The sequence below is a fragment of the Amycolatopsis pithecellobii genome (assembly GCF_009707865.1).
GTDB classification, from domain to species: domain Bacteria; phylum Actinomycetota; class Actinomycetes; order Mycobacteriales; family Pseudonocardiaceae; genus Amycolatopsis_E; species Amycolatopsis_E pithecellobii.
Genome location: NZ_WMBA01000049.1, coordinates 1 through 54295, shown reverse-complemented (window position 1 = coordinate 54295; position 54295 = coordinate 1). Strand labels below are relative to the sequence as shown.

At 67.7% G+C, this 54295-nt stretch carries 68 protein-coding genes (1 of these 68 cut by a window edge); 39 read left to right on the top strand and 29 right to left on the bottom strand.

Features of this window, described 5'->3' with window-relative positions; translation table 11 throughout:
* A protein-coding gene (locus tag GKO32_RS26615) for an enoyl-CoA hydratase-related protein (protein WP_154759633.1) crosses the window boundary here: on the top strand, positions 1-597 show its 3' portion. Its footprint begins 177 nt before the window's first position; only the last 597 of its 774 coding nucleotides appear in the window; the start codon falls outside the window, past its left edge; it ends in the stop codon at positions 595-597.
* A gap of 1 nt (position 598) precedes the next feature.
* Here GKO32_RS26615 and GKO32_RS26610 read toward each other — a convergent pair whose 3' ends face one another.
* From GKO32_RS26610 to GKO32_RS26600, 3 genes are read right to left on the bottom strand one after another with little or no spacing between them, the layout of a single operon-like run.
* Positions 599-1024, bottom strand: coding sequence for a type II toxin-antitoxin system VapC family toxin (locus GKO32_RS26610; RefSeq protein WP_154759656.1), 426 nt, complete (start codon positions 1022-1024; stop codon positions 599-601).
* A complete protein-coding gene (locus tag GKO32_RS26605; RefSeq protein ID WP_154759632.1) occupies positions 1024-1275 on the bottom strand; it encodes an antitoxin in 252 nt (83 codons plus the stop codon). Before GKO32_RS26605 ends, GKO32_RS26610 begins: the two co-directional genes overlap by 1 nt.
* Before the next feature lie 15 nt (positions 1276-1290).
* Positions 1291-1842: an NUDIX domain-containing protein gene (locus GKO32_RS26600; protein ID WP_312868581.1), complete on the bottom strand. Its 552-nt coding sequence runs from the start codon at positions 1840-1842 to the stop codon at positions 1291-1293.
* 38 nt (positions 1843-1880) lie between these two features.
* Between GKO32_RS26600 and nucS the strand changes: the two genes are divergently transcribed.
* The 6 genes from nucS (at position 1881) to dhaM (ending at position 7153) form a co-directional block, all read left to right on the top strand.
* Entirely contained in the window at positions 1881-2540 is a 660-nt protein-coding gene (gene nucS / locus GKO32_RS26595; RefSeq protein WP_312868580.1) for an endonuclease NucS, read from the top strand.
* Positions 2541-2774: 234 nt separating this feature from the next.
* Positions 2775-4475 carry a sodium:solute symporter family protein gene (locus tag GKO32_RS26590; protein ID WP_312868579.1) on the top strand — a complete coding sequence of 567 codons (1701 nt, stop codon included), beginning with the start codon at positions 2775-2777 and terminating at the stop codon, positions 4473-4475.
* A gap of 13 nt (positions 4476-4488) precedes the next feature.
* Positions 4489-4752: a hypothetical protein gene (locus tag GKO32_RS26585; RefSeq protein WP_154759630.1), complete on the top strand. Its 264-nt coding sequence runs from the start codon at positions 4489-4491 to the stop codon at positions 4750-4752.
* 99 nt (positions 4753-4851) lie between these two features.
* A complete protein-coding gene (dhaK, locus tag GKO32_RS26580) occupies positions 4852-5853 on the top strand; it encodes a dihydroxyacetone kinase subunit DhaK (RefSeq protein WP_154759629.1) in 1002 nt (333 codons plus the stop codon).
* Positions 5853-6476 carry a dihydroxyacetone kinase subunit DhaL gene (gene dhaL, locus GKO32_RS26575; RefSeq protein ID WP_154759628.1) on the top strand — a complete coding sequence of 208 codons (624 nt, stop codon included), beginning with the start codon at positions 5853-5855 and terminating at the stop codon, positions 6474-6476. The genes dhaK and dhaL overlap by 1 nt, the downstream gene beginning before the upstream one ends.
* Complete coding sequence (dhaM, locus tag GKO32_RS26570; protein WP_312868578.1) at positions 6473-7153, top strand: dihydroxyacetone kinase phosphoryl donor subunit DhaM; 681 nt, start codon at positions 6473-6475, stop codon at positions 7151-7153. Before dhaL ends, dhaM begins: the two co-directional genes overlap by 4 nt.
* 401 nt (positions 7154-7554) lie before the next feature.
* On the opposite strand, the gene GKO32_RS26565 is transcribed toward dhaM, so the two are convergent.
* The gene (locus GKO32_RS26565; RefSeq protein ID WP_154759627.1) at positions 7555-7764 is read right to left on the bottom strand and encodes an FmdB family zinc ribbon protein; all 210 of its coding nucleotides are present in this window, start codon (positions 7762-7764) and stop codon (positions 7555-7557) included.
* Positions 7765-7820: 56 nt separating this feature from the next.
* Between GKO32_RS26565 and GKO32_RS26560 the strand changes: the two genes are divergently transcribed.
* Complete coding sequence (locus GKO32_RS26560; RefSeq protein WP_312868576.1) at positions 7821-8954, top strand: alkaline phosphatase family protein; 1134 nt, start codon at positions 7821-7823, stop codon at positions 8952-8954.
* On the opposite strand, the gene GKO32_RS26555 is transcribed toward GKO32_RS26560, so the two are convergent.
* A complete protein-coding gene (locus GKO32_RS26555; RefSeq protein WP_312868575.1) occupies positions 8942-9514 on the bottom strand; it encodes a TetR/AcrR family transcriptional regulator in 573 nt (190 codons plus the stop codon). The genes GKO32_RS26560 and GKO32_RS26555 overlap by 13 nt on opposite strands.
* A gap of 133 nt (positions 9515-9647) precedes the next feature.
* Between GKO32_RS26555 and GKO32_RS26550 the strand changes: the two genes are divergently transcribed.
* The 4 genes from GKO32_RS26550 to GKO32_RS26535 all read left to right on the top strand — a co-directional run bounded on the left by GKO32_RS26550 (position 9648) and on the right by GKO32_RS26535 (position 13079).
* Positions 9648-11075, top strand: a complete 1428-nt coding sequence (locus GKO32_RS26550) for an MFS transporter (RefSeq protein ID WP_166459742.1) — start codon at positions 9648-9650, stop codon at positions 11073-11075.
* 10 nt (positions 11076-11085) lie between these two features.
* Positions 11086-11376, top strand: a complete 291-nt coding sequence (locus GKO32_RS26545; protein ID WP_154759626.1) for an Rv1322 family protein — start codon at positions 11086-11088, stop codon at positions 11374-11376.
* Between the two features lie 98 nt (positions 11377-11474).
* Entirely contained in the window at positions 11475-12308 is an 834-nt protein-coding gene (locus GKO32_RS26540) for an alpha/beta fold hydrolase (protein WP_154759625.1), read from the top strand.
* Positions 12309-12335: 27 nt separating this feature from the next.
* Positions 12336-13079 carry an alpha/beta fold hydrolase gene (locus tag GKO32_RS26535; RefSeq protein WP_154759624.1) on the top strand — a complete coding sequence of 248 codons (744 nt, stop codon included), beginning with the start codon at positions 12336-12338 and terminating at the stop codon, positions 13077-13079.
* On the opposite strand, the gene GKO32_RS26530 is transcribed toward GKO32_RS26535, so the two are convergent.
* Positions 13024-13860, bottom strand: coding sequence for a phosphotransferase (locus GKO32_RS26530; protein ID WP_154759623.1), 837 nt, complete (start codon positions 13858-13860; stop codon positions 13024-13026). The two genes, GKO32_RS26535 and GKO32_RS26530, sit on opposite strands and share 56 nt — an antisense overlap.
* A 107-nt stretch (positions 13861-13967) precedes the next feature.
* Here GKO32_RS26530 and ctaD point away from each other — a divergent pair, with 107 nt between their 5' ends.
* The 5 genes from ctaD (at position 13968) to GKO32_RS26505 (ending at position 18625) form a co-directional block, all read left to right on the top strand.
* On the top strand, positions 13968-15749 hold the full coding sequence (ctaD, locus tag GKO32_RS26525) for an aa3-type cytochrome oxidase subunit I (RefSeq protein WP_312868574.1): 1782 nt from the start codon (positions 13968-13970) through the stop codon (positions 15747-15749).
* Between the two features lie 94 nt (positions 15750-15843).
* Positions 15844-17067, top strand: coding sequence for a phosphoserine phosphatase SerB (gene serB, locus GKO32_RS26520; RefSeq protein ID WP_154759650.1), 1224 nt, complete (start codon positions 15844-15846; stop codon positions 17065-17067).
* Positions 17064-17819, top strand: coding sequence for a peptidyl-tRNA hydrolase (locus GKO32_RS26515; RefSeq protein ID WP_154759621.1), 756 nt, complete (start codon positions 17064-17066; stop codon positions 17817-17819). Before serB ends, GKO32_RS26515 begins: the two co-directional genes overlap by 4 nt.
* A 51-nt stretch (positions 17820-17870) precedes the next feature.
* Entirely contained in the window at positions 17871-18275 is a 405-nt protein-coding gene (locus tag GKO32_RS26510; protein WP_154759620.1) for an OsmC family protein, read from the top strand.
* Between the two features lie 92 nt (positions 18276-18367).
* Positions 18368-18625 (top strand): HigA family addiction module antitoxin, encoded by a 258-nt coding sequence (locus tag GKO32_RS26505; protein WP_154759619.1) that lies wholly within the window; start codon positions 18368-18370, stop codon positions 18623-18625.
* 10 nt (positions 18626-18635) lie between these two features.
* Here GKO32_RS26505 and GKO32_RS26500 read toward each other — a convergent pair whose 3' ends face one another.
* The gene (locus tag GKO32_RS26500; protein ID WP_312868572.1) at positions 18636-18977 is read right to left on the bottom strand and encodes a hypothetical protein; all 342 of its coding nucleotides are present in this window, start codon (positions 18975-18977) and stop codon (positions 18636-18638) included.
* A 54-nt stretch (positions 18978-19031) separates the two neighbouring features.
* Positions 19032-21080, bottom strand: coding sequence for an ATP-dependent DNA helicase (locus GKO32_RS26495; protein ID WP_312868571.1), 2049 nt, complete (start codon positions 21078-21080; stop codon positions 19032-19034).
* Between the two features lie 154 nt (positions 21081-21234).
* On the opposite strand from GKO32_RS26495, the gene GKO32_RS26490 reads away from it, so the two are divergent.
* Positions 21235-21879, top strand: a complete 645-nt coding sequence (locus tag GKO32_RS26490; protein WP_154759617.1) for a hypothetical protein — start codon at positions 21235-21237, stop codon at positions 21877-21879.
* Here the strand turns inward: GKO32_RS26490 and GKO32_RS26485 are convergent, their stop codons facing one another.
* Positions 21880-22725 (bottom strand): helix-turn-helix transcriptional regulator, encoded by an 846-nt coding sequence (locus tag GKO32_RS26485; protein ID WP_154759616.1) that lies wholly within the window; start codon positions 22723-22725, stop codon positions 21880-21882.
* 100 nt (positions 22726-22825) lie between these two features.
* Between GKO32_RS26485 and GKO32_RS26480 the strand changes: the two genes are divergently transcribed.
* Positions 22826-23584 (top strand): SDR family oxidoreductase, encoded by a 759-nt coding sequence (locus tag GKO32_RS26480; RefSeq protein WP_154759615.1) that lies wholly within the window; start codon positions 22826-22828, stop codon positions 23582-23584.
* Here the strand turns inward: GKO32_RS26480 and GKO32_RS26475 are convergent.
* The 3 genes from GKO32_RS26475 to GKO32_RS26465 are packed head-to-tail and all read right to left on the bottom strand — an operon-like array spanning position 23581 to position 26107.
* Positions 23581-24234 carry a bifunctional 4-hydroxy-2-oxoglutarate aldolase/2-dehydro-3-deoxy-phosphogluconate aldolase gene (locus tag GKO32_RS26475; RefSeq protein WP_154759614.1) on the bottom strand — a complete coding sequence of 218 codons (654 nt, stop codon included), beginning with the start codon at positions 24232-24234 and terminating at the stop codon, positions 23581-23583. The genes GKO32_RS26480 and GKO32_RS26475 overlap by 4 nt on opposite strands.
* Positions 24231-24803, bottom strand: coding sequence for a nicotinamidase (locus tag GKO32_RS26470; protein ID WP_154759613.1), 573 nt, complete (start codon positions 24801-24803; stop codon positions 24231-24233). The genes GKO32_RS26475 and GKO32_RS26470 overlap by 4 nt, the downstream gene beginning before the upstream one ends.
* Entirely contained in the window at positions 24800-26107 is a 1308-nt protein-coding gene (locus GKO32_RS26465; protein WP_154759612.1) for a nicotinate phosphoribosyltransferase, read from the bottom strand. The genes GKO32_RS26470 and GKO32_RS26465 overlap by 4 nt, the downstream gene beginning before the upstream one ends.
* Positions 26108-26194: 87 nt before the next feature.
* Between GKO32_RS26465 and clpS the strand changes: the two genes are divergently transcribed.
* The 6 genes from clpS to GKO32_RS26435 are packed head-to-tail and all read left to right on the top strand — an operon-like array spanning position 26195 to position 29785.
* A complete protein-coding gene (gene clpS / locus GKO32_RS26460; protein ID WP_154759611.1) occupies positions 26195-26491 on the top strand; it encodes an ATP-dependent Clp protease adapter ClpS in 297 nt (98 codons plus the stop codon).
* Positions 26488-27045, top strand: coding sequence for a DUF2017 domain-containing protein (locus GKO32_RS26455; RefSeq protein WP_312868570.1), 558 nt, complete (start codon positions 26488-26490; stop codon positions 27043-27045). Before clpS ends, GKO32_RS26455 begins: the two co-directional genes overlap by 4 nt.
* Positions 27042-28040: a P1 family peptidase gene (locus tag GKO32_RS26450; RefSeq protein WP_312868569.1), complete on the top strand. Its 999-nt coding sequence runs from the start codon at positions 27042-27044 to the stop codon at positions 28038-28040. Before GKO32_RS26455 ends, GKO32_RS26450 begins: the two co-directional genes overlap by 4 nt.
* A gap of 45 nt (positions 28041-28085) precedes the next feature.
* Positions 28086-28499: a M67 family metallopeptidase gene (locus GKO32_RS26445; protein ID WP_312868568.1), complete on the top strand. Its 414-nt coding sequence runs from the start codon at positions 28086-28088 to the stop codon at positions 28497-28499.
* A gap of 52 nt (positions 28500-28551) precedes the next feature.
* Entirely contained in the window at positions 28552-28830 is a 279-nt protein-coding gene (locus GKO32_RS26440; protein WP_154759610.1) for a MoaD/ThiS family protein, read from the top strand.
* 4 nt (positions 28831-28834) lie between these two features.
* Positions 28835-29785 (top strand): PLP-dependent cysteine synthase family protein, encoded by a 951-nt coding sequence (locus GKO32_RS26435; protein WP_154759609.1) that lies wholly within the window; start codon positions 28835-28837, stop codon positions 29783-29785.
* A gap of 96 nt (positions 29786-29881) precedes the next feature.
* Here the strand turns inward: GKO32_RS26435 and GKO32_RS26430 are convergent, their stop codons facing one another.
* A complete protein-coding gene (locus GKO32_RS26430; protein WP_154759608.1) occupies positions 29882-30241 on the bottom strand; it encodes a group I truncated hemoglobin in 360 nt (119 codons plus the stop codon).
* 140 nt (positions 30242-30381) lie between these two features.
* On the opposite strand from GKO32_RS26430, the gene GKO32_RS26425 reads away from it, so the two are divergent.
* The 5 genes from GKO32_RS26425 to rdgB all read left to right on the top strand — a co-directional run bounded on the left by GKO32_RS26425 (position 30382) and on the right by rdgB (position 34153).
* Positions 30382-31014: a rhomboid family intramembrane serine protease gene (locus tag GKO32_RS26425; RefSeq protein WP_154759607.1), complete on the top strand. Its 633-nt coding sequence runs from the start codon at positions 30382-30384 to the stop codon at positions 31012-31014.
* On the top strand, positions 31011-31832 hold the full coding sequence (murI, locus tag GKO32_RS26420) for a glutamate racemase (protein WP_312868567.1): 822 nt from the start codon (positions 31011-31013) through the stop codon (positions 31830-31832). The genes GKO32_RS26425 and murI overlap by 4 nt, the downstream gene beginning before the upstream one ends.
* Before the next feature lie 99 nt (positions 31833-31931).
* Positions 31932-32696 carry an MBL fold metallo-hydrolase gene (locus GKO32_RS26415; RefSeq protein ID WP_312868566.1) on the top strand — a complete coding sequence of 255 codons (765 nt, stop codon included), beginning with the start codon at positions 31932-31934 and terminating at the stop codon, positions 32694-32696.
* A 78-nt stretch (positions 32697-32774) separates the two neighbouring features.
* Positions 32775-33554 (top strand): ribonuclease PH, encoded by a 780-nt coding sequence (rph, locus tag GKO32_RS26410; protein WP_312868565.1) that lies wholly within the window; start codon positions 32775-32777, stop codon positions 33552-33554.
* Positions 33551-34153 carry an RdgB/HAM1 family non-canonical purine NTP pyrophosphatase gene (gene rdgB / locus GKO32_RS26405; RefSeq protein ID WP_312868564.1) on the top strand — a complete coding sequence of 201 codons (603 nt, stop codon included), beginning with the start codon at positions 33551-33553 and terminating at the stop codon, positions 34151-34153. The genes rph and rdgB overlap by 4 nt, the downstream gene beginning before the upstream one ends.
* Here rdgB and bcp read toward each other — a convergent pair.
* The 3 genes from bcp to GKO32_RS26390 form a co-directional block, all read right to left on the bottom strand.
* Positions 34150-34620: a thioredoxin-dependent thiol peroxidase gene (gene bcp / locus GKO32_RS26400; RefSeq protein WP_154759605.1), complete on the bottom strand. Its 471-nt coding sequence runs from the start codon at positions 34618-34620 to the stop codon at positions 34150-34152. The genes rdgB and bcp overlap by 4 nt on opposite strands.
* Before the next feature lie 18 nt (positions 34621-34638).
* On the bottom strand, positions 34639-35169 hold the full coding sequence (locus GKO32_RS26395) for a hypothetical protein (RefSeq protein ID WP_312868563.1): 531 nt from the start codon (positions 35167-35169) through the stop codon (positions 34639-34641).
* A gap of 192 nt (positions 35170-35361) precedes the next feature.
* Entirely contained in the window at positions 35362-35544 is a 183-nt protein-coding gene (locus tag GKO32_RS26390; RefSeq protein ID WP_154759604.1) for a hypothetical protein, read from the bottom strand.
* Positions 35545-35717: 173 nt separating this feature from the next.
* Between GKO32_RS26390 and GKO32_RS26385 the strand changes: the two genes are divergently transcribed.
* The gene (locus GKO32_RS26385; protein ID WP_312868562.1) at positions 35718-36497 is read left to right on the top strand and encodes a hypothetical protein; all 780 of its coding nucleotides are present in this window, start codon (positions 35718-35720) and stop codon (positions 36495-36497) included.
* Positions 36498-36500: 3 nt separating this feature from the next.
* On the opposite strand, the gene dprE2 is transcribed toward GKO32_RS26385, so the two are convergent.
* From dprE2 to GKO32_RS26360, 5 genes are all read right to left on the bottom strand, one after another.
* Positions 36501-37241, bottom strand: coding sequence for a decaprenylphospho-beta-D-erythro-pentofuranosid-2-ulose 2-reductase (gene dprE2 / locus GKO32_RS26380; RefSeq protein ID WP_312868561.1), 741 nt, complete (start codon positions 37239-37241; stop codon positions 36501-36503).
* 25 nt (positions 37242-37266) lie between these two features.
* A complete protein-coding gene (locus GKO32_RS26375; protein WP_154759602.1) occupies positions 37267-37734 on the bottom strand; it encodes a DUF4383 domain-containing protein in 468 nt (155 codons plus the stop codon).
* A 61-nt stretch (positions 37735-37795) separates the two neighbouring features.
* Complete coding sequence (locus GKO32_RS26370) at positions 37796-38617, bottom strand: ABC transporter permease (protein WP_154759601.1); 822 nt, start codon at positions 38615-38617, stop codon at positions 37796-37798.
* Complete coding sequence (locus GKO32_RS26365) at positions 38577-39389, bottom strand: ABC transporter ATP-binding protein (RefSeq protein WP_154759600.1); 813 nt, start codon at positions 39387-39389, stop codon at positions 38577-38579. The genes GKO32_RS26370 and GKO32_RS26365 overlap by 41 nt, the downstream gene beginning before the upstream one ends.
* A complete protein-coding gene (locus tag GKO32_RS26360; RefSeq protein WP_446680219.1) occupies positions 39382-39846 on the bottom strand; it encodes a MarR family winged helix-turn-helix transcriptional regulator in 465 nt (154 codons plus the stop codon). The genes GKO32_RS26365 and GKO32_RS26360 overlap by 8 nt, the downstream gene beginning before the upstream one ends.
* 71 nt (positions 39847-39917) lie before the next feature.
* Here GKO32_RS26360 and GKO32_RS26355 point away from each other — a divergent pair, with 71 nt between their 5' ends.
* Complete coding sequence (locus GKO32_RS26355; RefSeq protein WP_154759599.1) at positions 39918-40181, top strand: DUF2277 domain-containing protein; 264 nt, start codon at positions 39918-39920, stop codon at positions 40179-40181.
* Between the two features lie 106 nt (positions 40182-40287).
* Here GKO32_RS26355 and GKO32_RS26350 read toward each other — a convergent pair whose 3' ends face one another.
* Both GKO32_RS26350 and GKO32_RS26345 read right to left on the bottom strand, forming a co-directional pair.
* A complete protein-coding gene (locus tag GKO32_RS26350) occupies positions 40288-40944 on the bottom strand; it encodes an alpha/beta fold hydrolase (protein WP_154759598.1) in 657 nt (218 codons plus the stop codon).
* The gene (locus GKO32_RS26345) at positions 40941-41441 is read right to left on the bottom strand and encodes a pyridoxamine 5'-phosphate oxidase family protein (protein WP_154759597.1); all 501 of its coding nucleotides are present in this window, start codon (positions 41439-41441) and stop codon (positions 40941-40943) included. Before GKO32_RS26345 ends, GKO32_RS26350 begins: the two co-directional genes overlap by 4 nt.
* Positions 41442-41492: 51 nt before the next feature.
* Here GKO32_RS26345 and GKO32_RS26340 point away from each other — a divergent pair, with 51 nt between their 5' ends.
* Positions 41493-42125 carry a winged helix-turn-helix transcriptional regulator gene (locus GKO32_RS26340; RefSeq protein WP_312868560.1) on the top strand — a complete coding sequence of 211 codons (633 nt, stop codon included), beginning with the start codon at positions 41493-41495 and terminating at the stop codon, positions 42123-42125.
* Between the two features lie 11 nt (positions 42126-42136).
* The gene (locus GKO32_RS40270; RefSeq protein ID WP_166459741.1) at positions 42137-42493 is read left to right on the top strand and encodes an IS1096 element passenger TnpR family protein; all 357 of its coding nucleotides are present in this window, start codon (positions 42137-42139) and stop codon (positions 42491-42493) included.
* Between the two features lie 5 nt (positions 42494-42498).
* Here GKO32_RS40270 and GKO32_RS26330 read toward each other — a convergent pair whose 3' ends face one another.
* Positions 42499-43458 carry a nucleoside hydrolase gene (locus GKO32_RS26330; protein WP_154759595.1) on the bottom strand — a complete coding sequence of 320 codons (960 nt, stop codon included), beginning with the start codon at positions 43456-43458 and terminating at the stop codon, positions 42499-42501.
* A 12-nt stretch (positions 43459-43470) separates the two neighbouring features.
* Here GKO32_RS26330 and GKO32_RS26325 point away from each other — a divergent pair, with 12 nt between their 5' ends.
* Both GKO32_RS26325 and GKO32_RS26320 read left to right on the top strand, forming a co-directional pair.
* A complete protein-coding gene (locus tag GKO32_RS26325; protein ID WP_154759594.1) occupies positions 43471-44229 on the top strand; it encodes an acyltransferase in 759 nt (252 codons plus the stop codon).
* Positions 44226-45170, top strand: coding sequence for a DUF2332 domain-containing protein (locus tag GKO32_RS26320; RefSeq protein ID WP_208024551.1), 945 nt, complete (start codon positions 44226-44228; stop codon positions 45168-45170). Before GKO32_RS26325 ends, GKO32_RS26320 begins: the two co-directional genes overlap by 4 nt.
* Before the next feature lie 13 nt (positions 45171-45183).
* Here the strand turns inward: GKO32_RS26320 and GKO32_RS26315 are convergent, their stop codons facing one another.
* Positions 45184-45957 carry a hypothetical protein gene (locus GKO32_RS26315; RefSeq protein WP_154759592.1) on the bottom strand — a complete coding sequence of 258 codons (774 nt, stop codon included), beginning with the start codon at positions 45955-45957 and terminating at the stop codon, positions 45184-45186.
* Between the two features lie 249 nt (positions 45958-46206).
* Here GKO32_RS26315 and GKO32_RS40640 point away from each other — a divergent pair, with 249 nt between their 5' ends.
* Positions 46207-46467 (top strand): DUF2332 family protein, encoded by a 261-nt coding sequence (locus GKO32_RS40640; protein WP_376766001.1) that lies wholly within the window; start codon positions 46207-46209, stop codon positions 46465-46467.
* On the opposite strand, the gene GKO32_RS26305 is transcribed toward GKO32_RS40640, so the two are convergent.
* From GKO32_RS26305 to GKO32_RS26290, 4 genes are all read right to left on the bottom strand, one after another.
* On the bottom strand, positions 46395-47255 hold the full coding sequence (locus GKO32_RS26305) for a sulfurtransferase (RefSeq protein WP_154759591.1): 861 nt from the start codon (positions 47253-47255) through the stop codon (positions 46395-46397). The genes GKO32_RS40640 and GKO32_RS26305 overlap by 73 nt on opposite strands.
* Before the next feature lie 41 nt (positions 47256-47296).
* Positions 47297-48073, bottom strand: a complete 777-nt coding sequence (locus GKO32_RS26300) for a TauD/TfdA dioxygenase family protein (protein WP_166459740.1) — start codon at positions 48071-48073, stop codon at positions 47297-47299.
* A gap of 59 nt (positions 48074-48132) precedes the next feature.
* Positions 48133-49086, bottom strand: a complete 954-nt coding sequence (locus GKO32_RS26295) for an isocyanide synthase family protein (RefSeq protein WP_208024549.1) — start codon at positions 49084-49086, stop codon at positions 48133-48135.
* A 279-nt stretch (positions 49087-49365) separates the two neighbouring features.
* Entirely contained in the window at positions 49366-50790 is a 1425-nt protein-coding gene (locus GKO32_RS26290; protein WP_154759640.1) for a helix-turn-helix domain-containing protein, read from the bottom strand.
* A 226-nt stretch (positions 50791-51016) separates the two neighbouring features.
* Here GKO32_RS26290 and aceA point away from each other — a divergent pair, with 226 nt between their 5' ends.
* Complete coding sequence (gene aceA, locus GKO32_RS26285) at positions 51017-52303, top strand: isocitrate lyase (protein WP_154759589.1); 1287 nt, start codon at positions 51017-51019, stop codon at positions 52301-52303.
* Between the two features lie 60 nt (positions 52304-52363).
* The gene (gene aceB / locus GKO32_RS26280; protein ID WP_154759588.1) at positions 52364-53962 is read left to right on the top strand and encodes a malate synthase A; all 1599 of its coding nucleotides are present in this window, start codon (positions 52364-52366) and stop codon (positions 53960-53962) included.
* Positions 53963-54295: the final 333 nt, after the last annotated feature.

Below are 54295 nucleotides of genomic sequence, written 5' to 3'. Positions count from 1 at the left end.
GTGTTCTCCGCGGGCCATGACTTCGGGGACGTCGCCGCCCGTGATCTCGATGGGGTCCGTGCGCTGCTGCGGCTGTGCACCGATCTGATGCGGACGATCCAGTCGGTCCCGCAGGTGGTCATCGCGCGGGTGCACGGGCTCGCGACCGCCGCCGGCTGTCAGCTCGTCGCTTCCTGTGATCTCGCGGTGGCTGCCGAATCCGCCGGTTTCGCGTTGCCCGGCGGCAAAGGTGGCTGGTTCTGTCACACCCCGGCCGTCCCGGTGGCGCGGGCAGTGGGGCGGAAAAGGCTGATGGAACTGGCGCTCACCGGTGATGTCATCGACGCGGCGACCGGCCTCGACTGGGGTCTGATCAACCGGGTCGTGCCGGACGACCAGCTCGACGACGCCGTCGCCGAGCTACTCGGGCGCGCGACGCGGGGGAGTCGCGCGAGCAAGGCCCTCGGCAAGCAAACGCTGTACGCCCAGCTGGACCGCCCCGAGGCGGATGCCTATGCGATCGCCCTGGAAGTGATGGCGGCGGCGTCGCAGACCCCGGCCGCGCGTGAGGGTATGGCCGCCTTCCTGGAGAAGCGGAAGCCGGACTGGAGCGAGTAGTTCACTCACTCGGCCGGTGCACGCGTAGGCCGTCGAAACGAGTGAAGTCGGCATCGAAGGACATCACGTCGGCGCCGTGCTCCACCGCGATCGCCGCGAGATGTGCGTCATTGACGAGGTTGCCGGCCGTTCCGATCGAGCGGAGCAGGCCCCGAAGGACTCCCAGGTGCCGTGGCGTCGGCTGGAGGACCACGGCCCCCGGCTGATCAAGCCATTGCTCGACCGTCTCGAAAGCGAGGTTCGAGGGCAGTGGATTCCGGAAGATGTTCGGGTGCGTGCTGATCCGGAGGAAAGCCAGCAGGACGACCCATGTGAAGCCGACTGAACCACCCACCGAAAGTGCTCGATCCAGCCAGCTGCGCGCTGCCTCGTGGTTCGGGGCGTCCTTGTTCACCGCGTACAGCAACACGTTGGCATCGACGAGCATCACTTACCGACGCTCAGCTTCCGCTGGATTTCGGCATCTTCGAGATCGGCGGCAAGGCGAAGCGCTTGGTCGAGGGGGACTGCCGGGGCGCCCATCGAAAACGTGCGCGTTCGAAAGTTCTCCTGGCTTCGCTTCGCCAACGCCGACCGTAGCGCGGTGTTGACCGCTTCCTTGAACGACAGCCCCCGCTCGGCCATCATCGTCCGAACCAACGCTTCGACGTCCGAATCGAGTGTTATGGTCGTCCGCATTTAATCATCATAGCATCATCGCGTTTGATGCCATGATGCTTCGAGCAGTAGCAGGGCGTATGCGGCGATCGACTGGGCGTCGGTGATCTCGCCTTCCCGCACCATTTGCTCGAACTCGGCGCGGGTGAACCACGCCGTGCGCATGTCCTGTTCCTCGTGTTCGCGTTGATGTGGACCCTCGGTGAGATCCGTGGCGAGGAAGACACGGCCGCGCTGGCTGGACATCCCGGCGGCGACATCGAGCAGTCCGAGGTCTTCCAGTTTTCCCGCGATGAGACCGGTTTCCTCGCGCAGCTCGCGGGCGGCGAGTTCGGACGGCTGGACGTCGGCCAGGTCAGGGGCCGTGCCCTGCGGGAATTCCCAGCGGCGCAGGCCGAGCGGGTACCGGTATTGCTCGACCAGCTGCAGGCGGTCCCCGTCGAGCGGGATGATCAAGGCGTACTGGGGCTTGTCGATGACGCCATAGATGCCCGCGGAGCCGTCCGGACGGCGGATGCCGTCCTCACGCACGGTCATCCAGTTGTTCCGGTACACCTCGCGGGAGCTGACCTGTTCAATGGGATCCACCCGATCAGTGTGCCGAAGGCGTCTTCTACCCTCCTGGGGTGCGTCTCGTGATCGCTCGTTGCCAGGTCGACTACGCCGGGCGGCTGACCGCCCATCTGCCGATGGCGACCCGCCTGCTGCTCATCAAGGCTGACGGCTCGGTGTCCATCCACTCGGACGACCGCGCCTACAAGCCGTTGAACTGGATGAGCCCGCCCTGCTGGCTCATCGAGGACGGCGACATCTGGACCGTGCAGAACAAGGCCGGCGAAAAACTCGTGATCAGCATCGACGAGCGGATCGACGAGATCAAGCACGAGCTGGGGGCCGAACCCGGACTGCAGAAGGACGGCGTCGAGGCGCACCTGCAGGAGCTGCTGGCCGAGCACATCACGACGCTCGGCGAGGGCTATTCGTTGGTACGGCGGGAGTATCCGACCGCGATCGGCCCGGTGGACATCCTGTGCCGTGACGGGTCGGGCTCGACGGTCGCGGTCGAGATCAAACGCCGCGGCGAGATCGACGGCGTCGAACAGCTGACCAGGTATCTCGAACTGCTCAACCGGGACCCGCTGTTGGCGCCGGTACAGGGTGTGTTCGCGGCGCAGCTGATCAAGCCGCAGGCCCGCACACTCGCGGAGGACCGCGGGATCCGGTGCCTGACCCTCGATTACGAGGCCTTGCGCGGGACCGAAAGCGACGAGTTCCGCCTCTTCTAGTACGCCGTTCCGGCTAACGGTCTTTGCCTTTCGTACCAACGGGAATCCGCGGGTGCCGCGCGCCTTCGAGTTGCCGCACACGCCGGTTCGCGGTTGGCTTCTGACAACTTCGGTCTCAACCCGGTCAAGACGCCCCGGTTGCGTTCACAGGTGCACTACCAGGTAGTAATGTGCGCTCGTCAGGTTGATCCTGGTGGTTCTTGTTGAATGGTGTTGACTCGTGGAGGTGCACCGGTGCATGTCCTAGCCGCAGCGAACCTGCGACTTGATGCGAGCGCGATCGACTACGTGTTGCTCGCGTTCTACTTCGTGCTGGTGCTCGGCATCGGCTACCTGGCACGAAGGCAGGTCTCGACCAGCCTCGACTTCTTCCTGTCCGGCCGGTCGCTGCCGGCCTGGGTCACCGGCCTCGCCTTCATTTCCGCGAACCTCGGGGCGATCGAGGTCATGGGCATGTCGGCCAACGGCGCCCAGTACGGCCTGCCGACCGCGCACTACTTCTGGATCGGCGCGATCCCCGCGATGCTGTTCCTCGGCGTCGTGATGATGCCGTTCTACTACGGCTCGAAAGTCCGCAGCGTTCCCGAATTCATGCTGCGCCGCTTTGGGCCCGCCGCGCACTGGGTCAACAGCGCCAGCTTCGCGCTCGCACAGATCCTCATCGCGGGCGCGAACCTGTACCTGCTGGCCAGCGTCGTCAACCTGCTGCTCGGCTGGCCGATCTGGGTCTCGATCATCATCGCGGCCGCGATCGTGCTCGCCTACACCGCGCTCGGCGGGCTGTCCGCCGCCATCTACAACGAGGTGCTCCAGTTCTTCGTCATCCTCGCCGCGCTGATCCCGCTCACCATCGTCGGGCTGTACAAGGTCGGCGGCTGGAGCGGTCTGATGGACAAGGTCTCGGGCGGCCCTGGCGGCAGCGAGCAGTTGCATTCCTGGCCGGGTAACCAGCTGACCGGGTTCACCAGCAACTTCCTGTCGGTGCTGGGCCTGATCTTCGGGCTCGGGTTCGTGCTGTCCTTCGGTTACTGGACCACGAACTTCGTCGAGGTCCAGCGCGCGATGGCGTCCAAGAGCATGTCCGCCGCCCGGCGCACGCCGATCATCGGTGCGTTCCCGAAGATGTTCATCCCGTTCGTCGTGATCATCCCCGGCATGGTCGCGGCCGTCACCGTGACCGAACTGATGGGGCAGAACAAGGAAGCCCTGCTCGCCGGCAAGGACGCGCCGAGCGGCGCGACCTTCAACAACGCGCTCCTGCTGCTCATGCGCGACATCCTGCCCAACGGCATCCTCGGGGTCGCGATCGCCGGGCTGCTCGCGTCGTTCATGGCGGGTATGGCCGCGAACCTGAGCTCGTTCAACACCGTGTTCTCGTACGACATCTGGCAGCGTTACGTGATCAAGGACCGGCCGGACGGGTACTACCTGCGGCTGGGCCGCGTCATGACCGCGATCGCCACCATCCTCGCGATCGGGACGGCGTTCATCGCTTCGACCTACTCGAACCTGATGGACTACCTGCAGACGCTGTTCTCCTTCTTCAACGCGCCCCTCTTCGCCACCTTCATCCTCGGCATGTTCTGGAAGCGGATGACGAAGGCGGCGGGCTGGTCGGGCCTTGTGTTCGGTACCGCCGCGGCGATCTTGGTGTTCGTGCTCAACAAGACCGGCGCCTTCGACCTCCCGGGCCAGGGCGCCAGTTTCCTCGCGGCCATCGCGGCGTTCGTGGTCGACATCGTGGTCAGCGTCGTCGTCACCTATGCCACGAAACCCAAGCCCGACGCCGAACTGGTCGGTCTCGTGTACTCGCTCACCCCGCGCGAGTCGCTGAAGCACGAGACCACCGGCGAAGACGCCGGCTGGTACCGCAAGCCGGTGCTGCTGGCCGGTATCGCCCTGGTCCTCACCATCGCGCTGAACATCGCCTTCTAGGAGGTCGGCTGTCATGGCAACGTCATCAACCCCGCGGACGCGCAAGGCAGGCGCGTTCGACGTCCGGCTCATCATCGCCCTGCTCACCGGGGTGTACGGCATCGTGCTGACGATCATGGGGGCCGTGGTCACCCGTGGCGCCCAGATCGAGAAGGCCGCCGGCGTCAACATCAACCTGTGGGCTGGTATCGGCCTGCTCATCTTCACCGCGTTGTTCGTGTTGTGGGCGCTGGTCCGCCCAATCCGGGTGCCCGAGGAGCCACCAGCGAGCGAATAGCCCCGTTCCGGCGTACTCGGGGTGAGGCCCATTGCATGACGGCGGCGGCGGATCGAAGGTAGAGAGAGCACCGGAGACCCAAGCCAACGGAGGCGGGCAATGAAAAAGATCATCAATGATCCGGCCGAGGTCGTCACCGAGTCGCTACGCGGGTTCGCCGCCGCCCATTCCGACCTCGTGCGTGTGGAGTACGCCCCGGACGTGGTCATCCGGGCCGACGCGCCGGTGGCCGGGAAGGTCGCGGTGATTTCGGGCGGCGGGTCCGGGCACGAACCGCTGCATGGCGGGTTCGTCGGTCCCGGCATGCTCGACGCCGCCGTACCGGGTGCGGTTTTCACGTCGCCGACACCGGATGCGGTGCAGGCGGCGGTCGCGGCCACGACGGGTGACGCGGGCGCGTTGCTGATCGTGAAGAACTACACCGGGGACGTGCTGAACTTCGAGACCGCCGCCGAACTCGCGGCCGCCGAGGGGCTCGACGTGCGCAGCGTCGTGATCGACGACGATGTGGCGGTCGCGGACTCGACGTTCACCGCCGGGCGCCGGGGTGTCGGCGGGACGGTGTTGCTGGAGAAGCTCATCGGTGCGGCCACCGCGCGTGGTGATGCGCTGGACGCGGTGGAAGCGTTGGCGCGCAAGGTGATCGAGCAGGTCCGCTCGATCGGCGTCGCGCTCACGGCGCCGACGGTCCCGCATGTCGGGGAGCCCAGTTTCGACCTCGCGGACGACGAGATCGAGTTCGGCATCGGCATCCACGGCGAGCCCGGTCGCGAACGCGTCAAGCTGGAGCCGGCGAACGCTCTGGTGGAGCGGATGGTCACCGCGGTCGTGGAGGATTTGCCGTTCGGCGACGGTGACCGGGTGCTGCTGTTCACGAACTCGATGGGTGGCACGCCGCTGGTGGAGTTGTACCTTGCGCACGGAATCGCCGAACGGCTGCTCGCCGACCGTGGCATCACGGTGGAGCGCCGGCTGGTCGGCCCGTACATCACGAGCCTGGAGATGCAGGGCATGAGCATCACACTGCTCAAAGTGGACGATGAGCTGGTCGACTTGTGGGATGCTCCGGTCAATACCGCCGCATTGCGCTGGAGGGTCTGATGAGTTGTACCGCGAACGGGGTCGCGGATGCGTTGCGTGCCGCCGCGGTGGTGATGGCCGAGCACCGCGTCGAGCTGATCGAACTCGACCGCGCGATCGGCGACGGTGACCATGGGGAGAACATGAACCGGGGCTTCACCGCCATAGTGTCCTCTTTGGACACTATGGTTCCGGAGACGCCGAGCGCGGTGCTCAAGCTGGCCGCGACGATGTTGATCTCGAAGGTCGGGGGAGCGGCGGGTCCGTTGTACGGCACGGCTTTCTTGCGTGCTTCCACGGCGATAGAGTCCGAATTGGACACCGCGGCGGTGGTCGCCGGACTGCGGGCGGCGCTGGAAGGGGTGCAGGCGCGCGGAAAGGCGGTCGAGGGCGACAAGACCATGGTGGACGCGCTGATCCCGGCGGTGGCCGCGGCCGAGCAGGCGGCAGCCGAAGGTGCGGATATCGCGGGGGTGCTGACCGCGGCGTCGGATGCCGCCGGGAAGGGGGCCGAGTCCACAGTGGACCTTGTGGCACGCAAGGGCCGGGCCTCCTACCTCGGTGAGCGGAGCGCGGGACATCTGGATCCGGGTGCCCGGTCCACGGCACTGTTGCTCGGTGCGCTGGCGGAGGCGGCGCGGTGACTGTTGGCCTGGTTCTTGTTTCGCACAGCGCGAAGCTGGCCGAAGGGCTCACCGAGGTGGCGGCGCAGATGGCCCCGGATGTGACAATCGTGCCGGCCGGCGGTTTGGCGGAAGGTGAGATCGGCACGGACTACGACCGGGTGGTCGCCGCGGTGCAGCGTGCCGACCGTGGGGATGGTGTTGTGCTGCTGTATGACCTGGGCAGTGCGCAGATGACGGCGGAACTGGCTGTGGAATCGTTGTCCGACCCGGAGGCCGCGGTGGTCGCCGACGCCCCGTTCGTCGAGGGCACGGTCGCCGCCGCGGTCGCCGCCCAAGGGGGTGCGTCCCGGGCGGATGTCCTCGCCGCCGCAGCTGCCGCCGGCGCACCAGACAAGGAGGCGCCGCCGGTTACGTCTGGGGCGGATGCTGAGCGGGTAGAACTGGTGCTGCGCAACGAAGTAGGCCTCCACGCCCGACCAGCTGCCGTCCTGGCGCGCCGCCTGTCCAGCATCGAGGCCGATGTCAGTGTGATCCTGGGTGATCAGGAAGCTGATGCGCACAGCGTGCTGGCCCTGATGTCGTTGGGCGCGCGCAAAGGCGACCGGATAGAGGTCCGAGCCCGCGGGCCGCAAGCCACCCAGGCGCTTGATGCGGTGGGGAAGCTGGTTGAGGAGAACTTCGGAGAGCCGGGGTGAGGCGCGGGGCGAAGGAAATCGGGCCGCCCGAACAATCCGCCGCCGTGCAACGAAAAGCTGGCCAACGGACCCGCCGCCCACTCCCACCCCCGGACCAACACGAAGCCTCCTTAGCGGTCGGCACGCCGGGTCAAGGGTGGACGAAGTCCATCGCGCAGCGACGCCGCAGGCGCTCTTGACGCGGTGGGCCGACCGTTAAACACTCAGGCGAAGTGGGGCGGGGTGGGTCCACCCGACGAGGGCGCCCCGCGCCCGGTCATCCAGGCACCCCAAGGAACCACCAGGGCATCGCGCGGAGCGCGACCCAAAAGATTGCCTCGCCGGCGGGCTGGCTCCGGGATGACTGGCCCAACGGGACCTCACCTTGGCAGGGTGGTCGGCTTTGTCAGGCCCTCTTGTCTTTAGTTGCCGCAGCCGCAGGCGCCGCCGCAGCAGCCGCCAGTGGCCATCATCGGGGTGGCTGATGAGCCGGTGAGGGCAACGGTCGTGAGCAGTTTGACCGTGTCCGCGTGACCGTCCGGGCAGGTGGCGGCGGCGCTGGACTCGCTCATCGGCCGGTTGACCTCGAAAGTCTCGGTGCATTCGCGGCAGCGGTAGGCGTATGTCGGCATAGCGGCATTATGACGCGGAAGTGCGTACCGGCGGGAGTCCCTGCCAAGCTGTGTCCGTGGATTTGCCAAGGCCGGGTAGCCAACCGCAGCTGGCGCACGTGGTGCCCTCCGTCCTCACGGCGCTCGGGGTTCCCGGGTTCGCCAACGAGGTTGGCATCCCGCCCGTCTCCAGCGCCTGCGTATTACTGATCGACGGCCTCGGCTGGGAGCTTCTCGAGCAGCACGCACAGGATGCGCCCGTACTGTCGGCGATGTCCCGCACCCCGCTGCGGGTGGGGTATCCCTCGACCACCGTCGCCGGGCTCGCGGCGATCGGCACCGGTGTGGCGTCCGGTGAGCACGGGATGACCGGTTACACCTTCGAGGTTCCCGGGATCGGGGTGCTCAACGCCCTGCGCTGGACCGGCCACCCCGGTGGACCGGACCTGCGGGAGCGGCTCCCGCCGGCGGAAGCCCAGCCCCTCCCGACAACGTTCGCCAGGGCAGCGGCGGCCGGGGTGGATGCGGCCGTCGTTTCCGACGCGCAGTTCGCCAAGTCCGCGCTCACCGAAGCTGTCCAACGCGGCGGGCGGTATGTCGGCGTGTTCGCACTCGGGGACCTCGCCACCTCCGTGCTCCGCATTCTCGAGCAGCCGCGCAGTTTCTGCTACGGCTACCACAGTCAACTCGACCAGCTCGGTCATCTCTACGGCCCGGGATCACCAGCGTGGCGCTACCAGCTCAAGCACGTCGACCGGCTCGTCGAGTCTATTGTGGACAGTTTGCCGCCGGGTGGGTTGCTGGCCGTGGTCGCCGATCATGGCATGGTCGCCGTCGACGAAACGGCCCTCGATCTCGACGCGACACCGTGGTTGCTCGAAGGCGTGCGCGTCATCGCCGGCGAGGTGCGGGCGCGGCATGTGTACGCGACCGACGGCGCGATCGAGGATGTGCTCGCCGTGTGGCGTTCCGAACTCGGAGACCGCGCCTGGGTCGCCACGCGCGACGAAGCGATCGAAGCCGGGTGGTTCGGACCACGTGTCAGTGACTGGGTGCGCCCGCGTATCGGCGACATCGTGGTGGCGGCCCGCGACCGGTTCGGCCTGGTGCGCCGCACGGCCGAGCCGCTCGAATCATCCCTCATCGGCCAGCACGGTTCACTCACCACCGCGGAACAACTCGTCCCGCTGGCCCTCGCCTACGGCTCCTGACGCCGCAACCCGTCGAGCATCACGGTCAGCAGCCGGGGCGCCGCATCCGGCGTGGCCTCGGCCGCGACCCCGATGGCGTGCACCATCAACAGCAGGTCCCGCGGCGTGACATCGTCCCGGATGACACCCCCGTCCTGCGCCGCCCGGACGATCTTGGCCGCCGCGTCGTGGAGCATTTTCTTGCACAGGGCGAATGTTTCCGAGTCATGATCCATCGCCGCCTTGAGCGTCGTGGCGAGGCTGCGGTTGCCCCGGACGGCCTCGACGTAGCCACGCATCCACTCCTCGAACGCCTCGCCAGGGGGGAGGGTCTCCAGCAGTTCGGTCGTGCGCTGTGTCCGCGCTTCGATGTCCGCCCGGTAGACGGCCTCGATGAGCGCCTCCCGGTTGGGGAAATGCCGGTACAGCGTGCCGGGACCCACCTGCGCGCGGCGGGCGATGTCGTCCAGCGGCGCGTCCGGCCCGTGTTCGGTGAACGCCTCACGAGCGACACTCAGGATGCGCTCGTAGTTACGGCGCGCGTCGGCACGCATCGGCCGTGGCGTCGACGTTGATCCCACCGGCCCCTCCTTCGCTGGAAACGGACGCGTTCTCCGGATAGACTTGCGCAAGCGGAGACTCACTCCATATGATAGTGCCATAGAAGCGGAGACTCTGTCCGTTTACTCTCGCGCAGTCAATGGAGCAAATCTTTTGTCCGAAAGAACCATGTCCGCGAACGCTCCGGCGCTCACCGGGACGTCGGTCCGGCCAAACCGGCCCGGGATCGTCCTGGCCACTCTGCTCACCTGCCAATTGATGATCATCCTGGACGCCACGGTGATGAACGTGGCGCTCCCGCGCATCCAGTCCGACCTGCACTTCAGCGCGACCTCCCTATCGTGGGTGCTCAACATCTACACCCTCGTTTTCGGTGGTCTGCTGCTGCTCGGGGGCCGCGCCGGCGACCTGTTCGGCCGCCGCCGGGTGTTCATCGCCGGCCTGTCCTTGTTCACGCTCGCTTCGCTCGTCGGCGGGTTCGCCGACTCCGCCGCCTGGCTGCTGATCGCCAGGGTCGTCCAGGGCCTCGGCGCGGCGGCTGCGGGGCCGAGCACGCTCGCCCTGCTCACCACGACGTTCACCGAACCGAAGGAGCGGCTGCGGGCGCTCGCCCTGTTCTCCGCGATGGCCAGTGCGGGCTTCGCGGTGGGGCTGATCCTCGGCGGCCTGCTCACCGAATGGCTTTCGTGGCGCTCGGTGCTGTTCATCAACGTGCCGTTCGGCATCGCCGCGGTGACCTTCGCCGCCCGCTATCTGCCGTCGCCGCAGCGGCATCCGGCCAGTCTCGACCTGCCCGGCGCCATCACGGCGACCGGTGGCATCGCGTCCGTCGTCTACGGGTTCATCAGGGCCGCGAGCAACGGCTGGGGTGACAGCGTCACGCTCGTCGCGCTGTTCCTCGGCATCGGACTCCTCGGCGCGTTCCTGGCGATCGAGATCCGCACCGAGCACCCGCTGCTGCCCTTGCGCCTGTTCGCCGACCGCAACCGCGCGGCGGCCTACGTCAACTTCTGCCTCGGGCCGATGGCCGGCATGTCGATGTTCTTTTTCCTCAGCCAGTACCTGCAGGAGGTGCACGGCTACGGCGCGCTGGCGACCGGGTTTGCATTCCTGCCGATGGCGCTGCTGGTGTTCGGCATGAGCCGGCTGATTCCGCGGGTCCTGCCGCGCTTCGGGCCCAAACCGGTCGCGCTGATCGGCACGGTGCTGATGGCGGGCGGCCTCGCGCTGCTCACCCAGCTGTCCACGAGCAGCGGCTACTTCCCGCTGATGTTCGTGCCGATGGTGCTGATGGGCGTGGGGATGGGACTGGCGTTCTCGCCGCTGAACGTGATCATCATGTCGACCGTGCCCGCGCGCGACGCCGGTGCCGCCGGTGGTGTGCTGCAAACGATGCAGCAGATCGGGGCGACCCTCGGGCTGGCGATCCTCGTCACGGTGTTCGGCACCGCGACCAGGCATGCCACGGGTTCACCGCATGAAGTACTGGTGAGCGGGATGACCACGGCGTTCATCGTGTCGGTCGTGATCGCGTCGCTGGCATTCCTCGTCGCGCTCACCTTCCGCCGGGTCCCCCGATAAGTTGGGGGCCATGCCCCGCCGAAACCGATCCGACCGTGGCCGCCCCGTCGAGCTCGGGGCGGCCACGGGCTGGGCACGGGCGGAATCCGCGCCGGACGGCGAGTGGCTCGTGCGCAGCGTGCCGGGCTCGCAGGCGACGAAGGTGTACCGGTGTCCCGGCTGTGATCACGAGATTCCGGCCGGCGTGGCGCATGTCGTCGCCTGGCCCGCCGACGACACCGGTTCCGTCGCCGACCGGCGGCACTGGCATCGCGCGTGCTGGCAGGCTCGCGCCCGCCGCCGCCCGACCCGACGCCGCTGATTAAGCCTTTGGTGGGGTAAGCACATTCCCGGGTATGCGAGGTCGTGCCCGGGGCACCCTGAACGCGTGAAGACCGTTACAGGGAAGGAAAGATCGTCATGGCGAAGCTCACCGTCGGTCAGCAGAATTCCGAGGCCATCGAGATCTACTACGAGGACCACGGCACCGGGCGGCCGATCGTCCTGATCCACGGTTATCCCCTCAACGGGCATTCGTGGGAGAAACAGGAACGAGTCCTGCTGGAAGCCGGTTACCGGGTTATCACCTACGACCGGCGCGGCTTCGGCCGGTCGAGCCAGCCGACCGTCGGCTACGACTACGACACGTTCGCCGCGGACCTCAAGGCGCTGATCGACCACCTGCAACTGGAGGACGTCGTGCTGGCCGGCTTCTCGATGGGCACCGGCGAGGTGACCCGCTACCTCGGCACCTACGGCTCGGCGAAGGTGCGCAAGGCCGTACTGCTGGGCGCGATCCCGCCGTTCCTGCTCAAGACCGACGACAACCCGGACGGCGTCGACAGGTCCGTGTTCGACGGCATCAAGGCCGCGGTGGTGAAGGACCGCCCGGCCTACTTCAAGGACTTCCTCGACAACTTCTACAACACCGACACCTACGCCGGGACCCGCATCAGTGACCAGGCGTGGCGGAACAGCTTCAACGTCGCGTGTGCGGCGTCCGCATACGCCGCACACGCCTGCGTCGACACGTGGCTCACCGACTTCCGCGAGGACCTGCCGAAGATCGACGTGCCGGTGCTGCTGGTGCACGGCGACGCGGACCGGATCCTGCCGTACCAGGCCACCGCGGCACGCCTGCCCGCGCTCATCAGGGACCTCGAGGTCGTGACCGTGGAAGGCGGGCCGCACAACATCGCCTGGACGCACCCGGACGAGGTCAACACCGCACTGCTGGACTTCCTGCGCCGCTGACCCGGATCTCCGACACAATGTCGCACCATGGCCGATCTTCCGCTCCTGCTGCTGCACGCGTTTCCCGTCGACGCTCGCATGTGGAACGCCGTCCGCGAGCCACTCGCGGCGCGTGTCCGGTTGATCACCCCGGACCAGCGCGGCCTCGGCCGCACCCCGCTGCCGGAGACCGATCGCGCGCCCAGCCTCGACGACGCCGCCCGTGATGTCCTTGCGCTACTGGACAAACTCGAGCTCGACCGGGTCGTCCTCGGTGGCTGTTCGATGGGCGGTTACCTGACGATGGCGGTGCTGCGGCTCGCCCCGGAACGGGTCGGTGGGCTGGTACTGATCGACACGCGGGCGAGCGCGGACACTCCGGAGGCGGCGGAGAACCGCGAACGGATGGCCGTCCGCGCGGAGACCGAGGGCGACCTCGGGTGGCTCGCCGAGGGGATGCTGCCGAACCTGCTGGCGGAGCGGACCCGCACCGAGCGGCCCGACGTAGTGGAGACCGTGCGCGACCTGATCGAGTCGCAGCGGCCGGCGGGTGTCGCGTGGGCCGCCCGTGCCGTCGGCGCCCGGCGGGACTCGAGCGATCTCCTTGCCACAGCGGACATTCCGGCGCTCGTCGTGGTCGGTGAGCAGGACGTGCTGACGACACCTGACGACGCCAGGAGGATGGCGGACCTGCTGCCGAAAGGCGAGCTGGCGGTGTTGCCCGGCGTCGGCCATCTCACGCCGTTGGAGGCCCCGGCGGCGTTGACCGAGGCGATTCTCGGCTGGCTGTGAGGAACGCTTCGGCTGCTGCGCGCGCTTCGCCGAGCCGTCCGGGAAACCGTGCGGCGACAACGAAACGCCAGCAGACGCCGAACAGCTCACGCAGTTCGACATACTCCTCGATCCCGTCCGCCGCGGCGGAATAGGCCGCCCGAGCGGGCGCGCCGAGGCACGCCAGATCCCACGCGATGGGGCCGCGCCAGGTGTCCTCGAAATCGAGCCACCGCGGCCCGTGTTCGGTCAACATCAGGTTCCCGGCATGCGCGTCCCCGTGCAGCGGCTGCACCGGCAACTCCGGCAACGCGGCCACCGCACGGTGGACTGCGTGGTGAATCCGTTCGTCATCGACGAAGTCAAGGGCGCGGCGCAGATCGCCGACCGGCCCGGCCTCGCCCGGTTCGCCCGGAAACTCCCGCAGTGCCGCGTGCAGTTCGCGCAGCAGGAAGGCGACTTCCGCCGCCGCGAAGGCAGGCTCCGGGTCGTGACGTGTGAAATGCCACAACGTCACCGGAAGGTCGTGCGCGACATGAGGTCCCGGATCGTCGAACGGTGGAATGACCGGTGCGTCCCGCTCCGCCAGGAACGCGGACAATACGACGTCACGGGCCATCCAGTCGGTTACGTCCGGTCGCAGCAGGCGCGTCGTCGCGGGCACTCTCGCGACCACCGGACCCAGTCTGACCAGCACATTCGACCGCGACGCCAGCACTTCCGGACCGTGGAAAGGCAGCCCGAGCCGCCGACCGACTTCGACCGAGGCGGCCAGCGCCGAGGAGACGTAGCCGTCCATCATCGCGTGATCTTCCCATCCGGTGCGCAGTCCTGTCGGTGGTGCGGGATACCATCCGATCGGCTGCCATGGCGGCCGCATGGGAGATACCGAGGTTCTTGGAGGCAGGAGTGACAGCCGTAGCCCCGCAGCCGATCGCAACGCGGCCGTATCCGGCGCGAGAGACGGTCAAGGGTTCGTTCCTGCTGCGGTTGTTCCGCACGACGGACCACAAGCAGATCGGCATCATGTACCTGGTCACGTCGTTCGCCTTCTTCATGGTCGGCGGCGCGATGGCCATGCTGATCCGCACCGAGCTGGCAAGGCCGGGCCAGCAGTTCCTGTCGAACGAGCAGTACAACCAGCTGTTCACCATGCACGGCACGATCATGCTGCTGCTGTACGCGACCCCGATCCTCTTCGGGTTCGCGAACTTCATCATGCCGCTGCAGATCGGCTCGCCGGACGTCGCGTTCCCGCGGCTCAACGCGTTCTCGTACTGGCTGTACCTGTTCGGCGGCACCATCGTGGTCGCGGGCTTCCTGACCCCGGGCGGCGCCGCCGACTTCGGCTGGTTCGCCTACACCCCGCTGTCGGACGCGATCCACTCGCCCGGCGTCGGCGCCGACATGTGGCTGGCCGGCCTGGTGGTCTCCGGCCTCGGCACGATCCTCGGTGCCGTCAACATGGTCACCACGATCGTGTGCCTGCGCGCGCCCGGCATGACGATGTACCGGATGCCGATCTTCACCTGGAACATCCTGGTCACCTCGATCCTGGTGCTGCTCGCGTTCCCGATCCTGACCGCCGCGCTGATGGGCCTGATCGCCGACCGGCATATCGGGGCGCACGTGTTCGATCCGGCCAACGGCGGCGTGATCCTCTGGCAGCACCTGTTCTGGTTCTTCGGCCATCCCGAGGTGTACATCGTCGCGCTGCCGTTCTTCGGCATCGTGTCGGAGATCTTCCCGGTCTTCTCGCGCAAGCCGGTGTTCGGTTACAAGGGCCTGGTCTGGGCGACGCTGGGGATCGCGGCGCTGTCGGTCGCGGTGTGGGCGCACCACATGTACGCCACAGGTGCGGTGCTGCTGCCGTTCTTCTCGTTCATGACGTTCCTGATCGCGGTGCCGACCGGCGTCAAGTTCTTCAACTGGATCGGCACCATGTGGAAGGGGCACCTGACCTTCGAGACGCCGATGATCTTCTCGATCGGCTTCCTGGTCACGTTCCTCTTCGGTGGGCTCACCGGCATTCTGCTGGCCGCGCCCGCGATCGACTTCCACGTGTCGGACAGCTACTTCGTGGTGGCGCACTTCCACTACGTGCTCTACGGCACGATCGTGTTCGCCACCTTCGCCGGGATCTACTTCTGGTTCCCCAAGATCACCGGCCGGATGATGGACGAGAAGCTGGGCAAGCTCCACTTCTGGACCACGTTCATCGGCTTCCACACCACGTTCCTGGTGCAGCACTGGCTCGGCGCCGAGGGCATGCCCCGCCGGTACGCCGACTACCTCGCCACCGACGGCTTCACCACGCTGAACACGATCTCCACGATCGGCGCGTACATCCTGGGCGCGTCCACGCTGCCGTTCATCTACAACGTGTTCAAGAGCTACCGTTACGGCGAGCTCGTCACGGTGGACGACCCGTGGGGCTACGGCAACTCGCTCGAGTGGGCCACCAGCTGCCCGCCGCCGCGGCACAACTTCACGGAGCTGCCCCGGATCCGCTCCGAGCGGCCCGCCTTCGAGCTGCACTACCCGCACATGGTGGAGCGGCTGCACAGCGAAGGCGAGATCACCTTTACCGGCAAGCCGAAGGTGGAGGCCGGGCACAACGCCCCGTCCCAGCTCCTGACCGAGGGTGTCATTCCCGGCTCCCACGACAGGGACAACGCGTCGGAACAGTGAGCACAAGCGAGCGGCCCGGGGCGTGGGATATCACGTGCCGGGCCGCACGCATGTCCGGCATGCTCGTAGCGGAGGTACGAACACAGTGAACCAACTGACGCCGGTGTTGATCACGACCACGGGCCCCGACAAGCCCGGCGTCAGCTCCGTCCTCTTCGCGGCACTGACCAGGCATGGCGTCGACATGTTGGACGTCGAGCAGGTCGTGATCCGCGGGCAGCTGGTGCTCGGCGTGCTGGTCGGCGTCGAGAATGACCCGGAAGGCCTGCAGGAAGCCGTCGAGCAGGCGATGGCGACGGTCGGCATGTCCGTCCAGGTACGGATCGGCTCGGCCATCGGTGAGGACCCGTTCGCCCCGGCACGCCAAGGTTCGACGCATGTCGCGGTGATCCTCGGCCGCCCCCTCACCGCGCGGGCGTTCACCGACGTCGCGCGCCGCCTGGCCGCGCTCGGCGCCAACATCGACGCCATCCGCCGCATCGCGGACTATCCGGTGACCGGGCTCGAAGTACACCTGTCCGTCCCGAGTGACACCGAACAGTCCGATGTGGAGCTTCGCTCGGTGCTGGCGGATGTGGCATCCAGTGGCGGGCTCGACATCGCCATCGAGCGGGCGGGCCTGGCCCGGCGGGCGAAGCGGCTCATCGTGTTCGACGTCGACTCGACGCTCATCCAGGGCGAGGTCATCGAGATGCTCGCCGCGTACGCGGGGGTCGAGCCGCAGGTCCGCGAGATCACCGAAGCCGCCATGCGGGGTGAGCTGAATTTCACCGAGTCCCTCGAACGCCGGGTCGGCCTGCTCACGGGCCTGCCGGAGTCGGTGCTCGACGAGGTTGCGGCCGGCATCCTGCTCACCCCAGGCGCCCGGACCACGGTGCGCACCCTCAAGCGGCTCGGCTTCCGGTGCGGGGTCGTGTCCGGCGGTTTCACCCGCATCATCGACAAGATCGTCGCGGACCTCGGCCTGGACTTCGCCGCCGCCAACGAGCTGGAAGTCGTGGACGGCAAGCTCACCGGCCGCGTCGTGGGCGACATCATCGACCGCGAAGGCAAGGCGGTCGCGCTGCGCCGGTTCGCCGGCGAGTACGGCATCCCGCTCGCGCAGTGCGTGGCGGTCGGTGACGGCGCGAACGACATCGACATGCTGCGCGCGGCCGGGATGGGTGTCGCGTTCAACGCGAAGCCCGCGTTGCGCGAGGTCGCGGACACCGCGCTGTCCCACCCGTACCTTGACGCCGTGCTGTTCGTCCTCGGCGTGACCCGCGCCGAGGTCGAAGCCGCCGACGCGGCTGACGGGCTCGAGCTCGCCCGGCCATGAGCATCCTCGAACCGCTCGCCGCGCGTTACGCCTACTGGCTCGGGTTGCCTGCCGAGGAGACGGCCCTGCCGGAAGCCGCGCCCGAAGAAGTCCAGGCGATGCCGGTGATCCTGCACCTGGACAAGGCCACCCCGCCCGGCCGCACCCCGCTGCTGGAGGCGGCCGCGACCGCCGCGCTGGCGGTGTGCCTGGACGAGCGCGCCCAGCCCGGCGGCGAATGGCACGAACCGGTGCACGACTGGGTCTCCGGTCACATCCGTAAGGTCGCGCGCCGGGCGCGTGGCGCGCATTGGCAAGCGGCACAAGGGTTTCCGGGCGTCACCGTGACCGTCGACGGTGCGCAGGCGCGGGCGCTCGTGCCCGGTCGAGTGGTCGACGTGCCGAAGGAGATCGCGCGGCTGCAGATCCAGGGCAGTGACCTGCCGCCCGACGAGCCGCCCGCGGCGCCGGACGATCTTCCGTTGCTGTTGCTGAATCCCGAGGTCTCGATGACGGTCGGCAAGGCGGCGGCCCAGGTCGGTCACGCCACGATGATCCTGGCCGCGCTACTGCACGCCGACGAGTTGGCGGCCTGGGGCGAGCGCGGGTACGCGTGCGCCGTCCGCACGCCGACCGTCGCGCAGTGGAAGCAGCTGCATCCCGGTGACGATCCCGAGGGCGCCTGGCGGGTACGCCGCGTGGTGGCGGTGCGGGACGCCGGGTTCACGGAGGTCGACCCGGGCACCGTGACCGTGCTCGCGCAGTACCGGTGACGGGAACATCCGGTGGCGGCGCGTGGTTTGGGCTCACGGAAGGGAGTTGTCATGGGGCTTGAGGTGGAGCGGGTCGGCGAGCACGATTTCGTCGGGCGTAATGAGCGGGGCGCCGAGGTGCGGCTGGGGCGCAAGGGGGCCGAGGGCGCGTTTTCCCCGGCGGAGCTGCTGCAGGTCGCGACGGCGGGTTGCGCGGCAGTCACCGCGGAGCACCTGATCACGCGGCGCGTCGGGGACGACTCGAAGTTCCGGGTGGACGTGTCCGCGGACCGCCGCGAGGGTGCGTCAGAGCTGGACGCGGTCCACGTGCGGTTCGACGTGGACGTGTCGGGCCTGGGGCAGGACGAACAGAAAGCACTCGCGGACGCGGTGGACCGGGCCATCGAGAAACTGTGCACCGTCAGCCGCACCTTGAAAAAGGGCATCCCGGTGACCGAAGAATTCCCGACCGCCTGACTCAGCCGCGGCTCGCGAGGGATCGATGGACGGACAGCGGTCCGGAAGACGTGGAGATCTGCGATTTCCACTGACCCGAGCTCGAAGAATTCCTGGAGCCGCTGCGGATCACGCAGAACAAGCTGGCGAACCGGATCAAGGTGCCGCCGCGCCGGATCAACGAGATCGTGCACGGAACGCGCGGGATCAGTGCGGACACAGCTTTGCGGCTGGCACGGTTCTTCGGCACGTCAGCCCAGTTCTGGGTGACCTTGCAGGCTCGCTGGGACCTCGAGCGCGGACGTGACAAACTCGGCCGCGAACTCGACGAAATCCGGCCGCTGGACGAAACACGTCTCGTGGACGCGTGATGCGCCCCGGCTAGTTGGGTTCGGACTTCCAGACGACGTAGGCCTCGTCGGCGTCGGTCGTCATCGCTTCGACGAACTTGTCGTTGTCGAAGCCGGGCAGGGTCTGCAGGCGCTCGATGAGGGCGTCGGCCGCCGGGTCACCACTCGGGACGGCGGTGCCGTTGCCGTTGGCGCCGGCGAGCATCAGGAACACGTCCTCGTTCCACGGGCCTTCCGGGATGACTCTGACCACGACGGCGGACAGTTCCGCCCAGGTGACCGACTCCTCGCTCCCGTCGGCGAGCTGACGGCGCACCCCGGTGTCGTCGACGCTGACCGTACGCGATCGCGCGTGAGGCGGGTCCTGAGACACGGCGCTCCTTCGTGGTGACGTTCAGCTCACCGTAGCGCCGTGTCGATTCGCACCTTATGCCGGGGCCGCCGCGTCGAGCCTGCGCAGCGCCGCGCGCGCCACCTCCGGGTCGGTGGTCGGCCAGAACGGCGGCAGCGAGGCCTTGAGGAAGCCCGCGTACCGGGCCGTCGCGAGCCGCGAGTCCAGCACCGCCACGACACCCTTGTCCGCGACCGACCGGTGCAGCCTGCCGGTGCCCTGTGCGAGCAGCAGCGCCGCGTGAGTCGCCGCCACGGTGAGGAAACCGTTGCCACCACGGGCTTCCACCGCGCGTTGCCGCGCCGAGGACACCGGATCGTCCGGGCGCGGGAACGGGATCCGGTCCACGATCACCAGTTGCAGCGACGGTCCCGGCACGTCCACGCCCTGCCACAGTGACAGCGTGCCGAACAGGCAGGTGCGCGCGTCCTCGGCGAACTTCCGCACGAGCAACGACGTGGAATCCTCGCCCTGGCACAGAATCGGATGCTTCACCCGGTCCCGCAGCGCTTCGGTGGCCTGCTTCGCCGCGCGCATCGACGAGAACAGGCCGAGCGCGCGGCCGCCCGCCGCCTCGATCAGCTCCGCGATCTCGTCCAATGTGGACGGCTGGAGACCGTCGCGGCCCGGCGCGGGCAGATGCCTTGCCACGTAAAGGATCCCGTTGCGGCGATGGTCGAAAGGCGAGCCGACGTCAAGGCCGCTCCACTTCACCTCGTCGTCGTCCGCGGGCGGGGCCTTGTCCGTCGCCGTACCCGCGACCTTCTCGGCTTTCGGTTGCGACGGTGGCAGGCCCCATTGCCGGGCCAGCGTGTCGAACGCGCCCCCGAGGGTCAGCGTCGCCGAGGTCAGGACGGTGGTGCTCGTGCCGAACACCCGCTCCCGCAACAGGCCGGCCACCGACAGCGGCGCGACATGCAGTGACGGCGGCCGGTTGCCCAGGCCGTACCGGTCCGACGACAGCCACACCACGTCACGCTGGTGCGCGGTGTCCTCATCGAAGGCCTCGAGCAGCCGGACCGCCGTGTCGTGTACCTCTTCCAGTTGTGACCGCGCGAGCCGGCGGGCCGTGGCCTCGTCAACGTCCTCCTTGCGCTCCGAACCCAGTGCGGTGAGGCACGCCTGCGCGGCGTCGCGGACCACCGTGACCGCGCCGCCCAGCGGTTTCGGCAACGTGTCGATCCGGCCGGCAGGCAGATCTTCGAGGATCATCGCCAGGCCCTCGCTCGCCTCCTGCAACCGGTCGGCGATATCGGCGTCGATCAGCTTTCCGCAGCGGCGCACCGCGATCGCGACGGCGGCCGCGGTGAGCTCGCCCGTGGCCACCGACGTCACCCGGTCCACCAGTTCGTGTGCCTCGTCGACGATCACCAGGTCGTGCTCGGGCAGCACCTGGTACCCCTGCAACGCGTCGATGGCCAGCAGCGCGTGGTTGGTGACCACGACATCGGCCCGCCCGGCCTGCGCGCGGGCCTGCTCGGCGAAGCAGTCGGTGCCGATCGGGCAGCGGCCGACGCCGAGACATTCCCGGGCGGACACCGAAACCTGGCGCCACGCCTGTTCGCTCACGCCCGGCACGAGCTCGTCCCGGTCACCGGTTTCGGTGTCGGATGCCCACTCGCGCAGCCGTCCGACCTCCTTGCCGAGCCGGGACACCGCGAACGGGTCGAACAGCCCGGGGTCCTCGGGTTCCTCCGGCGCGCCGGAATCCAGGCGGTGCAGGCACAGATAGTTGCGGCGGCCCTTGAGGATCGCGAAGGAAGGCTCGCGGCCGAGCGGTTTCTTCAACGCCTTCGCCAGCCGTGGCAGGTCGCGGTCCACCAGTTGCCGCTGCAGCGCGATGGTCGCCGTCGAGACGACGACCGTTTTCTCCTTGGCGATCGCGTGCCGGATCGCGGGCACCAGGTATGCCAGCGACTTTCCGGTGCCGGTGCCTGCCTGTACGGCCAGATGTTCGCCGGTGCGCAGGGCACGCCCGACGGCCTCGGCCATCTGCACCTGCCCGGCACGCTCGGCGCCGCCGAGCGCTTCCACCGCATGGGTGAGGAGCTCGTTGACACCGGGGAGATCTGCAGGGGAGGGCACGAACAAACGGTACCGGGGCCCGCCGACAGAATTCCGGCAGCCGCGCCGGAGGTGAAGTCTCCGCAAGATCCACTCGTCCGAGTGGTCCGGGCGGTGCCGCGCCGGGGACCCCGGCAGGGTGTCCGATGAGGATCATTCACGAAAGGAGTTGGCGATGGTGCGGGCAACGGGGGTCTTGGCGGCGGCGCTGGTCCTGGCGGTCGTTCCGGCGACGGCGCAGGCGGACGAGCCGACCGGGACCGGCGCGGGATCGGTGGGCGCGGTGCACGTCGTGATCGGCTCCCAGACGACGCACGCGAACCCGATCGCGCCCTGCTCGGTCGGCGGTACGGCGCAGAACCGGACGGACCCGGTCACGTTCGGCGCCACGAAGTACGGCCTGTCCAGCACCAGCTGCACCCGCGCGACCGACGGCACGGCCGTCGTGCAGGTGACCGGCGCGCGCTTCGAAACGACCGTGCTGCAACAGTTCGGTGGGCCGAGGATCACCGCGCGGACCTTCAAGGCGGGCTGCACCACGACGGCGAACGGCAGCAGCGGGTCGATGGAGCTCGGCGCCGTCACGGGCATCACGATGCCCTCGACCATCCCGCCGAACTACACGGTCACCATTCCGGGCCGTACCGCGGGCGCGCCGCCGCTCGCCGACGTCGTGCTGAACGAGCTGATCGTGCCGACGCCCGCGGACGGCAGCCTCGTCACGAACGCGATGCACATCAAGCTGTTCCCGCAGGGCGGTCCTGCCTCCGGTGACATCCTCATCGGCACCGCCGCGTGCGACCCCTACGGCGGCCAGTAGTCAGCGCGATTCCGTGAACTGCTCGTGCCCGAGGACTCCCAGCAGCTTGAGCTTCTCGGAGTCCTCGGAGCGCGGGGCGGCGCTGAGCACGAGCAACGCCTGCGACTGGTCCTCGGTGAACAGCACCTGGCAGTCCACCTCGATCGGCCCGAGCTCGGGGTGCACGAGCGTCTTGTGGTCCTCGAACCGTTTGGCCACCTCGTGCCGCTCCCACAGGCGCGCGAATTCGGCACTTTCCCGGTGCAGCGCCTGCACAATCTCTCCGGCCCGTGACCGCGCGCCGAGGGAACCGTAGGCCGCGCGCAGGTTGGCGACCTGGGTCCGGCTCTGCCGGTCGCGGTCTTCCGCCGGGTAACGCCACCGCTCCGCGGGATCGGTGAACCAGCGGTAGATCTCGCTGCGGGCGAGTCCCGTGTAACCGGACTTGTCGCCGAACAGCGCCTCGGCCATCCGGTTCTGGACGAGCGTCTCGCTGAGGTTGGAGATGATCAGCGCCGGGGTGTCCGAAAGCCGGTCCAGTACCCGCAGCAACGTGGGCGCGACGTGGGTGGCGGCCGAGACCTCTGTGGGTGCGTTTCGTCCGGCCACTTGGAACAGATAGTCGCGTTCGTGCGTGGTCAGCCGGAGTGCGCGAGCCAGCGCGGCCAGCATCTGCTCGCTGGGCTGCGGCCCGCGCTGCTGTTCGAGCCGCGTGTAGTAGTCGGTGGACATCGCGGCCAGCGACGCGACCTCCTCCCGCCTGAGCCCGGCGGTCCGGCGACGTGGGCCGGCGGTGAGCCCGACATCCTCCGGCCGCAACTCCTCCCGGCGGCGGCGCAGGAAAGCCGCCAGTGCCCCACGATCCATGAGCCCAGTATCCGTCCCCGCTCGAGCGGCAAACAGGGACCGGGAGTCCCCCGATGAGCGCTCTCTGCACAGGCCCGCTCCCGTGCCCGACTCTCGGGGTATGAACATTTCCGGCAACACCATCTTCATTCCCGGCGCCACCAGCGGGATCGGCCTCGCCCTCGCGCTCGAACTGCGGGCGAAGGGCAACACCGTCATCGTCGGCGGCCGCCGTACCGAACTGCTCGACCAGATCGCGGCAGAGCACCCCGGCATCGACACGGTGCGGATCGACACGGCGGACGCCGCGAGCATCGAGGCCGCCGCCAAGGAGGTACTGGCCCTGCATCCGGACCTCAACGTGCTGGTGACGATGGCCGGCATCATGCGCGTGGAGGACTGGCACACGCCGGAGTTCCTCGCCTCGGCGGAATCGGTGGTCACGACCAACGTGCTGGGGCCGATCCGCCTGATCGCCGCGTTCATCGAGCACCTGCGGGCGCAGCCGGACGCCACGATCCTCACGGTGTCCTCAGGACTGGCGTTCGTGCCGCTCAGGATCACCCCGAGCTACAACGCGTCGAAAGCCGCGATCCACCTGCTCAGCGAGTCGATCCGGCTGCAACTGGCCGACACGAGTGTGCGGGTCGTGGAGCTGGAGCCGCCGTCGGTGCGCACGAAACTGTTGCCGGGCCACGACACCAACGAGTTCGCGATGCCGCTCGACGAGTTCATCTCGGAGGTCGTGGCTCTGATCGAGGCGCAGCCGGACGCGACGGAGATCCAGGTCGAGAACGTGAAGTTCATGCGCCACGCCGAAGCCCGCGGCAGCTACGACCAGGTCGTCCGGAGCATCAACTCGGTGGACCACACGAACTAGACGAACTTGCCGGCCGCGGCCACGAACCGGGACGCGCGGTCGCTCAGTTCGTCGAGGCGCCCGCCGCAGGCGGCGTCCCCGATCAACGGGGACGCCGTCGCGACGGCGAAGGCGCCCGCACCCAGATAGGAGTCCACGTCGTCGAGGGCCACGCCACCGTCCGCGACCAGCGGGATCTCCGGCAGGGGACCGCGCACCGCCTGCAGATAACCGACGCCGCCCACCGGGAAGACCTTCACCACCGCCGCGCCGGCGCGCCATGCGGTGTCGATCTCCGTCGGGGTCAGCGCGCCGCACGCCACCGGCACCCCGTACCGCTGTGCGCGGTCCAGCACTTCGGCCGAAACCGTCGGTGTGCCAAGGAAATCCGCTCCGGCCGCGACGCAACCGTCCACATCGGACACCGTGCGGACGCCGCCGGCGCCGACCATCGCGTCCGGCCCGAGCTCCACCTGTATCCGGGCCAGCGCGTCGAGCGCGCCCGGCGTGGTCAGCGCGACCTCGATGAGGCGGATCCCCGAGTCGTACAGCACCTGCGCGACATCGGGGAAGTACTCGCTGTCCTCGGTGGGCAGGAGCGCGATCACCTTGCTCGCCGCGAGCCGCTCACGGAAGCGGATGTTGTGCTTCTTCAACGCCGCGCGGATCATCCGCCCACCCGCGGTGTCCCGGTCAGCTCGACACCCGCGGAACGTAGCTCGTCCAGTCCTTTTTGGACGGTCTCCCGTGCGACCCCGGCGGTGAGATCCAGCAGGACCCGCACTCCGAAACCGGCCCGCGCGGCGTCGAGCGCGGTCGCGCGGACACAGTGATCGGTCGCGATGCCGACGACGTCGATTGCGGTCACCTCGTGTGCCCGCAGCCAGTCGGCGAGGCCGTCGCCCGACTCGGTGTGGCCCTCGAAGCCCGAGTATCCGTCGCTGTACTGGCCTTTCGAGAACACCGTGGAAATCGGGCCGACGTCGAGCGCGGGATGGAACGACGCACCCGGGGTGCCCGCCACGCAGTGCCGTGGCCACGAACGCACGAAATCGGGCTCGTCGCTGAAATGCGCGCCAGGGTCGATGTGGTAGTCGCGGGTCGCGACGACGTGGTCGTAGCCGCCGGCGGCGAGGAACTCGGTGATCTTCGCGGCGGTGTCCGCGCCGCCGGTCACCGCGAGCGAGCCGCCTTCGCAGAAGTCGTTCTGGACGTCCACGACGATCAACGCGTTGCTCATTTTTCCTCCTGGAGGAACACGGTGGGGATCGCGGGTTCGCCGCGGGACAACTTCAAGCCCTCCCACGGCAGGCTGACCAGGCAGTGCCGCAGACGCTCGCGGGCGTCGTCGAGCGAAGGCAGGTCCGCGACCGGCTGCCCGCCGCTCATCAGCGGGATCGGCAACGGCCGGTCGTACTGACCGGGCTCGGCCGGATCGCTCGTCGGGTAGACGACCTCTTCGAGCGCGGTGCCGGTCGGTTTGTGCCGCCGCAGCGCGGTTTTCCGGCCGCCGCGGGACGCCTTGTTCTCGCTGCGCTTGGCCACCGGGCGGCCGTCCACCTCGACGAGCTTGTAGACCATGCCCGCGGTCGGCGCGCCGGATCCGATGACCACCGACGTGCCGACCCCGTACGCGTCCACCGGTTCGGCGCGCAGTGCGGCGATCGCGTGCTCGTCGAGATCGCCTGAGACGACGATGCGGGTGTCACGGGCGCCCAGTGCGTCCAGCTGCTCGCGGGCCTTGCGCGCGAGGACCCCGACGTCGCCGGAGTCGATCCGGATCGCGCCCAGCTCCGGACCGGCGATCCGGACCGCGTTCTCGATGCCCTTCGTGATGTCGTAGGTGTCCACCAGCAACGTGGTGTCCGTGCCCATTTTCCCGATCTGGGCACGGAAAGCGTCGTCTTCGCTGTCGTGCAGCAACATGAACGCGTGCGCCACCGTGCCGCGGGTGGGAATGCCGTAGCGGCGGCCGGCTTCGAGGTTGGACGTCGCGGCGAACCCGGCGAGGTAGGCGGCACGGGCCGCGGCCACCGCGGCGTACTCGTGTGTGCGGCGACCGCCCATCTCGATGATCGGCCTGCCGTGCGCGGCCGCGGACATCCGTGCCGCGGCCGAGGCGACCGCGCTGTCGTGGTTGAGGATCGACAGCACCAGGGTTTCCAGCACGACGGCTTCGTTGAAGCTCGCGCGGACGGTCAAGATCGGGGAGCCGGGGAAATACAGCTCGCCCTCGGGATAGCCCTCGATGTCACCGGTGAATTCGTAGTCGGCCAGCCATGCCAGCGTCTCGTCGTCCACCACCGCGGTCGCGGCCAGCTGGGTGATTTCCGCGTCGGTGAAACGGAAATCGGCGATCGCGTCGAGCACGCGGACGGTGCCGGCGACGACACCGTAGCGGCGGCCGTCGGGCAGCCGGCGGGCGAACACCTCGAACACGCACGGCCGGTCGCCGGTGCCGTCGGCGAGGGCACTGCCGAGCATCGTCAGCTCGTAGTGATCGGTCAGCAGTGCCGTGCTGCCGAGCGTTTCGCGAGGTGCCATGCCGTCAGGCTATTAGGTGGGCTCTTGATCACCCGAATGGACCGACCGCCCGGCCGCATCGCGGCGCTTCCGTGACACCATGTGGGTATGACCACGCCTGTCGATGCCGAACAGACGCAGGTTGAGCCAGCCGGGGCGAATATGGCCGCCGAGGACAGACCGTGGCAGACCGTCGTCTGGAACGACCCGGTCAACCTGATGTCGTATGTGACGTACGTCTTCCAGAAGCTCTTCGGATACAGCAGGGACCACGCCACGAAGCTGATGCTGGACGTGCACCACAAGGGCCGGGCGATCGTGTCCTCCGGTTCCAAGGAAAAAGTCGAAGGCGACGTCACCAGACTCCACGCCGCGGGGTTGTGGGCCACGATGGAGCAGCCGTGAAGGTATGGAAACGCCGGGGCGGTCAGCTCCTCGCCGGTTTCGAGCAGCAGGAGGCCGCCGTGCTGCGCGGGCTGGTGAGCCAGCTTGAGGACATGCTGCAGGCGCGCGCGGAAGAGGCGCCGCAGGATCCGCTCGCGGAGCTCACCGGGATCAAGACCGGGCCTTCGGAATCGCCCAACGACCCGGTGCTTTCGCGGCTGCTGCCCGACTATCACAAGCTCGACCCGGACAACCCCACCAAGGAAGATCTCGACTCGGCGGGTGCGCTGCGGTCGATTCACGAGCCGGAGCTGGTCGCGGCGAAGGTCGGGGTGGCGCAGGTTGTGATGGAGACCTTGCCACGGGACGGCGGCAACGTGCGGTTGACCGTCGAGCAGGCGGACGCGTGGCTTTCGGCGCTGAACGACGTGCGGCTCGCGCTCGGCACGGCGCTCGATGTCACGGAGGACATGCCGGAGCAGTTGCCCGAGGACGACCCGCGGGCGCCGCATCTCGGCGTCTACCACTGGCTCACCTATGTGCAGGAGAGCCTGGTCGAGGCGCTGACCGCGTGATCACCGACGTGCCGGGCGTGCTCGTCGGGCATCACCATCGGCTCGGTGACGGCTGGGCGACCGGGACCACCGTGGTGCTCGTACCCGACGGCGCGACCGGTGCGGTGGATCAGCGCGGTGGTGCGCCGGGCACGCGGGAGACGAACCTGCTGGAGCCGGAAAATCTGGTGCAGCGGGTCAATGCGATCTGCTTGTCCGGTGGCAGCGCGTACGGGCTCGCGGCCGCCGATGGCGTGATGCGCTGGCTGGGGGAGCGGGGCAAGGGTTTCCCCGTGGGGCGGCAGCCGCACGAGGTGGTACCGATCGTCCCGGCGGCGGTGATCTTCGACCTTCCGCGCAGTGCCTGGGGGAACCGGCCGGACGCGTCTTTCGGTTACGCCGCATGCGAAGCCGCCGCTGCCGGACCGGTCGTCCAGGGCAGTGTCGGGGCGGGCGCGGGTGCCGCGGTCGGTTCGCTCAAGGGCGGGGTCGGGAGCGCGAGCGAGGTCGTTGACGGGTGCACGGTCGGTGCGCTGGCGGTGGTGAACGCGGCGGGCGAGGCGGTTTCGCTCGACACGGGCCTGCCCTTCGCGGCGGACCACGAGGTGGGCGGGGAGTTCGGGGTGACCTGGCCCGCGCGAGCGGCGTCGCTGCCGTCCACCCCTACGGATCTGAACACGACGATCGGAGTCGTGGCGGTCGACGCGGCCCTGTCGAAGGCGGAATGCCGGCGGCTCGCGGTCGCCGCGCAAGACGGTCTGGCGCGTGCGGTGCGCCCGGCGCACACGATGTTCGACGGGGACACGGTTTTCGCGCTGGCCACCGGCGCGCGGGAACTCCCGGCGGGACAGGGTCCGTTCGGGGAGGCCCCGCGCGCGGCGGCGCTGGACGCCCTGTGCTCGGCCGCGGCTCGGGTGTTCGCACGGGCGATGGTGCACGGCGTGCTCGCGGCCGAAGGCGTGGGGGGCGTCCGGGCGTATCGCGACGTCTGGCCTGAGGCTTTTCCGCCGTGCTGAGTCTCACTCTGTGAACGGGTGATGTCCGCCCCGTAAGATGGCGACGTGCTTCGGATCCGCCGTGACCTCGTCGATGAGATCGTCGCGCACGCACGCCGGGACCATCCGGACGAGGCGTGCGGCGTGATCGCGGGTCCTGAGGGCTCTGACCGGCCGGTCCGGTTCATCCCGATGCTCAATGCCGCCCGCTCGCCCACGTTCTACGAGTTCGACTCGGCGGACCTGCTGAAGCTGTACCGTGAGATGGACGCGAACGACGAGGTACCCGTCGTGATCTACCACTCGCACACCGCCACCGAGGCCTACCCGTCGCGCACCGACGTGTCCTACGCCTCCGAACCGGACGCGCATTATGTGCTGGTCTCCACGAGGGACGCGCAGGTGCACGAGTTCCGCTCGTACCGGATCGTCGACGGCGTCATCACCGAGGAGCCCGTCGAGGTCGTCGACGCGGAATAACACGATTGCCCACGACGTCTGCCCTAATGAACTCAAGCGGAGGTAACCCACAATGGCCGTGACCGTGTCCATCCCGACCATCCTGCGTACGCACACCGGCGGCGAGAAGTCCGTCGAGGCGGTCGGCAAAACGGTGCTCGAGGTGATCGACGACGTCGAGTCCCGGCACGGTGGTCTCAAGGCCCGCCTGGTCAAGGAGGACAAGCTGCACCGGTTCGTGAACGTCTACGTCAACGACGAGGACGTACGCTTCGCCGGTGGGCTCGACGCCGAGGTCAAGGACGGCGACACCGTGACGATCCTGCCCGCCGTGGCCGGCGGCGCACACTGACCTGATGGCCAGGTTCGAATCCCTGCTCGACGCACTCGGCGGCACTCCGCTGGTGGGTCTGCCAAGGCTGTCGCCGACGCATGACGTCCGGCTGTGGGCGAAGCTGGAAGATCGTAATCCGACGGGCTCGATCAAGGACCGTCCCGCGCTGGCGATGATCGAGGCCGCCGAGCGGGACGGCACCCTTCGCCGTGGTGCGACGATCCTTGAGCCGACGTCGGGTAATACCGGGATTTCGCTGGCGATGGCCGCGAAACTCAAGGGGTACGGTCTGGTGTGTGTGATGCCGGAGAACACTTCGGCTGAGCGCAAGCAGTTGTTGCAGGCTTATGGTGCGCGCATCGTGTACTCGCCGGCGGCGGGTGGTTCGAACGAGGCGGTGCGGCGGGCGAAGGAACTGGCGGAACAGAACCCGGAATGGGTCATGCTGTACCAGTATGGCAACCCCGCCAACGCCGACGCGCATTACCGGACGACCGGCCCGGAGATTTTGAAAGACCTGCCGACGGTGACACATTTTGTGGGTGGGCTCGGTACCACCGGCACCTTGGTCGGCGTCGGGCGTTATCTGCACGACCAGAAACCGGACGTGCAGATCATCGCGGCCGAACCGCGTTACGGTGAGCTGGTTTATGGATTGCGTAACCTGGACGAAGGATTCGTGCCGGAGCTCTACGACCCGACTGTCCTGAATGGACGATACTCGGTCGGTGCCTACGATGCCCTCCGCCGCACCAGGGAATTGCTGGAACACGAAGGCATCTTCGCTGGAATCTCGACGGGCGCGGTACTGCACGCAGCACTGGCCGTCGCGGAAAAAGCGGCGGCAAAGGGCGAAAAAGCGGACGTCGCCTTCATAGTCGCAGACGCCGGCTGGAAATATTTGTCAACAGGCGCCTACAGCGGCACCCTGGACGACGCGGCCGCAAGACTGGACGGCGAACTCTGGGCATAAAAAGCCCAGAGTTGGGTGGTCATCCCGTCGCCTGACACCGCCACGATCACTTTGCGGCGGTTTTGTGTGCGTCCAGAAGGCGCTGAACCTAAACCCCTAAACGCCCGCTGACACGATGTCGTCTGCCAGGGGGGCGATGGCTCCGATGATGGTGTCGATCGTCCCCTGCGGGACCCCTGCCTCGCTCAGCGCCTCCACCAGGTGTTTGGCCACCAGGTCGAAATGGTGCCGGCTGATACCGCGCCCACGGTGTACGTCCTTCATCGACCGGCCCCGGTACTCGTCGGGTCCGCCTAGTGCGGCGGTGAAGAACTCGACCTGCATTCCCTTCAACCGGGGCAGGTTGGTGCCCTTGAAGAACCCGGCCAGTTCCGGGTCCGCCAGCACTCGGTCATAGAAATCGTCGACCACCGCGATCAGGGCTTCCTGCCCGCCGATCTCCTCGTAGATGCTCATGCACCAAGCGAAACGAGTCGCTGTTTCCGGAAGGTTAGCGCAGGATCAACGCCACGCAACCGAAAACTCACCAAGAGTATCGGGGATTTCAGGGTTTTCACCCGAGGCCACAAGCCTGCCGACTGGGTAGCTTTGTAGACATGAGCACGCTGCCCGCCCCCACGGAACCCGCGAAGCGGATTCTGCCGGTGAAGTACAAGTCCGCCGGCATCGTGGTGCTCGCCTTCACCGCGCTCCTGTACCTCATGGAGCTTATCGACACCGGGCTGCACCACGGGCTCGACGACGAGGGTGTCATCCCGAGAACGCTGTCGGGGCTCGACGGCATCGTGTGGGCGCCGGTCCTGCACGGCAGCTGGGCGCACCTGTTCGCCAACACCATCCCGGTCGTCGTGTTCGGGTTCCTCGCCATGGCGTCCGGGCTCGCCAGGTGGGTTGCGGTCACCGCCCTCATCTGGGTCGTCAGCGGACTCGGCGTATGGCTCACCGGGGACAGCGGCACCTCCACGATCGGCGCTTCGGGCCTCGCGTTCGGCTGGCTCGCGTACCTGCTGGTGCGCGGGATCTTCAACAAGGCGTTCGGGCAACTGGTGCTCGCCGCGGTGCTGCTGCTGATCTGGGGCGGCACCCTGTGGGGCCTGCTGCCCGGCAACCCCGGCATCTCCTGGCAGGCACATCTGTTCGGCGCGCTCGGCGGGATCATCGCGGCATGGCTCGCCGCCAGGGCGGACCGCGCGAAGGTGAGAAAGGCCTCCGGTACCGTCGGGGCGTGATCAGTCGCGAGTCCCCGATCGGCGTGTTCGACTCCGGCGTCGGCGGGTTGACGGTCGCGCGCGCGATCCTCGAGCAACTCCCGCACGAGCAGCTGCGCTACGTCGGTGATACCGAGCACAACCCGTACGGCCCGCTGCCCATCGCCCGCGCCCGTGAGCTGGCACTGTCCGCATTGGACGAAATGGTCGGCGACGGGGTGAAGGCGCTGGTGATCGCGTGCAACACCGCCTCCGCCGCCTGCCTGCGTGACGCGCGTGAACGCTATGACGTGCCGGTGATCGAGGTCGTGCTGCCCGCGGTCCGGCGCGCGGTCTCGGCGACCCACACCGGCCGCATCGGGGTCATCGGCACCGAGGGCACGGTGCGCTCCCGCGCCTACGACGACGCCTTCGCCGCGGCCCGCGACGTGACGATCACGAGCGTCGCCTGCCCGCGTTTCGTCGACTTCGTCGAGCGCGGAATCACTTCCGGCCGGCAGATCCTCGGCCTCGCGCAGGGATACCTGGAACCGTTGCTGCGCGCGGAAATCGATACGCTCGTGCTCGGCTGCACGCACTATCCACTGTTGACCGGCGTGCTGCAGATCGTCATGGGCCCCGAGGTGACACTCGTGTCCAGTGCGGAGGAAACGGCCAAGGATCTGGTGCGGATGCTGACCGAACAGGACCTCCTCGCCGAGCGCGACACCCCGCGCCAGCACGAGTTCATCGCGACCGGTTCGCCCGAACCGTTCGCCCGCCTCGCCCGGCGGTTCATGGGCTTCGCCCCCGGCGCTACCAATCCGACCAAAAGTAGGCGAACCACGAGCAACAGGTAACCGTTGCCACGCAAGTCGGATAGCCGTGACTGTGGTCGGATTGGTAATGAACGGCGCTGCATTTCGCCCGCGACGCGCTGACGTGGCAGGGTGTCGCATGTGCGACTCACCATTCTGGGCTGTTCGGGCAGCATCCCGGGGCCGGGCAAGGCCGCGTCCGGCTATCTCGTCGAGGCCGAGGGTTTCCTGCTCGGACTGGACTTGGGCAACGGGACGTTCGCCGAACTCCAGGCGCGTCGCGACCCGTTCACCCTCGGCGCGGTCGTGCTTTCGCACCTGCATCCCGATCACTGCGCGGATTTCGGCGCGCTGACAGTGTTGCGCCGCTACCATCCCCGCCCACCGTTCGACGTGAACGCGCACAAACTTGCGGTGCACGCACCCAAAAACGCGCCGCAGCGGCTGGCGAAAGCGTATGCGCCCAACGACATCGAGCTCGCCGAGACAGATCTGTCCGACGTCTTTTCCTTTCACCCCTTTGACGGCGCCACCGGCATCGGCCCGTTCGAGGTGAGCGCGATCCCGGTCGACCACCCGACGGAGGCGTTCGGCGTCCGCATCAGCCACGGCGGCCGAACCCTGGCCTACACCGGCGACACCGGACCGTGCGAGAACCTCGACGAGCTCGCCCGTGAGGCCGACGTCCTGCTTTCGGAGGCCACCTGGACCGACGCGCCGGACCGGCCGCCGGGCGTGCACCTTTCCGGCAAGCAGGCCGGCGCACTCGCCCGTCGCGCCGGGGCGGGGCGCCTGCTGCTGACGCACATCGCGCCGTGGAGCGACCGCATCGCCATCCTTGCCGAAGCGCGGGCGGAATTCGCCGCCGCGAGGCTCGTCGAGCAGGGCGCGACGTACGAGGTCTGATCGCCCCCTCTATCCCGCCCGCCAGCCCGACCACCACCCCTCATCGAGGCGCTTCGCGCCGCAGAATAGCCTCCTAGCGTGGCACGTAAAGACGGTAGAAACGACGACGAGCTCCGCGAAGTGAAGATCACCCGCGGGTTCCAGGACTGGCCTGCCGGGTCGGTGCTGGTCGAGTTCGGCAGGACCCGGGTGTTGTGCGCGGCAAGCGTGACCGAAGGGGTGCCGCGCTGGCGCACCGGTTCGGGGCTGGGCTGGGTCACCGCGGAGTACGCGATGCTGCCCTCGGCCACCCACGACCGCAGCGATCGCGAGTCGGTCAAGGGCCGCATCGGCGGGCGGACGCACGAGATCAGCCGGTTGATCGGCCGTTCCCTGCGCGCGTGCATCGACCTGGCCGCGCTGGGCGAGAACACGATCCAGCTCGACTGCGACGTCATCCAGGCCGACGGCGGCACCCGTACGGCGGCGATCACCGGTGGGTACGTCGCGCTGCATGACGCCGTCACCTGGTTGGCCGCCGCCGGCCGGCTGGCCGACCCGAAACCGTTGTCCGCCATGGTTTCCGCGGTCAGCGTCGGTGTGGTGGACGGCCGCGTGCGGCTGGACCTGCCGTACGAGGAGGACTCCCGCGCCGAGGTGGACCTCAACGTCGTGGCAACCGACGCCGGCACCCTCATCGAGGTACAGGGCACCGGCGAAGGCGCGACCTTCACCCGGTCCACTTTGGACAAGATGCTGGATCTCGCACTGGCCGGATGTGAAGAGCTGACCCGCAAACAGACGGCCGCGCTCAACGAGCCGTATCCCGGCGAGCTGCCCGAGCCGCGCACCGGGAAGAAGTCGAAGGGCACCAAGTGACACGCATCCTGCTGGCCACGCGCAACGCGAAGAAACTGGGCGAGCTGCGCCGGATCCTTGATGCGGAAGGGATTTCCGGCATCGAGGTGCTCGGGCTCGCGGACGTCGACGAGTTCGCCGAGGCGCCGGAAACGGGTGCGACGTTCGAGGAGAACGCGCTCGCCAAGGCCCGTGACGCGGCGGCCGCGACGGGATTGCCCGCTGTGGCGGACGATTCCGGGATCGCGGTCGACGCCCTCAACGGTATGCCCGGGGTGTTGTCGGCACGCTGGGCCGGCCGCCACGGCGACGATCTGGCGAACCTGGAACTGGTGCTGGCGCAGACCTCGGACACGCCGGACGAGCGGATGGGCGCGGCGTTCGTCTGCGCCGCCGCACTGGTCGTCCCTGCTGGCGCGGAAACCGTTGTCCGCGGCGAATGGCGCGGCACCCTCGCGCGCAAACCCCGTGGTACCAACGGTTTCGGCTACGACCCGATCTTCGTGCCGGAGGGTGGGACCCGTACCTCAGCCGAGCTGGACCCGGCCGAAAAGGACGCGGTTTCCCACCGCGGCCGCGCCCTTCGCGCGCTGCTGCCGCACCTGCGCTCGCTCGCCTAGGCCGAGATCGAAAGGTCCTTCAGCAGCTTGGCGACGTGGCCGGTGGCGCGGACGTTGTACAGGGCCTTTTCGATCTTGCCCTCGGGGTCCACGACGAACGTGGAGCGGATGACGCCCTGCACGATCCGGCCGTAGTTCTTCTTCTCCCCGAACGCGCTCCATTCGGTGAGCACGGCCTTCTCCGGGTCGGACAGCAACGGGAAGGTCAGCTTCTCCGCGGCGGCGAACTTCGCCAGTTTCTCCGGCTTGTCCGGCGAAATGCCCAGCACCTGGTAACCGGCCCCGTTGAGCTCGGCCAGGTTGTCCCGGAAGTCGCACGCCTGTTTCGTGCAGCCGGGCGTGCCCGCCGCCGGGTAGAAGTACACGACGACCCGCTGCCCGCGATAGTCGGAGAGCGAGACCTTGTTCCCCTCGCTGTCGGACAGGGTGAAATCGGGAGCCGGGTCACCGGTGGACAAACGCTGCATACCCCGGACTGTAGCCGGTCAGGCCGGACCGCAGTAGACGGCGACGACGGAGCTCGTCGCGGTCGGCCGCAGCGACAGGCGCAGCTCGGCGGGCTGCTGCGCGACCGCGAAGGCCAGCGTCACCCGCACGTCACGCCCCGTGGGCACATCCTTGCCCGCGTCGACGATGCCGCTGTAGCCCTGGGTCGGATCGACGACCTGCTTCGCCGAGGACCCACCGACCATCGCCGACACCGACAATCCCGACAGGCGGTACGGCTGCGGTCCATCGTTGGCGATCGCGATCTCGAAGGCGACGGCGCGATCACTGCGCGGGTAGGCGCTGGTGCTGGGGCGGAACGACTTCGGCGTGGACACCGAGATCGTGATCCCCTCCGCGAAGCGGTACTGCCCGCCGAAGTCGAGCATCCGCTGCGCGGGTGCCGGCGCCGCCTGCAGAGCGGGGCTACCGGCATCGTTACGGGCGGCGATGCCCGGCGATGCGGGCGCGCCGCACGCGGCCAGCCCGATGAGGGCAGCCGCGGTCAAGGCGAGCGTCGGGGTGCGCACAGCGGCAACTTCCTTTGCACTCACAAGGTCCCGGCTGCGCCGTTCGGGGTAGGCACTTATGCCGGGACGCGTCCCACTCTGTCGGGACGGGCCCGCCACCGCGAGCGGCGAGGGTGTGTTGAGGCGCACCTGGTGTCGGGCTGTGGCCGATCCGTGACCGGAACGGTACCGCCCGTGACCGTCGTCACTACGTCACGTGGCGAGCGCGAAAAACAGGATGAGGCCGCCGATCCCGAGCACCCACACCACGATCAGCCAGCCGAAGTCGCGCCACGGATCGACGGTGTGGTTCTCCTCGCCGGGCACGTACACCCCGCGTTGCTCGAACCAGTCCGCAAAGCGCGCGGCCCAGCGGAACGGGTTGGGTCCCGGCATGCGTCTCACCTCCGGCGTCCACGGTACGGGGTTCCCGTAGGGGCATTTCCGCTACCTAGGCGTCACGCATCGTCGAAAAAACTCTTGATGGGCTGTGACTGTGCTCACGATGATGGCAACGAACTGGTAACGGCGGTTAAGTATGTCGCGGACGGTGACGAACGAAGGGCTTTGTGAGCGTGCCTAGCAACAACATGAACTCGCGGCAGGGTGACGGAAGCGATCAGGTGAGTGTCGCCGACCTGCTGCGGCGTGAGGGCATGACGGAAGAGCTGGCCGCCATCAAGGCGCCCCTCAAAGCCCCTGTCGTCGACGATGCCCCCACCGACCGGATCCCCGTCGTCGAACTCCTGCGCAGGGAGGGACGCTGGGACCGTCGCAAGGCGGGCAAGGTGGGTGCGCTCGCCGCCGGTGTCGCCGCACTGGCCGGGATCGCCGTCACCGCGCTGAGCACCGGTCAGCTGCACGACACCGCGGCGTCCACGACCGGCGGCATGGGTGGCGGCTACGTGCCGCCGCCCGAGGCGAAGACGAGCCAGCTGAGCAGCCCGCCGAGCCTGGCGTCCAGCGATACCGCGACTCCCGGCAGCACGTCCGCGGGAACGCCGGGCAGCACGAGCACGAGGGCCGTCACGGGTGGTGTCGCGGCGCAGGCACCGGCTCCGGCGCAGCCCGCCGGTAGCAGCTCGCCGAGCGGCCGGCCGCGGGCGACCGATGGTCCCGTCGCGGTCCAGCCGGCCCCGAGCGCCCCGACGACGGACAGCACCACGACAACGTCGAAGTCGGACCCGCCGCCGGCGTCGACCACGACCACGACCAGCCCCACGTCGCAGCAGCCCGCGGCCGCGCGCCCGAGCCAGCCGACGACGACCACCACCGACAGCGAAAAGCCGAAGAGCGGCGGTTTGGTGGGGGGCCTGCTCGGCGCGGTCGGCGGCCTGCTGGGCGGCTGAGACTCAGCGCGGCAACCGGCGCCACACGGCCCGGGGAAGCAACCGCATGAGGAAGAACGCGGGGCGGAGCACGGCGGGAACCCACACCTCACCGCGCCCGCGCCGCAACGCCGCGACGGTCGCATCGGCGACCTGATCCGGCGTACTGGAGAACGGCGCGGGCGACATGCCTTCGGTCATCCGGCCGATCACGAAGCCGGGCCGGACGAGCAGCAGCCGCACCGGTCCGCCGTGCAGCGCATCGGCGAGGCCGCTGGCGAACCCGTCGAGCCCCGCCTTCGCCGAGCCGTACACGTAGTTCGCCCGCCGCACCCGGATACCGGCGACGGAGGAGAACACGACGATCGTGCCGTGCCCCTGCGCCCGCAAGACATTCGCGATCTCAGTGAGCACGTGCACGTGGGCGAGGTAGTCGGTGTGCACGACGGCTGCCGCGTGCGCGGCGTCGTTCTCGGCGCGCTGCTGGTCGCCGAGAATGCCGAAGGCCACCACCACGACATCGATCGGCCCGTGCTGGGCGACCACTTCGTCGAGCACGGGCCGGTGCCGGGCGAGGTCATCCGCGTCGAACTCGACACGGGCCACACTTTCCGCGCCTGCCTTGCGCAGCAAGGCTTCCTGCTCGCCGAGATCGTCACTGCGCCGTGCGGCCAGCACCACCGTCCGACCGGGCTCGACGAGCCGTTGCGCGACCGCGAGGCCGATCTCACTGCGGCCGCCCAGCACCAGAACCGTTCCGCTCACGCGGAGCAGTGTGCCATCCGATTCGTCAATGGGCCGGTTCCGGTGTCACGGCGTGCAGGCGCTTGCGTGCCGGGAGGATCGCCATGATGAGCCCCACGACGGCGGTGCCGAGGTGGAGCCAGTTGTCGCTGTCGTTGAGGTTGAGCGGGTTGCCCCAGCCGGACAACGGGTGGCTGGCGATCATCCCGGTGATCATCAGCCCCCAGACTCCCACAAGGCCGAAACCGATGAACAGGATCCAGCCGTAGGTCCGGGAAAGCCCGGAGCTGGACGCCATCAGCAGACCCAGCACCCCGGCGACCACGTTCATCACGCTGTGCAACGGGTTGATCATGAAGCCGAGCACCAGCACGTCGTGACGGCCGGCGAAATTGGCGAATCCCGTGCGGACGAGGCCGTAGATGCCGAACGCCAGATAGAGCAGGCCCACCAGGCCGGCGATAACCTGCACCGGTTGTAACCCTTGGACTCGGATGTCATTCGAAGTGGCCATGATCGGTGTCCCCTTCTCGGTGTGCGCAGGGGAGTACCCGTGGCGGCCGGGCGGCAAACTCCTACCGGGCCAGCCTGCCCAGCAGCGCCGAAGCCACGCTGACCGCGAGCACGAGCGCGCCGATGAGCACTCCGAAAGACAACCCGTACCGGGCCGGAGTGCCGATCAACAGCCCGCGCAGCACTTCCACTTCGTAGCTGAGCGGGTTGATGTGGTTGATGACCCTGAGCCAGCCAGGCATGACCTCGATCGGGTAGAGCGCGTTGGAAGCGAAGAACAACGGCATCGTGATCGCCTGCCCGATGCCCATCAGCCGCTCCCGTGAAAGCACCAGCCCGGCGATCACAATGGACAGACAGCAGAAGAAGGCCGAACCGAGCACGAGTGCGATCGCCATCGCGATGAGTTTCAGCGGGTTCGCGGTCAGTCCGACACCCAGGATCGCGGCCAGGATCAGCACCATCACCGCCTGTACGAGCGCACGCAATCCGGCCGCGAAAGCCTTGCCGGTCACCAAAGCCGCGCGTGGTGTCGGCGTGACGAGCAGTTTCGCGAGCACTCCCGCGTCACGTTCCCAGATGATCTGGATGCCGTAGAAAATCGCGATGAACAGCGCCGACTGCGCGAGGATACCGGGGGCGAGAAAATCCAGGTACGGGATGTTCCCCGTCGGAATGGCCCGGATACGGGTGAACGTCTCCCCGAAGATCAGCAGCCACAACGCGGGCTGGATCGCCCTGGTGACGAGCTCCGACCGGTCGCGGCGGAGTTTTTGCAGTTCCACCAAGCACATCGTGCCGATCCGGGACAGCAGCAACCGCAGTTGCCGGAGCGGGCCGGGGTTATCCCAGACGGCGGGCGGTACGGCGAGCGGCACGGACATCCCGGATCCCTCCTTCGTCGAGCTGGTCACCGGTCACGGCGCGGAACACGTCATCCAAAGTGGACTCTGGGCCGAGGTTGGCTTCGAGTTCGGCAGGCGTGCCGAGCGCGCGGATCCGGCCGCGGTGCATCAAGGCGATGCGTTCGCAGTATTGCTCGGCTTCATCCATGTAGTGGGTCGTGACGAGGACGGTCATTCCCGTGTCGGCGCGGATCTGCTCGATACGTGCCCAGACGTTCGAGCGCGCGACCGGGTCCAGACCGATCGTGGGTTCGTCGAGTATCAGCAGACGGGGCGAGCTGACCAGCGCCTGCGCGAGTTCCAGGCGGCGGATCATGCCGCCCGAGTACCCCGAGGCCTGACGATCCGCGTCCTCGGTCAGCCCGACGGCGTCGAGTGCCTCGGCGACGCGGTCCTTGCGTTCCCGTCGCGGCACGTCGAACAGCCGCGCGAACAGGGCGACGTTTTCCCGGCCGGTCAGCGTCCCGTCGGCGGAAAGTTGTTGCGGCACATAGCCGATCAGCCTGCGCACGGCCATCCGCCGCCCGGCGTCGAGCCCGAACACCTCGACGCTGCCGTGGGTGACCGGGAGGAGGGTGGTGATCATCCGCAGCGTTGTCGTCTTTCCCGCGCCATTAGGGCCGAGCAGCCCGAACACCTGCCCGGTCGGGACTTCGAGATCGATGCCGTCGACCGCGACCTTGTCCCCGAAGGAATGCCGGAGCCCGGTGCAGCGGATCGCGGGCGGGTTGCGGGTGCCGAGGTCAGTCATGGTCCCCGTCCTCCTCGATCGAGGCCAGCAGGCGGCCGATCGCGGGCAGCGCACCGGCGATCGCTGTTCTGTCCACTTCGGACAGTTCGGCGAGTTTGCCCGCCACGTACTGGGTTCGGGTGCGCCGCCAGGTGGTGAGCCTGGCGTGCGCGGCACCGGTCAGCTCGAGCCGGACCGCGCGCCGGTCCGCCGGATCCACGTGGCGGCGCAGCATCCCGGCTTCGACGAGCTGGTTGACCAGCGTGCTCACGGAATTGCCGGCGAGATGCAGCTTGCGCGCGGCGGCGGCCACCCCGATGCCCGGCCGCATCTCGACCGTGCGGAGTAGTTCGAGCTGGGCGCCACGCAGCGGCGGTTCGAGCCCGGACCGTGCGGCGACGCGCCGCCGCACGCGCCTGCGCAGTCCGGCCATCGCCGACATCAGGTTCTCGGCGAGTGTCGTCTGGTCGGTGCTCACGATTCCGAATGTAGCTCGCAATGAGAGCTATTAGCAAGGCTCAGCTTCTGCGGGGACGTACGCTCGGGGACATGTGCCGAAACATCACTGTTCTGCGTGGCCTGGAGCCGGCGGCGACCGCGGAGGAGATCGAGGCCGCCGCCCGTCAGTACGTGCGCAAGGTGACCGGCGTGCAGGCCCTCTCCGACGCCACCCGCGAGCCATTCGAAGCGGCGGTCGCCGAGATCGCGACCATCACGACGCGACTGCTCGGCGAACTCCCGGCCCGTCGCCAGCCGCCCACCACGGTGCCGCCGTTACGGCGGCCGGAGGTCCGCGCCCGCCTGGCCCGCTGATTTTCACGGGCCGCGGGAGGTAGCTGGTTCGTGGTTCTCACGCGCCCGCGGGGACGGTCACGCACGAGGGGCGAGGGGAAGGCCGGGCTCGCCTGGCCGCTGATTCTCACGCGCCTGCCGGGAGGTAGCCGGTGAGCCGGTCCGCGAGTTCTTCGGGGCGGCTGAGCGCGAGCAGGTGTCCGCCGGGCATCTCGTCCAACTCGATGCCGAGCCGCTCGCGTACGACGGGGCGCTGGAATTCCGGCGGGAAGAACCGGTCGTCACTGCCCTGCAGGAACTTCGTCGGCACCTCGGGCCATTTCGCCAGCGGCCAGGGTTTCGCGAACGGCGCGCCCGACTGGGGAAGGTCACCCGCGGCCATCGCCTGCGCGGTGATATCCGGCGGCACGTCGTGGAAGAAGAATTCCAGCAGGTCGAACCGTTCGTGCAGGCGGTCGTGGCCGGTGTCCGCCCACCACTCGCCGGGCGATTCACCGGGCCGCGGCGTCATCGCGTTCAGCATGATCAACAGCTCCACCGGAGCGCGCTCACACACCAGCGGTGCGGTGAACCCGCCCATCGACTGTGCCACCAGCACCAGCCCCGACCGGTCGCCGATCGCCTCGACCACCACGTCGGTGTACTCGGCCAGCCCGGCCGAGTCGTCACCGGCGGGCAGGTCGACGGCGACGACTTCGTGTCCGCGGGCGGTGAGCTCGGGCACCACGCGATGCCAGTACCACGCCTGACCGCCGGCTCCGGGGATCAGCACGAACGTGCTCATTGGCCGCGGCTCGCGAACTCTTCGGCCGTGCGACCGCCGGGAAAACGCGTCATGAAGTCGAACGTGCCGACCCACGTCGGCCGCACGGCAATGCGGGCCATCCGCACGCCGGACCCCTCCAGTTCCGCGGCGGCGGCCGCCCCCTGCTCCGGCCCGTAGTACCGCTGCTGCATGGCGATGTAGTCCGGTGCGACGCCCTCGATCTCGGTCACTTCCGCGGGGCCGCGGAGCAACAGCACCTGGGGCGGCGGCCCCGCGGTGTCGATCGTGATCGCGACGTCCGGTCGCGCGCGCAGGGCGGTCAACTTGGCCGTGCCCGCGAAGGTCGCGAACACGACTTCCTTGCCGTTCCAGAGAAAAAGCATGGGGAACACCCGCGGGGTGCCGTCCGCCGCGACGTAGGCAAGGCGGGCCAGTTCGGTCGAGTTCAGCATGTTCTGCGCGATGCCGGAGTCCAGCAGCCGGAGATCGCCTTGGGGAACTGTGCTTGTCGTCATACTCCTAATATAGGAGTAGATACTCCTGAAAAGCAAGCTATGATTTGAGGCGTGCGTAGTTATGACGATCCGTGCGGAGTCGCCAGGGCGCTGGACCTGGTGGGCGAGCGGTGGACGCTGCTCGTCGTGCGGGAGCTGCTGTTCGGGGCCAAGCGGTTCAGTGACCTGGTGCGCGGCCTGCCCGGGATGAGCCAGAACGTGCTCTCTCAACGGCTTCGTGATCTCGGCGAGGCCGGGCTGGTCCGCGCTCGCAAGCTTGGCCCGCCCGTGAGCACGCGGGTCTACGAACTGACCGAACGCGGTGCCGCACTCGAACCGGTTCTGATCGAACTGGGCCGGTGGGGCAGCCGGACGGCGCTGCGGCCCGGCCCCGAGCTCAGTGTCGACGCGCTGATGCTCGCGTTGAAGACGACCTACGTTCCCGGTCCGGATTTCGACTGCGAGCTGCGGTTCGACGGTGATGTCTTCGGAGTGTCCGCGATGGACGGACAGCTGACGATCGGGCGAGGCAGCCCCGAACGGCCGGAGGTCGTGGCGGAGCTGGACGCGAAAACGTTGCGGGGCTTGGTTTTCGGCGCTCGTAAGATCCGTGCCGCCGAACGCGCGGGCGAGCTGCGGTTGACCGGTGACAGGGCCGCTTTCGAACGGTTCGCCGGGTGCTTCCCCCGGCCCGAGCCTTTGTAGGGTCCCTGGGCGTGACAACGCCCCTGATCTCGACCTTGGCCGGCCGGGGGCTGTCGCACGCGATCAAACTCAAACGCTGGGTCGGGCAGGTCGCGTGCGAAGTGGACGGTGCTCGCTACTCCGATCCTCGCTACGGCTTGCCCGACCACCGCGACGAGCACGAGCTACGACTGTCCAAAGTGTTCCCTCGCCCGGGCAACGGGCTGCGTTGCGCCTACGATCTCGTCCAGCCGTGGCGGTACCGGATCACCTGCGAAAAGATCTTCGACCCTGATCCCGGGATGCGGTACCCGGCCTGCTCCGGCGTGCCGGACGCCGAACGGGACCGGCAGCTCGCGCGGCTCAGGTTGCCGCAACCGTGGGCCTGACGCGCTCAACGCGTGAGGCGCCCCAGCACGAACTCCCCGATCCCGGCCACGTCGGTGTCCACCGCGACCTGAACGGCGCCCGGGGCGACGGTGCCTTCCCCCTCACCGCGCAGGCCGGGCAGCCGGCGGTCGACGAGGGTGGCGCCGCGGCCGGGGCCGAACGTGGTGTCCACCTCGAGCGGATAGGACTCGGTGCGCAGGATGCCGGGACTGATCGCCTCCGCGACCGCGACCGCGTCGTGCAGCACGATCCCGTCCCACCCGAGCGAGCGCCGGTAGGACGCGAGGTAGTCCGGGGTGAGGGCCTCGAGCGCGGCGCCGATCGGCCCCGTCCCGGCGAGTTTGGCCAGCCAAGCGGTGTCGACGGCGCAGCGGTACGTCAGGTCGAGCGGCACCATCACGCGCGGCACGTCCTCTTCGACGAGCACCCGCCGGGCCGCTTCCGGGTCGCTCCAGACGTTGAACTCAGCGCCGGCCGTGCTGTTGCCACGATCGACCCCGCCGCCCATCAGCACGATCCGGTCGATCTTGTCCTTCACCTGGGGAAAGGCGGCCAGCAGCAGGGCGATGTTCGTCAGCGGCCCGATCGGAGCGATGGTGACCGGTCCGTCCGCCGCCTCCAGCAAGGAAACCAGCAGCCGCACGGCACCGCCGGGTTCGACGTCGCGCTCCGGCTCGGGCAGGGCCGCGGACCGTCCGGACAGCCCGTCACTGCCGTGCACATGCGCGGCGCGGGCGGCCTGCGGATGGACCAGGGGACGCTCGGCACCGGCTGCGACCGGAACGTCATCGCGGCCGCACAACTGCAGGAGGCGCAGCGCGTTGCGGGTGGTGTTCGCCAGCGGGACATTGCCGAACACCGTGGTCACGCCGAGTAGCTCGACGTCGTCGCTCAGTGCGGCGAGCGCGATCGCGAAGGCGTCGTCAACACCCGGGTCCGTATCGATGATCAGCCTGCTGGTCATACCCTCCAACCTATGACATCCATGTGGGGATCGCCCGTACTTTCGCGGGTCGGGGCCTGGCGGCGGGCCCGGCGTGACCCGCGGCAGGCGAGGTTCCTGACCGCCGATTCGCTGCGCTGGGTGCTGCGCCACCGCGCCTACACGCCGTGGTACCTCGTGCGGTACTGGCGGTTGCTGAAGTTCCGGCTCGCGAACCCGCACATCATCTTGCGCGGCATGGTGTTCCTCGGCAAGGACGTCGAGATCCACTGCCGCCCCGGCTACGGGCGGCTGGAGATCGGCCGCTGGGTGCACATCGGCGACGGGAACGCCATCCGCTGTCACGAAGGATCCCTGCGGATCGGGGACAAGGCCGTTTTCGGGCGGCAGAACGTGATCAACGGCTACCTCGACATCGAACTCGGCGCGGCCACGCTCGTCGCGGACTGGGTGTACATCTGCGACTTCGACCACGTGACCACCGATATCACGCTGCCGATCAAGGATCAGGGCATCGTGAAATCGCCGGTGCGGATCGGACCGGACACCTGGATCGGGACGAAGGTGTCGGTGCTGCGCGGCACGCGTGTCGGCCGTGGCTGCGTCCTCGGGGCGCACGCGGTGGTGCGCGGCGACATCCCGGATTACGCGATCGCGGTCGGCTCACCGGCACGCGTCGTGCGTGACCGGCGCGCAGACTACGAGGCCGACACCGAACGCCGCGAGGCGGTCAAGGACATGGCCCGCAAGGCGGACAAGGCACTCCAGAAGACCCTGGAGCAGGGCTGGTGACCGAGGCGATCTCGCGGCTCTACCGGCGGTTCGGCGAGATCGACACGCGCGAACGGTCGCCGGTCTACTCCGACATTTCGTTGCGGGTGGCCGAAGATCCGGAGATCCTCGCCTTTCTCGCCACGCTGACGCCCGCGAAGTACCAGCCGAACCTGTTGTACGGCGCCGTGCAGTACTTGTGCGGACCGATCCCGGACTGGGCCTCGTTCCGCCGGTGGTTCACCGAGCGCACGGGCGAAATCCGGGACGTGATGCTCGCGCGCACGACGCAGACGAACGAGCCGGCCCGCTGCGCGACCCTGTTGCCCGCGCTCGCTTCGCTGCCACAACCGTTGGCACTGCTGGAAGTCGGCGCGTCCGCCGGGTTGTGCCTGCTGCCGGACCGGTACGGCTACGACTACGGCCGGGCGCTGATCCCTGGCGAATTGATGTTGCCGTGCAAGGTGGATCACGCGACGCCGTTGCCCTCGCGGGTGCCGGAGATCGCGTGGCGGGCGGGGCTGGATCTGAACCCACTCGATGTCGCCGATCCGGACGACTGTGCGTGGCTGGAGGCGCTGATCTGGCCGGGGGAGGAGGAGCGGATCCCGCGCCTGCGGGCCGCGCTGGAGATCGCCCGCCGCGACCCGCCGCCGGTGCACCGGGGTGACCTGCGCGCGGATTTCCTTGCCCTGGCGGCGAAAGCGCCCCGTGACGCGACGCTGGTGGTGTTCCACACGGCGGTCATGATGTACGTGCGAGACCGGTCGGACCGGGACGCTTTCGCCGCCGCCGTCGCGGAATCCGGTGCGGTGTGGTTGTCGAACGAGGCCTTGCCGGTGACGCCGGGGTTCCCCGCGGAGCACGAAGTCGTCGTGTCTCGTGACGGCTTCGTGCTGACCCGTGACCGGGCGCCGATCGCACTGACCGACCCTCACGGCACCTGGGTGGAGTGGCTCTGACCGCAGCGGGCACTCAGTGGAAGGCGGCCGCGGCCGCCGTCTCGGCTTCCGGGAGAAGATCCTTACTTTCTTGGATCATTCTCTCGTACCTGCGGTTGTGGTCTCCATTTTCCAGAGCCAGTCGCAGCAGGGCAGCCGACCAATCGTCAAAGAGTGAAAACACGCGATCCACCATGCGTATTGCTTCCGTCCGCTGGGTGGCATCAAGGGATGGCAGTCTTTCCTCTTCTACTTCTGGCGACTTGATACCGTGTGAAGCCTCCGCCAGGTAGTGTTTCGTACCAAAGAATTCGCATTCACGACCATCACGCAAGGTGATTCCCTGGCAATGGCGGAAGATCGTGATCGAAACCGCCTCGATGGACTCAACCATCGCAAAGACGGCGTACGTTGGCGCGGCGGCGGCAAGCGCGGCCAATTCCAGGCAAAGACGCCGAGAGTGCTTGAAGTCGGCTCCCCACAGGACGCGAGCGGTATCCGATAGTGGCATCACCTTGTCTGCTTCCAACTTTTCCAGGTCGGTCAGCATCCACTGCCAGTGGAAGTCCTCCTCGTAGGTATGCGCATTGAGCAGAACCTGCAGTTGGTCAGACTGTGCGCCGCCTTCTTCTTTGCGGAAGACATACTTGTTCAGGTCGGAGTAGCCCATAATGAATGGGACTACACTTGGGCCCCACGCAAGGCGCTTTTCCGCGGGTAGAGACTCGTTGGCCAGTAAGCGCGAAAAAAAGTCGTGATTCTCGTATGACTTACGGCGCTCTTCGATGTAGTCGACTACCTTCTGCACGGACAACTCCATTGCTATCGACTAAAACTCGCGCTGTGATTGTTCAATACCGGGGCTGCCCCGTCAAGGGGGTGAAATGTCCTTGACTTCAGAAACCCGGGCCGACCGTGACAAAAAGGGAAATTCAAAAGCGCAGAAAGGGAAACGCCGGGGCGTCTGAAACCTCAGGTAGGCACCAATTTTCACCTCGCGGGTGAATTGCCGTCTCGATCACCCCTTGGGCACGGCCGGACAGGGGCAGCCGGACCGGTGTGGCTGGAGGCGCTGATCTGGCCGGGGGAGGAGGAGCAGATCCCGCGCCTGCGGGCCGCGCTGGAGATCGCCCGCCGCGACCCGCCGCCGGTGCAGCGGAGTGGCTCTGACCAGGAAAGGCGGTGGAGAAGCTCAGCCCCCGGCGGCATCGGGCGTGGGCACCACGCTGCGAGCCTCCGAGGCTGTCACGACACCGGGGCGCCGCGCTCCACCGGCGCTCCGATGAGCGACCCGTATTCCGCCCAGGAGCCCTCGTAGTTCTGCACATCCGGCCAGTCCAGTAGTTCACGGAGGACGAACCACGTGTGTGCCGAACGCGCACCAACCCAGCAATAGGTGATGCAACTGCTGCGCGCGTCCAAGCCGGAGTAGAGCCGGATCAGTTCGGCGTCGGGCTTGAACGTGCCGTCCTCGTTGAGCACCTCAGTCCATTCAAGGTGCACCGCGCCGGGCACGTGACCCGAGCGCTGCGCCACCTCGTGCGGATTGTTTCCCGGCGCGAACGCCTCGCCGGCGGACCCGGGGGCGAATATCTCCCCTCGGTATTCCTCAGGGGCGCGCACGTCGATCAGGTTCTTGGTTCCGATGGCGGCCAGCACATCGTCACGGGTAGCACGGATCGCCCTATCCGTTTTCTGAGCGAGGTAGACGGTAGGTGTCCGGTTCGGCACCTCCACGACGAGCGGCCTGCCGTCCCGTTCCCACTGGGAACGACCTCCGTCGAGCAGCTTCACCGAGGCGTGCCCATAGAGCTTGAAATACCAGTAGACCTGCGCCGCGAACATGTTCTCGGCGCCCGAATAGAGGACGACCGTGTCGTCGTTGCCGATCCCCTTCGCACCGACCAGCTTCTCGAACTTCTCTCCGCCGATGACGCCCAGCCGGAGGTGGTCCTGGAACTCCTGCGAGCCGATCCAAACCGCGCCCGGAATGTGCCCATTTCGGTACTCGGTGTCACGACTCCCAGTCTCCACAAAAACGATGCCCGGGGTGTCGAAATGGCGCTCACACCATTGAGGGGTGGCCAAAGCCGATTGACGAGTCATGGGTAGCCTCCCGAATACGAAATTTGGCGTGTACCACTGGTTCAGATGACCTGCACCCGCTGCAGGTGGCGCTTGGTCGGTCCGGTGAACGCGTTACGACCGTGCACCAAGGCGGAGTTGTCGGCAATCACGAGGTCGCCCGCCCGCCAGTCGTGGTGATAACAGTATTCAGGCCGGTGCAATCGCTCGGCCAACGTCCCGGCGAACTCGTCGGCCTCCGCCCCGTCGATGCCATGCGCCGTCGCGAACACGGGATTCTTGTACTTCTCCGGAGAAAGCGGTTCGGCGAATCGGAGTATGGGAACGCCCGTGCCGGGATGACGGGCGACCAGCCTTTCGGTAACCTCACCGCCGTAATGCACGACCTTTTCGGTCTGGTAGGTCATGCTGATCTGGGCCCACCGCTCACGCGTTTCGTCGTCGGCGTCTCGGTACACGGCCGTCGTGTCGGAGAAAACGGTCTCACCACCCACACCTGGTGTCACGTCCAAACACTGGAAGAAGAAGAACCTTATGTCTTCCTCGGCGAATGCCCCGTCCCAGTGGAAGGGCACGTCGCCGGCGGCGAACACATAGTTCTTCGGCTTCTCCTGCACGACGAGGTCGATGACCTCGCCCGCGTCCCACTTCAGCACCGGCCCCCATCGGCGACAGTAGTCGGCAAATTCCTCCTTTTCCAGAAATGGAAATCCACGCAGCACCAGCACGCGCGACTCCTCCGTCCAGCGCTGGAGCGTCTCGACCGGAACATCTTCGATATGGGCACCTTCGGGTGCCTCGACGACTCGGCCGAACGGACGCAGTGGAATGTGCTTCATCGCCTCGACGACCGTCGACGTAGAACTCGTCATGGAAGTAAGACCGCCCTTCTGTCGATTTAGGCGCTCAGGTGAGGACCGACGAAATGGCTGGGCCGCCCATCGCGCCACACCAGCAATGCCTTGAACTCCTCGGCTTGCCACCGCTTCACCAAGGACCGCTTGGCGCCATCGTCCAGCACCACCCCATGCCACGGCGTCAGCCATTCGTCCTGGCTGGCCAGTAGTCGCACGCCGATCTTGTCGGAATTCGGCGGCTGCGGATGAATGGACAACCGCACCGCCCTGGGAAAGCGCTCGGCGATCACGCTGCTCCACGCCTGGCTGCGGCTGATGGTGTGAAGCGCGGTCTCCTTCGTCTTGTTCCGTAGCGACGTCCGGGAGCCGTGACCCCCACTGGTGCCCACGGCGTCCTCGAACATGAAGCGGTGAATCCCGTTGAACAGTGTCCGGGCCGACTCGTCGGTCCGGACACTGGCTCTCACTTTGTCGATGGATGGGGCATATTCGGCCTCGAGCACCTTGCGTAGCGCGGGGTAGTCGCTGCCGCCGAAGGCGTCGTCCAAACCGTACAATTCAAGTGAGTCCAGGTTCATATTCTTCGCAGTTTGGGACAAAAGTGCCCGATATTCGGTGACTGTCTGGTCGCAGACCCCGACGACATCACCGAACACGTGCCCGTCGGAACAGATCGTCACCCGCGCGCCCGGCGGGTGGAAATAGCTGACGTATTCGCAGAGCGACTCCAGGGAACCGAGCGCGAGCTGTTCACCGAGATCGGGCAGCGGACCGAGCACCTTGGTCAGATTCGGCGACTTCGCCGGAAAAGCGGGCAACACGAAGTGAATAGGTTCAAGCCGGCGGACGAAGTATTCCACCCTGGCTCGATGTCTGTCGTAAACAGGCGCCTCGGTCGGTTTGTCCGGTCGAACGAAGCGATAAAGGAGCCTGACGACCTGATCTGAAACAGACATTTTAGGGGATATGCTCAGGAAATCGCTCAACGATTCCACTTCCCGTAGCTTCACCAGAAACGCGGCTGAATACCGCGGACCGACGTTGAGGAAAGTACCATGAAATCAAATGGCCGACGGACGAATTTGCCCTTATTGCCCAAGGCCCTTGGACTTGGGGGGAAATCGGAAATTTGAATACCGCTTTTCAGGTGAACGATCTGAAATCGAGATCGTCATAATGATGTCTCGCGGTAAGTTGATCTTTACTGGCTGTCGGCAGGGGTGGTGGGCGTGCTCAGCTACGCCGCTCCGGTCGCGGGTGAATTGCCGTCTCGATCACCCCTTGGGCACGGCCGGATAGGGCACGAACGTGGACGTGTTCTCGTCCACCGTCAGCTGTTTGCCGATCGTGGGGAAGGCGCGTTGCGGGCAGGCCGGGCGCTCGCACACCTTGCAGCCCATACCGATCGGGGTCGCGGCCGCGCGATCGTCGAGGTCCAGGCCAGTCGAGTACACCAGCCGCCGCGCATGCCTGAGCTCACAGCCGAGACCGACGCTGAACATCTTGCCCGGGCTGCCGTAGCCGCCGATGTTGCGCGCGACCGTCCGCGCGATCCAGAAGTAGCTCTTCCCGTCCGGCAGCGTCGCGATCTGCGTGATGATCTTGCCGGGCGAGGTGAACGCTTCGTAGATGTTCCACAGCGGACACGCGCCGCCGACCCGCGAAAAGCGGAAACCCGCTGCGGACTGGCGTTTCGACATGTTCCCCGCGCGATCCACCCGCACGAACGAGAACGGCACCCCGCGCAGCTTCGGCCGCTGCAACGTGGAAAGCCGGTGGCACACCGTTTCGAACCCGACCCCGAAGTGATCGCACAGCCGCTCGATGTCGTAGCGGTACTTCTCCGCCGTGGACAGGAAAGTGCGGTACGGCAGGATCAGCGCGCCCGCGAAGTAGTTCGCCAGCCCCACCCGTGCGAGCGAACGCGCCGCCGCGCCGGAAAACGCCTGCGAGTCGGCCAGCTCGGTGATCAAATCGTCGTACTCCAGCAACGCGATCTGTGAAGCCATCCGGAACGCCCGCTGCCCGACGCGCAGGCTCGGCGCGAGCCGCAGAATCCGGGCATCCGGCTCGTACTTGTGCTGCTGGCCACGTGCCTCGTCGATGCCCTCGTTCGTCACCTTGACGCCGTAATGCCCGGTCAGCCGGTCCTGCAGGGTCCGGTGCACGATGCCCGGTCGCAGATCCATCGCTGCCGCCATCTTCTCCGCGCGCTCGTCCAGCTCGGCGATGTAGTTCTCGTGCTCGTAGAAGAAGTCGCGGACCTCCTCGTGCGGCAGCGGCGCGGCCGCGCTGCCGTGCAGGCCCATGCCGTTCTCGGTGACCAGCGCGGCGGTGGTCTCGATGGCGTTGCGGTAGCTGCGATGCAACTTCACAAGCGCCTGCGCGACGGTCGGGAGGTTGGTCGCCAGGTCGTTGAGCTCGCTGGTGGTCGCCTCCACGGCGACGGCCTCGTCGAGCAGCGCCTCGCGCACGTCCGCGACCAGGCGGGCGGTGTCGTTGCTGGCGAAGAACTCGGTGTCCACCCCGAAGGCCTCGGTGATGCGAAGGAGCACCGGAACGGTCAGCGGACGGGAGTTGTGCTCGATCTGGTTGAGGTAGCTGGGGCTGATTTCCAGCAGCCGGGCGGCGTCGGCCTGGCTCATCGAGCGGCTCTCGCGCAGATGACGCAACTTCGCGCCGGCGAAAGTTTTATCCATCATGCCTCTCCTCGCCGAAATTCTTCCCGCACTGACCGATCAAGGAACCGGTTCAGATACGAAGTTTTCAAGCGGCTGCGAAGCGTGCGTTCGCAACCTTCACAGTATGCTAGGCAAAATTTGCAGAAATTGGCAAATTGGAGCTGTGGTGTCATTTCCACAGGTCATGTCATGGTCAGTGGCAGGACGCGATTCATCGCAACATTCGCAAAGGTGGAGACATCTCATGGCACAGGACTTCGAGCAGGCCGCCGCGGAGCTGACCGCGCGGTGGGAGAGCGACCCCCGCTGGCAGGGCGTGCAGCGGTCCTACAGCGCGGCTGACGTGATCAAGTTGCGGGGCAGCGTGGTCGAGGAACACACGCTCGCCCGCCGTGGCGCGGAAAAGCTGTGGCAGCTGCTCCACTCCGAGGACTACGTCCACGCGCTGGGTGCGCTGACCGGTAACCAGGCCGTGCAGCAGGTGCGCGCCGGTCTCAAGGCGATCTACCTTTCGGGCTGGCAGGTCGCGGCCGACGCCAACCTGGCCGGCCAGACCTACCCGGACCAGAGCCTCTACCCGGCGAACTCGGTGCCGGCGGTCGTGCGCCGCATCAACAACGCCCTGGGCCGCGCGGACCAGATCAGTTGGGCGGAAGGAAACTCGGGCAGCGACGCCCCTGACTGGTACGCCCCGATCGTCGCCGACGCCGAGGCGGGTTTCGGTGGCCCGCTCAACGCGTTCGAGCTGATGAAGGGCATGATCGCGGCGGGCGCCGCGGGTGTGCACTGGGAAGACCAGCTTGCGTCCGAGAAGAAGTGCGGTCACCTCGGCGGCAAGGTTCTCGTTCCAACCAAGCAGCACGAGCGCACCCTGAACGCCGCGCGGCTGGCCGCCGACGTGCTGGACGTTCCGTCCATTGTGGTCGCCCGCACCGACGCGCAGGCCGCGACGCTGCTGACGAGCGATGTCGACGAGCGTGACCAGAAGTACCTGACCGGTGGCCGGACTTCCGAGGGCTTCTACGAGGTTCGCAACGGTATCGAGCCGTGCATCGACCGTGGCCTGGCCTATGCGGAATACGCCGATCTACTGTGGATGGAGACCTCCGAACCGGACCTCGAGGTGGCGCGCAAGTACGCCGAGGCGATCAAGGCGAAGTACCCGGACCAGATGCTGGCCTACAACTGCTCGCCGTCGTTCAACTGGCGCAAGCACCTCGACGACGACACGATCGCCCGTTTCCAGCGTGAGCTGGGCGCGATGGGCTACAAGTTCCAGTTCATCACGCTGGCCGGTTTCCACGCGCTGAACTACTCGATGTTCGACCTGGCGCACGGCTACGCCCGCGAGGGCATGACCGCCTACGTCGACTTGCAGGAGCGCGAATTCGCTTCGGAGGAGCGGGGTTACACCGCCACGAAGCACCAGCGCGAGGTCGGTACCGGCTGGTTCGACCTGGTGTCGACGGCCCTGAACCCGGAGAGCTCGACCACGGCGCTCAAGGGTTCCACCGAAGAAGCTCAGTTCTGATTTGAACGGGCCGGTGCCTTCCGGGGGAAGGCACCGGCCCCAGGTCCCAGGAGGATCGTCATGGCCAGCAGGTTCACGTCCCGGATCGACGTCGCCGGTCCCACCGGGGAGCGGTTCGACGAGATCCTCACCCCGGCCGCGGTGGAGTTCATCGCCAAGCTGGACAACGCTTTCGCCGGCCGCCGACGTGAGTTGCTCGACGCGCGGCGGCAGCGGCGGGAGAAGCTCGCCTCGGGCGAGCAGCCCCTCGGTTTCCTGCCGGAGACCCGGTGGATCCGCAACGACCACTCGTGGCAGGTGGCGCCGGCGGCGCCTGGCCTGGAAGATCGTCGCGTCGAGATCACCGGCCCGACCGACCGGAAGATGACGGTCAACGCGCTGAACTCGGGCGCGAAGGTGTGGCTGGCGGACTTCGAGGACGCGACGTCACCGACGTGGGCGAACATCATCGGCGGGCAGCTGAACCTGCACGACGCGATCCGGCGTAGCATCGACTTTTCCAGTGGCGGCAAGCATTACGCGATCGGGGACAGCCCGGCGACGATCGTCGCGCGGCCGCGTGGCTGGCACCTGGTGGAAAAGCACATCCGGATCGATGGCCGGCCGGTTTCGGCCAGCCTGATTGACTTCGGGCTGTACTTCTTCCACAACGCACGGCAGCTGGTGGCGCGGGGAAGCGGGCCGTACTTTTATCTGCCGAAGCTGGAAAGTCACCTCGAAGCGCGGCTATGGAACGATATTTTCCTGATGGCGCAACGGGAACTCGGCATCCCGCGTGGCACGATCCGGGCGACGGTGCTGATCGAGACGATCACCGCCGCGTTCGAGATGGAGGAGATCCTCTACGAGCTGCGTGAGCACGCTTCCGGTCTCAATGCCGGGCGCTGGGACTACATTTTCAGCATCATCAAGAACTTCGCGGACCACGGTGCGGATTTCGTGTTGCCGGACCGGGCGCAGGTGACCATGACGGTGCCGTTCATGCGAGCGTATACGGAGTTGCTGGTCAGCACCTGTCACCGGCGCGGGGCGTACGCGATCGGCGGGATGGCGGCGTTCATCCCCAGCAAGGACCCCGAAGTGAACGCGGTTGCCTTGGAGAAGGTCCGGCAGGACAAGGAACGCGAAGCCGGTGACGGTTTCGATGGTTCGTGGGTCGCGCACCCGGGCCTGGTGCCGGTGTGCGACGAGGTTTTCACGGAGGTGCTCGGCGGCTGGCCGAACCAGCTGGGCCGGTTGCGTGAGGACGTCACTGTCTCGGCGGACGATCTGTTGAATGTGGCGAGTGCCGGCGGTGAGGTCACGGAAAAGGGTGTTCGCGCCAATATCAATGTGGCATTGCGGTATGTTGATTCGTGGCTGCAAGGTACGGGCGCGGCGGCGATCTTCAACCTGATGGAAGATGCCGCGACGGCTGAGATCGCTCGATGCCAGGTGTGGCAATGGGTCCACAATGGAACCAAACTGGACGACGGCACGGCCGTGACGCACGAGCTGGTTGCCACTTGGCTGGACGAGGAACTCGCCACCGTCCGAGCCGAAATCGGTGACGGGCGCCTCGACGACGCCAGGAAGATCTTCATCGAAACGGCACTGAGCGACCGGTTACCGTCCTTCCTGACGACGGGTGCGTACGCGCGCTACCTGACCGACCTGTGACTCGTCGTTTTCCCCCCTCCTGACGGGAAAACGACTCGCGCTGCACCTTGGCCGGTCAGCGCGGCGAGCGGCCCGGTGGGACCCCCAACTCCCACCGGGCCCCTCTGCACGTACAGAAAAGGAAACCCACCCTGCCAAGGTGACGTCCCGTTGGGCCAGTCATCCCGGAGCCAGCCCGCCGGCGAGGCTCTCTTTTTTGTCGCACCCCGCGCGATGCCCTGGTCCTTTTTGGGTGCGGAGGTGACCGGGCGCGGGGCGCCCTCGTAAGGGCCCCCCGCCCCACTTCGCTGATCGTTGGGGAGGCTTCGTGTTGGTCCGGGGGTGGGAGTGGGC

Coding starts and splice junctions, on each gene's coding strand:
- GKO32_RS26355 (WP_154759599.1), top strand. CDS start 39,918: ATGTGCCGAAACATCACTGTTCTGCGTGGCCTGGAGCCGGCGGCGACC.
- GKO32_RS26440 (WP_154759610.1), top strand. CDS start 28,552: ATGGCCGTGACCGTGTCCATCCCGACCATCCTGCGTACGCACACCGGC.
- GKO32_RS26425 (WP_154759607.1), top strand. CDS start 30,382: ATGAGCACGCTGCCCGCCCCCACGGAACCCGCGAAGCGGATTCTGCCG.
- GKO32_RS26370 (WP_154759601.1), bottom strand. CDS start 38,617: ATGTCCGTGCCGCTCGCCGTACCGCCCGCCGTCTGGGATAACCCCGGC.
- GKO32_RS26565 (WP_154759627.1), bottom strand. CDS start 7,764: ATGCCGACATACGCCTACCGCTGCCGCGAATGCACCGAGACTTTCGAG.
- GKO32_RS26515 (WP_154759621.1), top strand. CDS start 17,064: ATGAGCATCCTCGAACCGCTCGCCGCGCGTTACGCCTACTGGCTCGGG.
- GKO32_RS26530 (WP_154759623.1), bottom strand. CDS start 13,860: ATGATGGACGGCTACGTCTCCTCGGCGCTGGCCGCCTCGGTCGAAGTC.
- GKO32_RS26485 (WP_154759616.1), bottom strand. CDS start 22,725: ATGGATCGTGGGGCACTGGCGGCTTTCCTGCGCCGCCGCCGGGAGGAG.
- GKO32_RS26290 (WP_154759640.1), bottom strand. CDS start 50,790: ATGGATAAAACTTTCGCCGGCGCGAAGTTGCGTCATCTGCGCGAGAGC.
- dhaL (WP_154759628.1), top strand. CDS start 5,853: ATGAGTTGTACCGCGAACGGGGTCGCGGATGCGTTGCGTGCCGCCGCG.
- GKO32_RS26480 (WP_154759615.1), top strand. CDS start 22,826: ATGAACATTTCCGGCAACACCATCTTCATTCCCGGCGCCACCAGCGGG.
- GKO32_RS26465 (WP_154759612.1), bottom strand. CDS start 26,107: ATGGCACCTCGCGAAACGCTCGGCAGCACGGCACTGCTGACCGATCAC.
- GKO32_RS26545 (WP_154759626.1), top strand. CDS start 11,086: ATGCCCCGCCGAAACCGATCCGACCGTGGCCGCCCCGTCGAGCTCGGG.
- GKO32_RS26535 (WP_154759624.1), top strand. CDS start 12,336: ATGGCCGATCTTCCGCTCCTGCTGCTGCACGCGTTTCCCGTCGACGCT.
- bcp (WP_154759605.1), bottom strand. CDS start 34,620: ATGCAGCGTTTGTCCACCGGTGACCCGGCTCCCGATTTCACCCTGTCC.
- GKO32_RS26345 (WP_154759597.1), bottom strand. CDS start 41,441: ATGACGACAAGCACAGTTCCCCAAGGCGATCTCCGGCTGCTGGACTCC.
- GKO32_RS26300 (WP_166459740.1), bottom strand. CDS start 48,073: ATGAAGCACATTCCACTGCGTCCGTTCGGCCGAGTCGTCGAGGCACCC.
- aceB (WP_154759588.1), top strand. CDS start 52,364: ATGGCCAGCAGGTTCACGTCCCGGATCGACGTCGCCGGTCCCACCGGG.
- GKO32_RS26475 (WP_154759614.1), bottom strand. CDS start 24,234: ATGATCCGCGCGGCGTTGAAGAAGCACAACATCCGCTTCCGTGAGCGG.
- GKO32_RS26510 (WP_154759620.1), top strand. CDS start 17,871: ATGGGGCTTGAGGTGGAGCGGGTCGGCGAGCACGATTTCGTCGGGCGT.
- GKO32_RS26605 (WP_154759632.1), bottom strand. CDS start 1,275: ATGCGGACGACCATAACACTCGATTCGGACGTCGAAGCGTTGGTTCGG.
- GKO32_RS26585 (WP_154759630.1), top strand. CDS start 4,489: ATGGCAACGTCATCAACCCCGCGGACGCGCAAGGCAGGCGCGTTCGAC.
- clpS (WP_154759611.1), top strand. CDS start 26,195: ATGACCACGCCTGTCGATGCCGAACAGACGCAGGTTGAGCCAGCCGGG.
- GKO32_RS26375 (WP_154759602.1), bottom strand. CDS start 37,734: ATGGCCACTTCGAATGACATCCGAGTCCAAGGGTTACAACCGGTGCAG.
- GKO32_RS26390 (WP_154759604.1), bottom strand. CDS start 35,544: ATGCCGGGACCCAACCCGTTCCGCTGGGCCGCGCGCTTTGCGGACTGG.
- GKO32_RS26610 (WP_154759656.1), bottom strand. CDS start 1,024: ATGCTCGTCGATGCCAACGTGTTGCTGTACGCGGTGAACAAGGACGCC.
- GKO32_RS26330 (WP_154759595.1), bottom strand. CDS start 43,458: ATGACCAGCAGGCTGATCATCGATACGGACCCGGGTGTTGACGACGCC.
- GKO32_RS26540 (WP_154759625.1), top strand. CDS start 11,475: ATGGCGAAGCTCACCGTCGGTCAGCAGAATTCCGAGGCCATCGAGATC.
- GKO32_RS26350 (WP_154759598.1), bottom strand. CDS start 40,944: ATGAGCACGTTCGTGCTGATCCCCGGAGCCGGCGGTCAGGCGTGGTAC.
- GKO32_RS26490 (WP_154759617.1), top strand. CDS start 21,235: ATGGTGCGGGCAACGGGGGTCTTGGCGGCGGCGCTGGTCCTGGCGGTC.
- aceA (WP_154759589.1), top strand. CDS start 51,017: ATGGCACAGGACTTCGAGCAGGCCGCCGCGGAGCTGACCGCGCGGTGG.
- GKO32_RS26365 (WP_154759600.1), bottom strand. CDS start 39,389: ATGACTGACCTCGGCACCCGCAACCCGCCCGCGATCCGCTGCACCGGG.
- GKO32_RS26305 (WP_154759591.1), bottom strand. CDS start 47,255: ATGACTCGTCAATCGGCTTTGGCCACCCCTCAATGGTGTGAGCGCCAT.
- dhaK (WP_154759629.1), top strand. CDS start 4,852: ATGAAAAAGATCATCAATGATCCGGCCGAGGTCGTCACCGAGTCGCTA.
- GKO32_RS26435 (WP_154759609.1), top strand. CDS start 28,835: ATGGCCAGGTTCGAATCCCTGCTCGACGCACTCGGCGGCACTCCGCTG.
- GKO32_RS26430 (WP_154759608.1), bottom strand. CDS start 30,241: ATGAGCATCTACGAGGAGATCGGCGGGCAGGAAGCCCTGATCGCGGTG.
- GKO32_RS26325 (WP_154759594.1), top strand. CDS start 43,471: ATGACATCCATGTGGGGATCGCCCGTACTTTCGCGGGTCGGGGCCTGG.
- GKO32_RS26470 (WP_154759613.1), bottom strand. CDS start 24,803: ATGAGCAACGCGTTGATCGTCGTGGACGTCCAGAACGACTTCTGCGAA.